The organism is Streptomyces sp. NPDC127129 (assembly GCF_042671585.1).
Classification (GTDB): Bacteria; Actinomycetota; Actinomycetes; order Streptomycetales; family Streptomycetaceae; genus Streptomyces.
Map to the genome: position 1 here is coordinate 6,215 of NZ_JBHXTV010000013.1, position 56,493 is coordinate 62,707.

Sequence of the window (56,493 nt, forward strand, 5' to 3'; positions counted from 1 at the left end):
ACGACCGGCCGGGGCCTGCCGGGACGACCGGGACGGCGGAGGTCCGCCGGGGCGTCCGGACAGCCGGCCGGGGATGGCCGGGACGGTCGACCGGGGACGGCCGGCACGACCGGCCGGGGCCTGCCGGGACGACCGGGACGGCGGAGGTCCGCCGGGGCGTCCGGACAGCCGGCCGGGGATGGCCGGGACGGTCGACCGGGGTCTGCCGGGACAGTCGGGACGGCGGAGGCCCGCCGGGGCGGCCGGACGGCCGGACGGAGTCTGCCGGGAGCGGTCGGCCAGGGTCTGTCGGGACAGCCGGACGGGGTCTGTCGGGAGCGGCCGGCCGGGGTGGTTAGAAGCCGTCGTCGGTGTGTGGCAGGCGCGGGGTGCGCAGTGCCGCGTCGAGCACGGCCGCCGCGCCCGGGGTGTGCTCCTCGACCAGCCCGGCGGCGGCCAGGTCCACGACCTTCGTGCCGCCGAGGTAGCAGGCGGCCAGCTCCCGTACGCCGAAGGAGAGGTCGACCGGGTCGGCGGTCGGCTCATGGCGAGCCCCGTCCGGTCCCGTGGTCAGCCGGAAACGGCCCGAGTTGGCCGGCATGCGGCTGTCGTGGACCTCCAGGACGAGGTCGGCCGCCGCCGCCCAGCTCCGGGCCGTGAGCGCCGCGCGGACGTCGACGAGCCGCACCCACAGTGCGGGGTACTGGCCCGTGACCCGTACCTGGTCGCGGTCGCCGGCGAAGAACAACAGCGGGTCGTCGAGCGGCCTGCCCCAGGCGCGGACGGTGGACGTCAGGTCGATCGAGGCCAGATAGCGCCAGAGCGCGGCGGCGACGGCCGGGGTGTCGGCCTCCAGTTCGTCGACCCGCACCAGCCCAGGGGTGTGGCTCTCCTCGTTCTCGCCCTTGGTGCGGTAGACGGCGTAGCCGGCGACGGGATCGCCGAGCACGACGACCCGGGGCGGGGACAGCTCGTCGTCGTCCTCGTCCCGGTCGCGCAGCCACTCACCGGTCCAGCGCGCCTCGTCGCGCGGGTTCCGGCCCGCCCGCAGCGCGCGGGTGGACTCGAAGTACGGGCCGACGACGTCGGGGGCGTCGGCCGGGTCGACCAGCCGCAGCGGGCGTTCGTCGGGGTCGATGCGCAGGGCGAGGGGGCGCCGGGAGTCGATCTCGACGGTGATGCCGTGGGTGGCGGCGCCGAAGCCGAAGCGGCCGTAGATGGCGTCCTCCGACGCCCAGAGCGCGGCGAGCGGCGCCCCTCGCTCCTCGTACCGCCGGAACGCCTCGGCCATGAGGGCGGAGAGCACGCCCCGCCGCCGGTGGGTGGGGGCGACGGAGACGTACGTCAGTCCGGGACAGGGCAGATCGGCGCCGGGGACGGAGAGGGTGAAGGGGAAGGCCGCGAGGAGGCCGACCAGTTGTCCGCCGTCGTACGCGCCGATCCGCTCGCAGGGCAGCAGCAGCTCGCGCCGGTGCTTGCGCTCCTCCTCCTCGGGCCGCTCATGGAAGACGAGGTACGCGAGGTCGAGGGCACGGTCGAGATGCGCTTCGGGTACGTCACGAATGTCCATGTCGAGGACCCTAGGGCCTGCCTCTCGGATCATGCCGGACTCGATCCGGCCTGATCCAAGAGACTGGCCCTAGTCGTGGACCGCACCGCTCTTCAGGGCGATCCGCCCGGTTCGGGCGGCCGGTACGTTCACCGCCCCGACACCGAGGAAGGCGGTGCCGAGGAGGAGCCAGCCCGCCACTCCCCCGTCGGTGACCAGCAGGGCGACGAGCAGGGGCCCGCCGGCGCGGGCCAGGTCGGACCCGAGGCTCCAGGCGCCCAGGTACTCGCCCTGGCGGGCGGGGTCGGCCAGCCCGTACGAGAGACCCCAGCCGCTGGCGGAGGAGAGCAGTTCGCCGGCGGTCAGCAGCGTGACGCCCACCGCGAGGACCACGACGGCGGCGACCGGCGGCAGGGCGGCCGTGCAGGCGAACGCGGCGCAGGCGCCGAGCAGCGCCCAGCCCGACCTGCGGCCGGCCAGTGCGGCCCCTTCGACGGTCTCGGAGCCCCGGGCGGCCCGGACCTGGAGCAGGATCGCGAGCGCGGTGTTCAGCAGCATCAGGGCGGCGATGGACCAGCGCGGCGCCTGGGTGTGCTCCGAAATCCAGAGCGGGAGGCCGAGGTTGATGACGTCGGCCTGGATGTGGAGCAGGCCGGAGAGGACGGCCAGGACGAGGTAGCGGCGGTCCCTGAGGGCGCCGGTCCGCGCACGGACGGCCGCCGGACTCGTCGTCTGCGGCGCGGTACCGTCCGGCATCCGCAGCAGGAGCACGGCGACGAGTGCGTACGAGAGGGAGTTGCCGAGCACGAGGGCGGCGTAGGCGGTCCGGGAGTCGGCGACGAGTGCGGCACCGGCCCCCAGACTCCCCAGCGAGAAGCCGATGTTGAGCATGACGCGGCTGTACGCGCTGGCCTTGATCAGGGTGTCGGGGTCGGCGATCCGGGCCAGGTAGGCGCTGCGGACGGGGCGGGACGCGCTCTGGGCGAGGCCGATGGCGCAGACGACGGCGAGGAACGCGACGAACGAGTCCACGAGCAGGTAGCAGGCGAAGGCGGCCGCCTGGGCGAGCGAGGTGAGGAGCCAGATCCGCCGGTGCCCGTAGCGGTCGCCGAGCCGCCCGGCGGGGACGGAGACCCAGGGCCCGAGGAGTGCGGAGACCGTGAGGCCGATGCCGGTCTCTGCCGGGGTCAGTCCGACGACACGGGTGAAGAAGAGGGCGGCGCCGGTGTGGAAGAGGCCGTTGCCGATCCAGTCGGCGAGGGTCGTGACGGCGTACGGGCGCAGGGGACCGCGGGGCGGCAGCACGGCTGCCGCCCCGGAGAGGATCGAGGGCATGCCCCCAGCCAACCCGCCCGCGAAGTCGGCGGACAGACATTTAGGCTGGAGCTCAATGCTGAGCTACCGCCTCGGGGTCGACGACCTCGCCGACATGCGCTTCGCCTGCTCACCGCTGCTGGAGACGGCCACCAGTCTCTGGGCGCTGCGGCAACCGGAGAAGCACGTCCTGCACCTGCCCTGGGTGCGCCGGACCCGCGCCGTCCTCGACGCGTCGGCCGGCCTCGACCGCGCGCTGCTGGGTGAGTTGGTGGTGAACGGCAGCGGCTGGCTGCCGGACTTCATCACACCCCGGCCCGACTCCCCGCTGCCCGACGCGAACGAGGAGCTGAACCGCGTCCGCGCGACGACGCCCGGGAAGGCGCTCGCGGACGTCCGGGCGGCCTACGCGCACCGGTCGCTGCCTCCTCGCCTCGCGGAACTGGCCGACGATCCGGTCCGGTTGCGGGACGCGATCGCGGAAACCGTCGCGAACTACTGGCAGTTGGCCGTCGCGCCGCACTGGCCGCGTATGCGGGCCGTGCTGGAGGCCGACATGCTGCACCGGGCGCGGGCCCTCGCCCGCGACGGAGCGGCGGCGCTGCTCACCTCGCTGGATCCGACCGCGGTGTGGCGGGAGGGCGAGCTGAGCATGAACGTGCACCGGGATCTACACCTCAGCACCGCCGTGGCGGGGCGAGGACTGTGGCTGGTGCCGACGCTCTTCGCCCGGCACGCGATCAGCCCGGTCGGGCCGGACGAGCCGCCGACGATCTCGTATCCGGCGCGCGGAGTGGCGACCCTGTGGGAGACCGGCGCGCCGCGCCCGGAGGGGGCGCTGGCCTCGCTGGTCGGACGGCGGAAGGCGGAGCTGCTGGTGCTCCTGGACGGCCCCGCCTCCACGACCGAGCTGGCCCGCCGCACGGGTGTCACGGCGAGCGCGGTCTCCCATCATCTGGCGGTGCTGCACACGACCGGTCTGGTGAGCCGGGCCAGAGTGGGGCGGGCGGTGCTGTACGCGCGCACGGAACTGGGCGACCGGCTCGTGTGACCCGCGCCGGTCCGGCCGGCTCCGTCCGACGGCCGCCGCCTGGCTTCCGCCGGACGACGACCGTCGTCCGTCCTGCCCCGCCCGACGGCCGCCGTCGGGCCTCCGCCGTCAGGCGACGGAACCGATCCGTCCGGCCGGTGCGCGCGGTGCGTCATGGTGGATCGGGGTGTGTGCGCCGGTGAGGGAGACGCCGGTGCCGCCGCGGCGGTTGGCGACGATCTCGGCGGCGATGGAGAGGGCCGTCTCCTCGGGGGTACGGGCGCCGAGGTCGAGACCTATCGGCGAGCGCAGGCGGGCGAGTTCGATCTCGGTGACGCCGACCTCGCGCAGGCGCTTGTTGCGGTCCTCGTGGGTGCGGCGGGAGCCCATCGCGCCGACGTAGGCGACGGGCAGCTTCAGGGCCGCTTCGAGGAGGGGGACGTCGAACTTGGCGTCGTGGGTGAGCACGCAGAGGACGGTGCGCCCGTCGACCTCGGTCGACTCCAGGTAGCGGTGCGGCCATTCGACGACGATCTCGTCCGCCTCGGGGAAGCGCGCCGGCGTCGCGAAGACGGGCCGGGCGTCGCAGACGGTGACGTGGTAGCCGAGAAACTTGCCGACCCTGACGAGGGCGGAGGCGAAGTCGATGGCGCCGAAGACGATCATGCGCGGGGCCGGGACGGAGGACTCCACGAGGAGGGTGAGCGGCTGTCCGCAGCGGCTGCCGTCCTCGCCGATCTCGACGGTGCCGGTGCGGCCCGCGTCCAGCATGGCCAGGGCCTCGCCGGCCGCGGTGCGGTCCAGCTCGGGGTGGCCGCCGAGGCTTCCCTCGTACTCCCCGTCGGGGCGGACCAGGAGCGCCCGGCCCATCAGGTCGGTGGGTCCGGAGACGATCCTGGCGAGGGCCGCCGCCTCGCCGGAGACGGCGGCGGCCAGGGCGGCGGGGTAGACCCCGCCGCGTACCGGGGTGACGAGGATGTCGATGATTCCGCCGCAGGTCAGACCCACGGCGAAAGCGTCCTCGTCGCTGTAGCCGAAGCGCTCGACGACGGTCCGGCCGTCCTCGATGGCCTGCTGGCACAGCTCGTAGACCGCGCCCTCCACACATCCTCCGGAGACCGAGCCGATCGCCGTGCCGTCGCTGTCGACGGCGAGCGCGGCGCCCGGCTGCCGGGGCGCGCTCCCGCCGACCGCCACGACGGTGGCGACGGCGAACTCGCGTCCCTGCTCGACCCACCGGTGCAGCTCTTCGGCGATGTCCAGCATCTCGAACTCCTCGATACGTGTGTGGAGGGCGACGTTACGGGCGTCAGCTGACGCCCAGCCAGCTCTCGATCGGATGGATGGCGAAGAACACGATGAAGATCGCGGTCAGGCCCCACATGAAGGCGCCCACTTCGCGCGCCTTGCCCTGTGCCGTCTTGATCACGGCGTAGGAGATGACACCGGCCGCGACACCCGTGGTGATGGTGTACGTGAACGGCATCAGGACCACGGTGAGGAACACCGGGATCGCGACGGAGCGGTCGCTCCAGTCGACGTGCTTGGCGTTCTGCATCATCATCGCGCCGATGACGACCAGGGCCGCGGAGGCGACCTCGGCCGGCACGATCGCGGTGATCGGGGTGAAGAAGAGACAGGCCGCGAAGAACGCACCCGTGACGACGGAGGACAGACCCGTACGGGCACCCTCGCCGACGCCGGTCGCCGACTCGACGAAGACGGTCTGGCCGGAGCCGCCGACGCCGCCGCCGATGACACCGCCGGCACCGTCGATGAAGAGGGCCTTGGACAGGCCGGGCATCCGGCCCTGGCTGTCGGCGAGCTTCGCCTCGGAGCCGACACCGATGATCGTGGCCATGGCGTCGAAGAAGCCGGCGAGCACCAGGGTGAAGATGATCATGGTGATCGTGATGTAGCCGACGTCGCCCCAGCCGCTGAACGACACCTCGCCGATGAGCGAGAAGTCCGGCGTGGAGACGGCGCTGCCGCTCAGCTCCGGCGGTCCGGAGAACCAGGCCTTGGCCGGCAGGTCGCCGACGGCGTTGACGATCGCGGCGATGACCGTGCCCGCCACGATGCCGATCAGGATGGCGCCGGGCACGTTGCGGGCCTGGAGCGCGAAGATCAGCAGCAGGGTGAAGGCGAAGATCAGGACGGGCCATCCGGCCAGCTCACCGGCCGGGCCGAGGACGACCGGGCCGCCGCCGGGAGAGGGGTTCTCATGGACGAAGCCGGCCTTGACGAAGCCGATCAGCGCGATGAAGAGACCGATGCCGATGGTGATCGCGTGCTTGATCGCCAGCGGGATCGCGTTCATGATCATCTCGCGGAGCCCGGTGACCACCAGGAGGCAGATCACCGCGCCGTACGCCACACACATCGCCATCGCCTGCGGCCAGGTCATGACGGAGATGACCTGCGAGGAGAGGACGCCGGAGACGCTGAGCCCCGCCGCGAGGGCGAGCGGGACCTTGCCCCAGAAGCCCATCAGCAGGGTCGTCACCGCGGCGGCCAGGGCGGTCGCCGTGATGAGGGCGGGCTGGCTGAGGACGTTGCCGTCCACATCCTTGCCGCCGAGGATCAGGGGGTTGAGCAGGAGAATGTACGCCATCGCCATGAAGGTGGTGACGCCGCCGCGGATCTCCGTCGCGACGGTGGATCCTCTCTCCGAGATGTGAAAGTACCGGTCGAGCCAAGAGCGGCCGGCGGGGACGTTCGAGCCGGAGCCCGCGTCCTCCGAGGCGGTCTTGGGCTCCACTGACGACTGGGTCATGGGGCCTACTCCCAAGGTTCAAAGGGGCACCCGCTTAAGACTTTCCGAAGGTCAGACATGCTGCGGGATTTGGGATGCTGCGTGGGCTGCACGACCCGGGGGACGGCCCGAGACGAACTTGGGTGGATCAGGTCAATCTGGTGGATCTCGATACTTCTAGTGTTGCCTGGTACTTCTGGTGGTGCTGGTGTTACTCGGTGGTGCTGGTGGTATCCGTGAGCGGTGATACCGGGTTCTGCTCCGGGCGGTGCGGGCGGGGAAGTGTGACGTTCCTGGGAGGCACGCACCGCCCGGAGAGTTCTAGAGGGTGCCGGTGAGCGCCTCGGGGCGGACCGGCGTCTTGTTGAGCTCCAGGCCCGTCGCCGCCCGGATCGCCGCGAGGACGGCCGGGGTGGACGACAGGGTCGGGGCCTCGCCGATGCCCCGTACGCCGTACGGCGCGTTGGGGTCGGCCAGCTCGAGGTAGTCGACCGGAATGGTCGGCGTGTCGAGGATGGTCGGGATCAGGTAGTCCGTGAAGGAGGGGTTGCGCACCTTCGCGGTCTTCGGGTCGACGATGATCTCCTCCATCACCGCGACGCCCAGGCCCTGGGTGGTACCACCCTGGATCTGGCCGACCACGGAGAGCGGGTTGACCGCCTTGCCGACGTCCTGCGCGCAGGCCAGCTCGATCACCTTCACGAGGCCGAGCTCGGTGTCCACCTCCACCACCGCGCGGTGCGCGGCGAAGGCGTACTGGACGTGGCCGTCGCCCTGGCCGGTGACGAGGTCGAAGGCCTGGGTGGGGCGGTGCCGCCACTCCTCCTCCACCTCCACGGCCTGGTCCTCCAGGACGTCCGCGATGGTGGCGAGGGCCTCGCCGCCGTCGGTGACGACCTTGCCGCCCTCCAGGAGGAGTTCGGCGTTGGCCCACGCCGGGTGGTACGAGCCGAACTTGCGCCGGCCGATCTCCAGGACCTTCTCGCGGACGATCTCGCAGGAGTTCTTGATGGCGCCGCCGGTCATGTACGTCTGGCGGCCCGCGGAGGTCGAACCGGCCGAGCCCACCTGCGTGTCGGCGGGGTGGATGGTGACCTGCTGGACACCGAGCTCGGTACGGGCGATCTGCGCGTGGATGGTGACGCCGCCCTGGCCGACCTCCGCCATGGCGGTGTGGACCGTGGCGACGGCCTCGCCGTTGATGACCTCGATGCGGATCTTGGCGGTCGAGTAGTCGTCGAAGCCCTCGGAGAAGCCGACGTTCTTGATGCCGACGGCGTAGCCGACGCCCCGCACGACACCCTCGCCGTGCGAGGTGTTGGACAGGCCGCCCGGCAGCGCGCGGACGTCCGCGCCCTCGCCGGCGGTCTCCCACTGGCGCTCCGGCGGCATCGGACGGGCCTTGACCCGGCGCAGCAGCTCGGCGACCGGGGCCGGCGAGTCCACGACCTGACCGGTCGGCATGATCGTGCCCTGCTCCATGGCGTTGAGCTGGCGCAGCTCCACCGGGTCCATGCCCAGCTTGGCGGCGAGCTTGTCCATCTGCGCCTCGTAGGCGAAGCAGGCCTGGACCGCGCCGAAGCCGCGCATGGCGCCGCAGGGCGGGTTGTTGCTGTAGAGGCCGATCGCCTCGATCTCGACGTCCTCGATGACGTACGGACCGACCGAGAGGGAGGAGGCGTTGCCGACGACCGAGGCCGTCGACGACGCGTACGCGCCGCCGTCGAGCACGATCTTGCACTTCATGTGCGTGAGCTTGCCGTCCTTGGTGGCGCCGTGCTCGTAGTAGAGCTTCGCCGGGTGCCGGTGGACGTGCCCGAAGAAGGACTCGTACCGGTTGTAGACCATCTTGACCGGCTTGCCGGTGCGCAGCGCGAGGATGGAGGCGAGGATCTGCATGGAGATGTCCTCGCGGCCGCCGAAGGCGCCGCCGACACCGGCCATGGTCATGCGGACCTTCTCCTCGGGCAGGCCGAGGCAGGGGGCGATCTGCTTGAGGTCCGAGTGCAGCCACTGGGTGGCGACGTACAGGTCGACGCCGCCGTCCTCGGCCGGTACGGCCAGGCCGGACTCGGGGCCGAGGAAGGCCTGGTCCTGCATGCCGAAGGTGTACTCGCCCTTGACGATGACGTCGGCGCGCTTGGCGGCCTCGTCGGCGTTGCCGCGGATGATCGGCTGGCGGTGCACGATGTTCGGGTGCGGGACGTGACCGGAGTGGTGGTCGTCGCGGTTCTCGTGGACCAGGATCGCGTCCGGGGCGAGCGCCGAGGCCTCGTCAGTGATGACCGGGAGCTCCCGGTACTCGATCTTGATCTTGGCGGCGGCGCGGCGGGCGGTCTCCGGGTGGTCGGCGGCCACGAGGGCGACCGGCTCACCGTGGTGACGGACCTTGCCGTAGGCGAGGACCGGGGTGTCCTGGAACTCCATGCCGTAGTTCTTCGCGGCCGGCAGGTCCTCGTGGGTGAGAACGGCGTAGACGCCGTCCATCGTGAGGGCCTCGGAGGTGTCGATGGACAGGATCTCGGCGTGCGCGACGGTGGAGCGCAGGATCTGGCCCCACAGCATGTCCTCGTGCCACATGTCCGAGGAGTAGGCGAATTCGCCGGTGACCTTGAGGGTGCCGTCCGGGCGGAGCGTGGACTCGCCGATGCCGCCCTTGACGTGGTTCTGGGTGACGTCGGTGGGCGTGCCCACCGGAACGGTACGGGTGTTCTGAGCCATCGTCAGACCGCCTCTTCCTGACGCTCCTGGCGAGCGGCCGCGAGGCGGACCGCGTCGAGGATCTTCTCGTAACCGGTGCAGCGGCAGAGGTTGCCGGAGAGCGCCTCACGGATGTCCGCGTCCGAGGGGGACGGGTTGCGCTCCAGCATCTCGTCGGCCGCGACGAGCAGACCGGGGGTGCAGAAACCGCACTGGACGGCGCCGGCGTCGATGAACGCCTGCTGGATCGGGGAGAGTTCGACACCCTCGCCGGTCTGCGAGTCCTGAGCGGGCTTGGCCTGCCAGTTCTTCGCCGAGTCGAGGCTGGTGCCGCAGCCGCCGGTGCCACAGGCACCGCCGGGGTGGGCGTCCTCGCGGTGCTGGGCGTAGTCCGCCAGACCCTCGACGGTGACGACGTCGCGGCCCTCGACCTGGCCGGCGGCGACCAGACAGGAACAGACCGGCACGCCGTCGAGACGGACGGTGCAGGAACCGCACTCGCCCTGCTCGCACGCGTTCTTGGAGCCGGGAAGCCCCATCCGCTCACGCAGCACGTAGAGAAGGGACTCGCCCTCCCAGACGTCGTCGGCTTCCTGCGGACGACCGTTGACCGTGAAATTGACGCGCATGGTTATGCAGCTCCCTCAAGCGTGCGGCCGGTGCCGCGGTACTGCTCCCAGGTCCAGCCCAGCTGGCGGCGGGCCATGATGCCGACGGCGTGGCGGCGGTACTTGGCGGTGCCACGGACGTCGTCGATCGGGTTCGCGGCGCCCGAGCAGAGATCGGCGAACTGCTTCGCGATCGACGGGGTGATGATCTTGCCGCTCTCCCAGAAGCCGCCCTCCTCCAGAGCCGCGTTCAGGAAGGCCTCGGCCTCCTTGGCACGGATCGGGGTCGGCGCGGCCGAACCGATGCCGGTGCGGACCGTGCGGGTCTCCGGGTGGAGCGCCAGGCCGAAGGCGCAGACCGCGATGACCATCGCGTTGCGCGTACCGACCTTGGAGTACTGCTGGGGGCCGTCCGCCTTCTTGATGTGGACGGTCTTGATGAGCTCGTCGGGCTCGAGCGCGTTGCGCTTCACGCCCGTGTAGAACTCGTCGATCGGGATGAACCGGCTGCCACGAACCGACTCGACCTCGACCTCGGCACCCGCGGCGAGCAGCGCGGGGTGCGCGTCACCGGCGGGCGACGCGGTGCCCAGGTTGCCGCCGACGCCGCCGCGGTTGCGGATCTGCGGCGAGGCCACGGTGTGCGAGGCGAGCGCGAGGCCCGGCAGCTCGGCCCGCAGGTTCTCCATGATCCGGGTGTACGGAACGGAGGCGCCGAGGCGGACGTTCTCCTCGCCCACCTCCCACTCGCGCAGCAGCTCGATACGGTTCAGGTCCAGGAGGTACTCGGGACGCCGGTGGTCGAAATTGATCTCGACCATGATGTCGGTACCACCCGCGATGGGCACGGCCGTGGGGTGCTCGGCCTTGGCGGCGAGCGCCTCCTCCCAGCTGGCGGGGCGAAGGAAGTCCATGGTGGCTCTCTTCTTGTGCTTCTAGTGATCGGGGGTCGGTCGGTCTTCAACGGGCCCGGGGGGACGGCCGGCCCTCGACTTCGAATTCATGTTCACGTGCTGTTAACGCGATGTGTGGCCTAGTACACAAGGCCAGACCGCCGGGGTGCAGTCACCGAAAACATGAAGGAGTTGGCTGGTGACCTTGTTCGTCTTGTAGATTCGAACGAACGGCGGTACTCGGCAACCTCGCCGTTTTCCCCTGGAAACAGTGGCACCAGGCCACCGACCACATCGCGACAGTCTTCGGAACCGTCGGACGTGCCGTCGCCCCGGGGAAGCACGGCGGGCGAGTACCCGCGAAAGTGATGACGAGTGACGGACGAGAAGGAACGGCGGCAACGAGATGCGGCTGCGCGCACTGCTGGAAACCGACGCGCTGGGGCTGCGCCTGCTCGGTGGTGAGGACGAGCTGGACCGCACCGTCCGTGGCGTGATGACGACGGACCTCAAGGACCCCAGCCGGTATCTGTCCGGCGGGGAGCTGGTCCTCACCGGCCTCGCCTGGCTCCGGGACCCCGAGGACGCGGAGCCGTTCGTCCGGATCCTGGCCTCGGCCGGGGTGGCCGGGCTCGCGGCGGGCGAGGCGGAGCTCGGGGACATCCCCGACGATCTCGTAGAGGCGTGTTCTCGCCATCGGCTGCCGCTGTTCGCAGTGAACGAGTCCGTTGCGTTCGCGACGATCACCGAACATGTTGTTCGACAGGTCTCCGGCGAACGGGCGGGCGACCTGGCGGCGGTCGTCGACCGTCACCGGCGGCTGATGACCTCCGGCCCGGCCGGCGGCGGCCCCGAGGTCGTTCTGGACCTCCTCGGCTCCGACCTGGACCTCCGGGCCTGGGTCCTCTCCCCCACCGGGCGCCAGATCGCCGGCGCGGGAGAGCCCCTGGACGCCTCGCTCGCGGCGACGCTGGCCGGTGAGCACCTGGCGGCGACGAGGACCGGACGGCGTGGCCCGCACCGGCTCAGCGCGTCCGGAACCACCTTCTCCCTCTTCCCTATCCGCAACACCGGTCGCGGCGCGGCGCCCGCCGTGCGCGACGTACGGGAGACCGTGCTCTCCGACTGGCTGCTGGCCGTCGAGGCCGACGCCGGCGACTGGCCGGCCGCCCGGCTGGACCTGCTCCAGGGCGTCACCCAGCTGATCGCCGTCGAGCGGGACCGGCGGGACGCGGCGCGTACGGTACGGCGCCGGCTGGCGCAGGAGGTCCTGGAGCTGGTCCAGACGGGCGCCGCCCCCGCCGAGATCGCCGCGCGTCTGCGGGTCGCCGCCCCGGTGCTGCTGCCCGGACTCGGGTCCGCGCCGCACTGGCAGGTCGTGGTCGCCCGCGTCGAATGGGACCCGGAGGCCGGGCAGGGCCCCGTGGAGACCGGGCCGGTCGCCCAGGCGCTCCTGGAGGAGATCCTCGTCGACCCGGCGACCGTGGGAGCCGAGTCCACCGACCGGATCGCGGTGGCCCACCACGGGGACGAGGCCATCGCGCTGGTGCCCCTGCCGGCGGGCCCGCTGCCCGACAGCGAGGACGAGGCGACCACGAACATCGGGCTGCACGCCGACGTGCTGCTCGCGGCGGTACGCGAACCGCTCTCCGCGGGCCTCGACGGCGACGGCCGCCTCACCCTCGGCGTCAGTGCGGCCGTCCACTCGGCGGAGGGCCTGCGCGGTGCCCTTGAGGAGGCCAGGCACGCCCGTCGTGTCGCCGCCGCCCGCCCGGGCCGCGTCTGCGCCGCCGGGCACCACGAGCTCGCCTCGCACGTGCTGCTGCTGCCGTTCGTGCCGGACGACGTCCGCCGCGCCTTCACGGCCCGGCTGCTCGACCCGCTGCGTGACTACGACCGCCGCCACCGCGCCGAGCTCATCCCCACGCTGGAGGCCTTCCTCGACTGCGACGGCTCCTGGACCCGCTGCGCGACCCGGCTCCACCTGCATGTGAACACCTTGCGCTACCGGGTGGGGCGGATCGAGCAACTGACGGGCCGCGACCTGTCGCGCCTGGAGGACAAGCTCGACTTCTTCCTGGCGCTGCGCATGAGCTGACGGCCCGGGCGGGTGGCCCCGGGTCACCCGCCCGGCTCAGGCGGCCGCGGATTCGCGGGCGTCACCCGAAGGGATCATGGCGGGATTCATCTCTTCGGGGGAATGCCGTCCCGAGCGGCGCGGGGGGCGCGGCGCCCCTGGCCGACGCCCGGCGGGCCGCCGCGGCAGCCGTCGAGGGCAGGCCGGAGGCGGACTGGATCGGGCCATCGGACCGTGCCGAACGCACGCGTCCGCATAGCGGTCAAGGTCCAGCACTTGTGAAAAGTTTCACCTGACCCCTTGGCCAGCGCCACGCGTTCGTGCTGAGATGCGGGCCTGACTCAACAGCTCAATGGCGCGCTCGGGGAGGGCAATGTGGCGGATACCGCCATGTCTGGTTCCGAAACAACGGGTGGCGACGATCCGTCCCTTGGCTACGGCGGGGCGACCCCGATGGAGACGGCCATATGGCGTCTCCGCTCGCGCGGCTGCTGGACGGACGCCGCCGCCCTGCTCACGCCCCGCGCCGCGGAACCGGCGGCGGCACTGGAACGGGCGGCCCTGCTGATCGAGCGGTGTCTGTACACCGAGAAGGGGTGGGCGGACGCCGAGGAGGCCCTCCGGGCGGCCGAGGCCGTGGCCCGGACGGACGAGGAGCGGGGGGCCGCAGCGTGCGAACGCGGCTATCTCGCCTACGCGTCGACGCTGCTGGGCGTACGCGACCGGGCCGACGAGGCGACCGCGGCGCTCGGGCGGGCGGCGGCGCTGATCAGTCCCGGGGGCGAGGGGCGCCCGCTGCTCGACTACCGGCGGGGGCTGATGGCTCAGAACCTCGGCGACTCGCCGCAGGCCGCGCGCGCCGCCTACCGGCGCGCCCACGCGGGCGCCACGGCCCAGGGGGACGAGTTGCTGCTCTCCTCCACCTGGCGCCATCTCGCCGGACTGGCTTTACGGGAAGGCGAGTTGGCGGAGGCGCGGCACGGCTTCGCCGAGTCCCTCCGCATCCGTGAGGAGCTCGGCTATCTGGTCGGTACGGCCCCGGCCCTGACCGCCCTCGCGGACACGGAGACGGAGCCGGAGGCAGGCCGCCTCCGCGCAGAGGCGGCCCGCCTGTTCCGCCTCCTGGGCGGGGTGCCGACCTGGCTCGCGGCCCAACTGACACCCAGGCCCGCCATCTGACGGACAGTCGGGACAACGGGGGGGGTGGGCGGAGAGCGATCCGCCCACCCCGCACCGGTCCCCGCATCAGCGGCATCGCCGGCTGTGACGGTCCGTCACCTCGCCTGGTGCGGGGTCCGGTCCAGGCAGAGCAGCCCCTCGTCCATCCCCACCACCAGCGCGCCGTCCGGGGTCAGGGCCACCGCGCGGACCGGCGGGCCGGGGCGGAAGGTGCGGCGGGACCGGGTGTCGAGGTCGTGGAGTTCGACGAGACCGTCCGCCCAGGCGATCGCGAGCGACGGCCCCTCGGCCGTCTCCGCGGCGTGCAACGACACGACGGCGGCGCGGCGTTCGGCGATCGGGGCCGGGTCCGGATCCTGCCCGGGGATCCAGCGGCGGACCGTGCCGTCGAGGCCACCGCTGCAGAGGAAGGGCGTGGCGGTCTCGATCGCCGTCACGGCCGTGACGCGGCCGCTGTGCAGCGCGGCCTGGTGAATGCCCGTCAGACCGAAGGCGTGGACGGAGCCGAGCCGGTCGCCCACCACGACCGAGCCGCTGATCGCAGCGAGGGCGCTGCCCGGGTGGCGGGTGAGGGTCGCCGCGACGGCCGTCGTGAGCCGCTCCAGATAGGGCGGCCGGGGCGCGGGCCCGGGGACCGGCTGCAGCCGGCCCCGTTCGTCCAGGAGCAGCACCGTCCCGTCCGGCGCGGGCGCCAGGGCCTTGATCCGGCCGCCCGAGGGGGTCCGCAGGGACGCGCCCGCGGGCGCCGCGTCGGCCGCGCCGAGCAGCCGCACCTCGTCCGTCGTACCCGCGACGAGGAGGCGGTCGCCGATCGCGCCCAGGGCCGTGACCGGGCCCGGCCAGGGCGGGGTCAGGTCGCCGCGTACCCGGGTCCACCGCACCCGCCAGGGCGCGTCCGCCGCGAGGGCGCGCAGCGCGGGACGGAGCCGGGGGTCCGCCTCGTCGCCGAGGGCGCCGAGCAGGACGACGGCCCGGTCTGCCGGGCTCTGGTCGCGGCAGAGGGACTGGCCCACGCGCAGCCAGGCGGACCGCAGGCCGCCGCGGTCGTCACCGGGACCGGTCGCGTAGGCGGTGGTGACGCGCAGCGGGTCGGCCGTGCACACGGCGACGGGGTCGGCGAGATCGACGGCGTGCCGTGCCTCGTAGGGCGCGGAGGTCTCCCCCGGCCCCGACTCCCCGCGCTCGGCGGCCTCTTGGGCCGCACCGGCGGTGTCCTCGTCCCCGTCGAGGTCCACGACCGTGACGCGGCGGTCGGAGAGGAGGGCGTACGACGGCGTTCCCGTACAGGTCTCCACGACGAGCCGGACGCGGCCCGACGCGGCGAGTTCCCCGACGAGTTCGGCGATCGCCTCCGGTTCGGCGGCGGCGTGCAGGTCCGGCAGGACGAGGGCGGCGCGCCGCGTCTCGGCGGTGGCGACGGCCCGGACGAGTTCGCCGGGTGTCCTGGCCGCCACGCCGAGCCGGTTCGCGATCGTCCAGGCCGCGCCGAGCGCGCACTGCCCGGCGAGCGGGACCAGCTCGCGTGCCGCGCGCCGACGGCGTGCCCCGGGGCGGGTGCCGTGCGCGGCCAGCCAGGAGAGCAGGGCGGACTTGCCCCGGCGGGGGCCGCCGACGACCAGGCAGAGGCGCGGGGCCTCCGGGTCGGTGAGCCAGCCGAGCAGGGCCGCCGCCTCGGCCTCCGTACCGGCGGGGCGGTCTCCGCGGACGGATCCGGTCACGGGCACCTTCCCCGTGCCGGGGACGGAGACGCGGACGGCATGGGACACCTCACGGACGGCGCTGTACGGGCGGGACGACGGCAACAGCCAGCGGCGGCAAGGGCCAAGGGCACCGGCCGACGGCAACTTTAGTCGTCACTCAGCCGATCCGGTGAAATGCTCTCTGACAAGTGACTGTACGACGGTGACATCCTGGGCGATCAGGGCGTCGAGCAGGGCGGTGTGTTCCGCCGCGTCGGCCACGAGGTCGCCGTGGCGGATCACCGGGCCGCTCACCAGGGGCCACTGGGAGCGGCGGTGCAGGTCGTCGGCGACGGTGAGGAGCTGTTCGTTCCCGGCGAGGGAGAGGACGGCGCGGTGGAAGGCGCGGTCGGCCTCGGCGTAGTGGGCGCGGTCGCCGCGCGCGGCGGCGGCGCCGGTGGCCTCGGCGAGCGGCCGGAGCTCGGCCCAGCGGGCGGCGGGGACCGTGCGGGCGAGACGGAGCATGATCGGGATCTCGATGAGCGCGCGGACCTCGGCCAGCTCGGCCAGCTCGCGGGGGGTGCGCTCGGTGACCCGGAAACCGCGGTTCGGCACGACTTCGACGGCGCCTTCGACGGCGAGCTGCTGCATGGCCTCGCGCACGGGGGTCGCGGAGACCCCGAAGCGCTCGGCGAGGACCGGGGCGGAGTACACCTCACCGGGGACCAGCTCGCCTCCGACGAGGGCCGTGCGCAGGGCCTGGAGGATCTGACCGCGTACGGAGTGGCGCTGGACGGTACGGGGGGCCGCGAGGCCGGTCACGGGCATCACGGCCGCCTCGCCGTGGACGGACGCGCCCAGGGCGGGCTCCCGGCGGACCGGCGCACCGTGGACGGGCTCGCTGTGGGTGTGCTCGCCGCGCGCCGGCTCGCCGCGGCCCTGCTCCGGGACCCGTACCGTGCCGTCGTGCGGCGGGAGCGGACGGTCGGCCGCCCGCTCGCGCGCTCTGCCCTGCTCCACCCGGGTCCTCCTGCGGGGTCGTGCCGGGCCTGGCTCGCGATACCGAGGCCCCCTGTGCACCATAGGCGGACAGGGCTGCAGTTCAAACATCGGTCGCGTCGGGTAAGGTAAGGCTAACCTGCTAACGATCGCGATTCGGTGGTCCCCGTATGGCCCTCCCCGCCCTGCTCCCCGCCCCGTTCACCTCGCCCGTCGCGGCCTCGTACGCCCGTCTCGGCGAGGTGTTCCCCGGCCTGCGGATCGAGGAGCTCGGCGATGGCGAGCACTCGCCACGCGGGGCCGGCTGGGTGGGCGCGGACGAGCTCGCGGCCGGCGGCGCCGCCCTCGACGCCTTCCTCGCCTGGGACAACGCCCAGGTCCTGCGCGACTACGGGCAGCAGGCCCGCCCCGACGTGATCGCCGGCTTCGGACTGCACCGGTACGCCTGGCCCGCCTGCCTCCTGGTCACGGTCCCCTGGTTCCTTCACCGCCGGGTCCCGCGCCTTCCGGCCCGGAACGTGGCCTTCCAGCGGGCCCTCGGCCGGATGACCGTCCGGATCGAGGAGTTCGCCTGCCTGCCGGACGACCCCGCCGCGGCCCTTCCCGGCGCCCGGGTCGTCCCGGACGAGGAGGCCCTGCGCGCCGAGGTCAGGAACGCGCTCGCCGAGCACTTCGAGTCCGTCCTGGCCGGCTTCGGCCCGCGCATGCGGCGTGGGAAGCGGGCACTGTGGGGCATGGCGACGGACGAGATCGTCGAGGGGCTCTGGTACGTCGGGGCGCTGTTCGACGAGGAACAGCGGGCGATGGCCGAACTGGAGCTGCTGCTGCCCGGCACGTCCAAGCCGTACACGGGATCCGCGGGCTTCCGCGAGCTGCCCGGCGCCGAGGCGCCCGACGGAACGCCCCGCACCACCCGGGACCGCGCCGCATGCTGCTTCTTCTACACCCTTCGCCCCGACGACACCTGTCTGACGTGTCCGCGTACGTGTGACGCCGAGCGGGTCCGCAGGCTCACCGAGGCCGCCTGACCGTCGGCCGGATTACGCCACTCGTACGGGTGACGTGAATCGAACGCAACTCCCTTGCTCCGTGCGGCCGTTCGACCAGATCGCACCTATTCGTATGCCGTCCGGCCCCAATGGCGTGCTCTTGCCGCGAAACCCCGTGAGCGGCCACCGGGGTCGGCCAGTATGGGCGGCCGAAACGCCCTACTGCGATGCAAGGGACACCGCATGAGACTGACCGACATATCGCTGGACTGGCTGCTTCCGGGTGGCGTCATGGTGGCCGGAGTCCTGACGGCGGTGGCGGTGCTCGCGCGCGGCAAGCGCGCCGGTGACCAGGCCGCGGCGGACGACTCCTGGGAACGCAGCGAGGAACGCCGCCGACGCAAGGAGGCGATCTACGGGACCGCCTCCTACGTCCTTCTGTTCTGCTGCGCGGCCGTGGCCGCCGCGCTCTCCTTCCACGGTCTGGTCGGCTTCGGCCGCCAGAACCTGAACCTCACCGGGGGCTGGGAGTACCTCGTCCCGTTCGGCCTCGACGGCGCCGCGATGTTCTGCTCGGTCCTCGCGGTGCGCGAGGCGAGCCACGGTGACGCGGCCCTCGGCTCGCGGCTCCTCGTGTGGACGTTCGCGGGCGCCGCCGCCTGGTTCAACTGGGTCCACGCGCCCCGGGGACTCGGCCACGCGGGTGCCCCGCAGTTCTTCGCCGGCATGTCCCTCTCGGCTGCCGTGCTCTTCGACCGGGCTCTCAAGCAGACCCGCCGGGCGGCGCTGCGCGAGCAGGGCCTGGTGCCCCGGCCGCTGCCGCAGATCCGGATCGTACGGTGGCTGAGAGCCCCCAGGGAGACCTTCGCGGCCTGGTCGCTGATGCTTCTTGAGGGTGTGCGGACCCTGGACGAGGCGGTCGACGAGGTCCGCGAGGACCGGCGCGAGAAGGAACAGAACCGGATGCGCAGGCGCGAGCGGGAGAAGCTCGACCGGGCCAGGATCAAGGCGATCAACCGCCAGCACCGGGCCTTCGGCCTGGGCCGCGGCGGGGGGCGTCAGGTCGAGGTGCCGGCCCTGAACTCCGGTGCGGGCTCCGCGACACCGTCCGTGGGGACGGCCGTCGCGGAGCCCGCCATAGCGGACCCCGGACAGCTGCCGCTTCGACACCGGCCCTCCCTCCAGGCCGTGAAGGGTACTGAGCCCCGGACGGTGGACCTCACCGCCGAGGACGACACCCAGACGCTGCCCCGGCTCGACTCGCTGGAGCGCAAACTGAAGGACCTGGAGCAGCAGTTCGGCTGAGAGAGCCGACACGGACGGCGGGGCGGCGTGGAGGACTCACGCCGCCCCGCCGTTGAGCTCGAACCACACCACCTTGCCCACGCCGTGGGCCTCCACGCCCCAGGAGTCGGCCAGCTCCTGGACCAGCACCAGTCCCCTGCCGTTCGTACCGTCGTCGGCGATCGGTACGCGCGGCTCGGGTACCCCGGAGACGAAGTCCCGTACCTCGACCCGGAGACTGTCCGGGACGACGGTCGCGGTGACCACGGCGCCGTGATCGGTGTGGATCAGCGCGTTGGTGACGAGCTCGCTGGTGAGCAGCTCCGCGACGTCGGAGGCGCCCGGTCCTCCCCAGGTCCTCAGCATCCTGCGCAACGCGTGCCGCACCTCCGGCACCGCGGTGAGATCCTCGCATCCCACCTTTCTCAGCAGTTGAGTCGGCTGTCGCGCCTCCCCGGCCATAACCCCCACCCACATGTCGGTACACATCTCCTCGAACAGGTTCACGGAGATGCATGCCCCACCCACCGGCCCGCATTCATCCGGGGCGGCTGCACGACCCGCCGGGAGCCGTTCAGTGCGGGGGAGGCAGCGGGTTCAGGGCGTTGGAGACGGAGCAGCCGCCCTCTCCGGGCATCCGCTGGATCCGGGGCGGTGCCCACACTTCGGTGGCGCCGGGGCTCACCCGGGCGAGCAGGCAGTCCTGTGCGTCGAAGCCGTTGCCCTTGACCGACAGGAGAACGCCGACGCGGTCGCCTTCGGCCTTCACCTCGGTACGGATCGCCGGGTCCAGGTCCAGGGCGGCGAGCACGCGGCGCACCTCGCCCTCGTCCGCCCGGCCGTTCGCCGGCACCCGGGGAAGTTTCGCGCGCAGCTGCCCGTACGGCAGCTCGGGCGGTTCGGGCGGCGGGGCGAAGGTGAGCGGAGGGCCTTCGGGGCAGTCCGCGTCGCGGGGTTCCTCACGCCACTCCGCCCTGGGCGACACCCGTATCGAGAAGCAGCGCACCACGGTGATCCGGTCCAGGTCGAACCGCGCGTTGTACGCCGTGCCGGAGGTGCGGACGATGACGTCGACGCCGTCCCCGTCGTGGGTCGAGGTACCCGTCAGCTTCATCACCTCCACGCCGTCGAGGCCGGAGGCGGAGAATCCGACCTCCTCCGCCGTGCGAGGACGCTGACCGTAGAGCCGCTCGCCCGCCTTCTGCGCCACCTCCCGTGCGGCGTCCGCCGCGGCGTCCTCGGAGGTCTGCATCAAGCCGCAGCCCGTGACGAACAGCAACATCGGTGCGAACAGCAGCAGTCGGCGCATGCGTCCATCCTTCCGGCGCCACGCGCTGCGGGCATCCGGTCACCTACTCATATCGGCGTGGGTGATTGTACGAAGCCCGGGGCGCGGGCTCAGGCGAGGGCGGCGACCAGCAGGGCGAAGGCGGCGACGATGACGGCCACGCGGACGTAGTGGAGACGGTCCCAGCGCTTCATCTGCTCCTTCCAGTCGGCGGGCCGGTTGTCGGGGGTCCAGTTCTTGCCCTGGTTGTTGATGGGGACGAGCAGCAGGATCGACATGATCACGCTCAGGATCAGCAGCGCGCCGGCGGTGACGACGAGGCCGGTGCCCGCGTGGCTCCACGCGGCGGCGGCCCAGGCCGCGACGAGGAGCAGCGAGGTGATGTACCAGACCGGCATCACGGCGCCGAGCATCCGCCCCCCGTGGGAGCGGCCGAGTTGGCCGCTGTCCTCCGGGAGTGCGCTCAGGATCGGGTTGATGACGAAGGCTACGGAGAACTCCACCCCCACCATCACGCCGACGACCACGGTGGTGACGACCTCGAGTGCGTTGAGCATGACGACCCCTCCTGGGATCTAGCGCCGCTAGATGACGTTAGCAACGCTAGCGCTGCCCACGCTTGATTGTCTAGCGGTGCTAGAATTCGGAGCATGTCGGTACAGGAACGCAAGCAGCGCGAACGGGCGGTCCGCGAACGCCTCATCGTGGCCACGGCCCGCGAACTCGCCGAGCAGCAGGGCTGGGACGCGGTCACCACCCGCCTGCTGGCCGAGCGCATCGAGTACAGCCAGCCCGTTCTCTACAGTCACTTCCGCGGCAAGCGCGAGATCATCGGCGCCGTCGCCCTGGAGGGCGCCGCCGAGATGGCCGCGGCACTGCGGGCAGCGACCTCCGCCGCGGACGGTCCGCGCGACCGGGTCGCCGCGCTCGCCCGCTCCTACCTGGACTTCGCCGTACGCAACCCGGCGGTCTACGACGCCATGTTCCAGCTCGACGGCGGCCTGGCGTTCGCGCAGGAGGACACCCCGGAGCCCCTGAAGGACGCCTTCGCCGCCCTCCTGGAGAGCCTCGCCGAGGTCGCCGGCGACGGCGTCCACCCGGCGCTGTTCACCGAGGTGTTCTGGGCCGCCCTCCACGGGCTGGCGACCCTGACCCAGGCCGGCCGGCTGCCGCCGGAGGGCGCCGGGCGCAGGGTGGAGCTGCTGGTGGACCGGCTCGCCGTGCTCTGACGTACCGCGGTGCGCGGCGGTGCGTCAGCGACGTCCGTAGGCCGCGAAGGGCCTGGACCCCGCCGCGCCAAGGCGGACGGAAGCTTCGCAACACGCCCTAGGGCCGGGGGACGTTGCGCAGGTTGGAGCGGGCCAGCTGGAGCATGCGGCCCACCCCGCCGTCCAGGACGATCTTGCTCGCCGAGAGGGCGAATCCGGAGACCATCTCGCGGCTGATCTTCGGAGGGATCGAGAGCGCGTTGGGGTCGGTCACGATGTCGACGAGCGCCGGGCCCTTGTGCCGGAACGCGTCCTTGAGGGCGCCCGCGAGGTGTTTGGGCTTCTCCACGCGGACGCCGAAGGCTCCCGCCGCGCGGGCGACGGCGGCGAAGTCGGGGTTGTGGTTGGTCGTGCCGTACGACGGAAGGCCGGCGACCAGCATCTCCAGCTCGACCATGGAGAGCGAGGAGTTGTCGAAGAGCACGATCTTCACCGGCAGGTCGTACTGGACCAGGGTGAGGAAGTCGCCCATCAGCATCGAGAACCCGCCGTCGCCGGACATCGAGATCACCTGGCGGCCCCGGTCCGTGAACTGCGCGCCGATGGCCTGCGGCAGGGCGTTCGCCATCGAGCCGTGCGAGAAGGAGCCGATGATCCGGCGGCGGCCGTTGGGCGAGATGTAACGCGCGGCCCAGACGTTGCACATGCCCGTGTCGACGGTGAACACCGCGTCGTCGTCGGCCAGTTCGTCCAGAACCGAGGCGACGTACTCCGGGTGGATCGGGACGTGCTTCTCGACCTTGCGGGTGTACGCCCTGACGACCCCTTCGAGCGCGTCGGCGTGCTTCTTGAGCATCTTGTCCAGGAAGCGGCGGTCCGACTTCGCCCGTACCCGCGGAGTGAGGCAGCTCAGCGTCTCCCGGACATCGCCCCAGACCGCCAGGTCGAGCTTGGAGCGACGTCCGAGCCGCTCGGGCCGGACGTCCACCTGGACGATTCTGACGTCGTCGGGCAGGAAGGCGTTGTACGGGAAGTCCGTGCCGAGCAGGATCAGCAGATCGCACTCGTGGGTGGCCTCGTAGGCCGCCCCGTAACCCAGCAGCCCGCTCATCCCGACGTCGAACGGGTTGTCGTACTGGATCCACTCCTTGCCGCGCAGGGCGTGCCCGACGGGCGCCTTCACCCGCTCGGCGAACTGCATCACCTCGGCGTGCGCCCCGGCCGTACCGCTGCCGCAGAACAGCGTCACCCGTTCGGCTTCGTCGATCATCCGGGCCAGGGCGGTGATCTCGGCGTCGCTCGGGCGCACGGTGGGCCGGGAGGTGACGAGCGCGGTCTCCCACGTCTTGTCCGGGGCCGGTTCGGAGGCGATGTCGCCCGGCAGCGAGACGACGCTGACGCCGCCCTGCCCGACGGCGTGCTGGATGGCCGTCTGCAGCAGGCGTGGCATCTGCCGGGGGTTGGAGATCAGCTCGCTGTAGTGGCTGCACTCGGAGAAGAGCCGGTCCGGGTGGGTCTCCTGGAAGTAGCCGAGGCCGATCTCGCTGGAGGGGATGTGCGAGGCGAGTGCCAGGACCGGGGCCATCGAGCGGTGCGCGTCGTACAGGCCGTTGATCAGGTGCAGGTTGCCCGGGCCGCAGGAGCCCGCGCACGCCGCGAGGCGGCCGGTGATCTGCGCCTCGGCTCCCGCGGCGAAGGCCGCGGTCTCCTCGTGCCTGACCTGGATCCAGTCGATGTCGGGCGTACGGCGGATGGCGTCGACGACCGGGTTCAGGCTGTCGCCGACGACCCCGTACAGCCGCCGGACGCCCGCCCGGACGAGGATGTCCACGAACTGTTCTGCGACGTTCTGCTTGGCCATGGGTCCATCAACCCATGGGGTGGACCGTTACGCCTCCCAGACGGCCACGCCCGTGCGGTCGTCGGCGTACCCCTTCACCCGGAGCTGGGTGTCCGCCAGGAAGGCGGCGAGCCCGGGCGGCTCGGGAGCCGCCCAGCGCTCCGCGAGCTCCTTGGCGAGGGCGGGCTCACCGCGCATCGGCTCGGCGAGACCGTTCGAGGCGAGGAGGAGGGTGTCACCGGGACGGGCGACGGAGGCCCGGAAGCGGAACGGTTCGGCGGGCGGCGCGAGCGCGCCGGGGCCGGGGTCCCCCCAGCCGGGAGCCGGCGGAGGGCCTTCGGCCGTGGGGGAACCCGGCGGGCCGGTGACGCCGAGTCGCATGGTCGCGCGGTCGCCCTCCGCCGTCTCCGCCGGAGGTGAGCCGAAGCCGACGACGGGCGCCCCGGCGAGCGCGGCGGGTTCCGGGAGCAGGGGCTCGATGTCCTGCCAGGCGCCGTCGCGGAGGCGGAAGAGGCCGCCCGCGCCGATGCCGAAGAAGACGCGCGTGCGGCAGGCGGGGTCGGCGGAGAGCAGCAGGCAGCGCAGGCCCGCCGTGTACTCCTCGGTACCCACGCCCAGTTCGTCCGCGCGGGCCCGCAGCTTGCCGTAGGTACGGTCGGTGAGCCGGTGGAGCCCCGACTTCAGGTCGCCGCGACGGCCGGAGCGGATGTCCTCGGAGAGCCGGACGTGGCTGCGGCCGACGGCCTCGCCGATCCAGCGGCAGGCGTCGGCCGCGGCGAGATGGGCGGCCTCGGCGGCGCGGGCGCCGCTCGCCACCGCGACGAGGACGAGCGCGGCTTCTTCCTGGCCGAACCGGGCGGTGAGCAGGGCGTCCCTGCGGGGTTCGCCGCGGTAGCGGGCGGAGTCGCCGCGCTGCGAGGCGGCGCGCAGGGTGTACGAGCCGTAGCGCGCGCCGTCGAGGACGGTGTCGGCGACCAGTTCGCCCAGTTCTCCGGGCCGGGCCGCGGGGAGAGCGGTGGGCTCGGCCTCGTAGGTGGGCGGGCGGTTGCCGATGTGGGCGGTACGGGGCCGGGGCACCGGCACGGGCACGGCGTTCGCCTCGGGCGGTGCGGGCGGTTGCGCGTCCGGCGTCGGGTTGGGCGCCGGCTCCGCCCTCGGATCCTTCCTCGGGTCCGGAGCCGCGTCCGGCACCGTCGGTGCCGGCTCTCGGGGTGCGGGCGCCGCGAAGGAGCGTGGTTCAGGGGTGGCGCCGGGGTCGTCGAGCGGTTCCCAGGGGGCCCGGGGCGGCAGCGCCGCCGGGCTCGGCGCTCCGTCCGCCGTCCGGGGCGCCGAAGGCGGGACCGGCGGGGCCGGGAACTCCGTGGCCGGGGCCGGCGTCGTGACCTCAAGCGCCGGGGCCGGGAGCTCCGTCGTCGCCTGCGACGCGGAGTCGAAACGGTCGTCGAGCGTGTCGCCCGTCGTGGTCGGTGCGGTGTCCGGCGCCGACTCGTCGTAGAGCTTGTCCCACCAGTTGTCCCCCTGCTGAGTCATGCCCATATTGTCCACCGCACAGGCCGCCGGAAAACGGCACATGAGGAAAAAGGGGTCCGCCGGGCGACCCCACCCCCCACGGGAAGGACGCCCGGCGGACCGGCGTGATCAGCGCACGTCGTAAGCGCGGACCACGGTCTGGGTGACGGAGTTGCCGTTGGCATCCGTCAGTTCGGTCTTCAGGGTGACCGGCTTCCCGGCCGCGCCCGCGTGGTTCACGGTCGCGGTCCAGGCACCGCCCTGCTTCGAGACCTGCGCCTCCGTCCAGGTCGTGCCTCCGTCGTAGGAGTACGAGAGCCTGGCCGAGGTGAGTGCGGCGGACTGGTAGCCCGCGTGACCCGTCGCGGTGAGGCCGATCTTCTGGCCGTCGGTCGCGGCGAGGGTCTTGAGTCCGTCCTCCGGAAGGGTGTACCGGGGGAAGAGAATCGGGATGCCTTGAGAGTAGACGCTCTCGTCGGCCTGGGAAGTGAATTCCCACACCGAGTTGACGGATGTGGAGCGGTTCCAGACCTTGCTGCCGATCTTCATGGTGTTCTGTTCGAGCGTGTACGCACCGCGCTCGGACGGGACTTCGAAGACCCCGAACGGCCATCCGGTCTCTCCGAGCAGCTCCCCGTCCCTGCTCAACCGGAGGTTGCCGATGTCGCCGAAGGACCCGGGCTGGGAGTAGTGCGTGCCGTCGCCCCACAGGGAGTCGGCGAAGCCGATCAGGTCGCCCTGGCGCTCGGCGACGAGGACCGGCTCACCGGACGTGTCCTGTGGCGCGGTCGGCGCGACGACGCCGTCGTACCAGCGCTCGGTGCGCTTCTCCCCCGCCTTGTAGGCGCGCTTGGCCCCGATCATGAACTCTCCGAAGGGGAAGCTGGAGGAGAGCATCTGGTCCCACTGGGTGTCCCCGGGCGTGTAGTACTCCGTCCGGGTGCCGGGGGCCGGGACCGGCTCGATGGCGCCGAAGTAGACGGCCGTGCCGTTGGGGCGGTAGGCGGCCGCGTTGTCGATGAAGTCGGTGGCCACGCCCATCGAGCCGTAGGTGGACTCGGTGCGGCCCAGTTGACCGTCGCGGACCCGGTAGGTCCTGTCGTCGCGGATCGAACCCGTCTCGGGGAAGGCGAGGTTGTAGAGGTACGGACTCTTCGCCGTGGCCTTCCAGGAGAGGGTGACCTCGCCGGCGGAGACCTTCCCGAGCAGGGCGGCGGCCTCTGCGGAGCCGACGGCGAGGACCGGGAACCCCGCTCCGGTGAAGCCGGCGGTCGGGTACCAGCGGGCGGTCGAGGTGCGGTACGCGAGGACCGCGACGGCCCCCTCGGCCTTGGCGTTCCGGGCGACCGTGCTCGCGTTGGTGGAGGTGTCGGGGAAGCGGACCAGGGCCACGCGACCCCGGACGCCGGCCGCCTTCAGCTCCTCCGGGGTTCCGGTGCCCGCGTCGACGAGCCGCGCGGAGCCGGTGCCGTCGAGGTTGTCGGAGCCCAGGGAACCGGTGACCGGGTGCAGAACGGTGCCGTCGCCCGTCTTCAGTTCGGAGATCTGCGGGGCGACGGTGCGCCAGTAACTGCCGAACTCGAAGTCGCCCTCGTCGGCGCGGCCTTCGACCGAGGCGTAGTAGCCGCGGATCGAGCGCACACCGGCGGCCGAGCCGGAGTGCATCCAGGTGTCGTCCCAGGAGCGGGCGAACGCCAGGGTGGTGCCGCGCTGTTCACCGGGCTTGTCGGTCTTCACCGAGAGCCTGTGGGCCTTGCGCGCGTCGAGGACGACGGTGGTGTCCTTCTTGACCTCGATCTGCGGGCGGGCCAGGTAGCTGAGCGAGTCGTTCAGCGTGGCGCCCTCGCCCGCGTCGGGGGTGGTGATGAAGGAGGTGAGGAAGTAGCTGCCGGGACGGACCTGGAAGACCTGGTCGGCGGCGCCCTCGTTGAAGCGGCGCTCGCCGCTCGCGGTGTCGGTGCCGATGAGGTCGAGGGACGAGGCGCCGGCGGCGGGCTCGCCCTGACGGTCGATCAGCTTGACGCGCAGGGTGACGGTCTCGGGCTGGACGTAGAGGGAGAAGGGTGTGGAGACGTGGAGGCCGTCGGGGCCGGTGGCGAGGACCCGGCCGGTGACGTCGCCGTACTGGGCGCGCTCCAGGTGGGCGGTGGGGTCCAGGTGGAGCGGGACCTGGACGGTGGCGCCTGCCGGGACGGTGAGGGTGCGTGTGGCGAGCCGGGCGACGGAGGACCGTACGCGCGAGCCGTCGTTGCCGGTGACCTTGTCGACGGCGAGCGTCAGGGTGACGGCCTTGGCGGAGGTGTTCGTGTACGGGACGGAGACCGAGGACCGGTCGCTGTTGTCCTGGGGCCAGTTGAAGGTGCCGCCCTGGACGGCGTCGGCGCCGAGGACCGTCTGGTCGATGGCGGCCTTGACGTCGAGCCGGCCTGCGCCGGTCTCACGGACGTCGCCGGGGACGGCGCTGTGGGCGGAGGAGACGAGCGCGGCCTTGATCTGCTGGGCGGTCCAGTCGGGGTGGCGCTGTTTGACGATGGCGGCGGCGCCCGCGACGTGCGGGGTCGCCATCGACGTACCGGACATGGCCTGGTAGGCGTACACGCCCCGGCCGCCGGCCGCCGCGGCGGATATGCCGACGCCCGGGGCGGCGATCTCCGGCTTGAGGGTGTGGCTCAGTGTCGTCGGGCCGCGGCTGGAGAAGGAGGCCGTGGAGTCGTCGCGGTCGGTGGCGCCGACGGTGAGGACGCTGGGCGCGCAGCCCGGCGAGGAGACCGTGTTGAGCGAGGGTCCGGTGTTCCCGGCGGCGACGACGAACAGCGTGCCCTGGTTCTGGGCGAGTTCCTCGGCGGCGATGCTCATGGGGTCGGTGCAGTCGGTCTCGGCGGGGTTGCCCAGACTCATCGAGACGACGTCGGCGCCCTGGGCGACGGCCCACTCCATGCCGGCGATGATCCAGGACGTGGCGCCGGAGCCGGAGTCGTTCAGGACCTTGCCGTTGAGGAGGTCCGCGCCCGGTGCGACGCCCTTCTTCGCGCCGCCGCTCGCCGCGCCGGAGCCGCCGACGGTGGAGATGGTGTGGGTGCCGTGGCCCTGGCGGTCGTCGGCGGTGTCGGAGTCGGTGAAGTTCTCCGAGGCGACGACCCGGCCCTTGAGGTCGGGGTGCTCGACGTCGGCGCCGGTGTCGAGGACGGCGACCTTGGTCCCCTTGCCGTCGAAGCCGGCGGCCCAGGCCTCGGGCGCGTGGACCTGCTTCGTCGAACGCTCCAGCGTGGCCTGAACCTTACGGTCCAGCCAGAGCTTCTTCAGTCCGGAGGCGGACCGGGCGGCGGGGGTGTTCACGTCCGCCCAGAAGGCGGAGGCCTGCTTCTTGTCGGCCTTGAGCGCGACGCCGTCGACAGCCTTGAGGACCTGGCCGCGCCGGGCTCCGCGCGGGGCGGCCGGGACGGAGCGGGCGAGGTCGGAGCCGTAGACCGCGATCAGGGGGAGCGACGCGGTGCCGGCGTCGTCGTACCCCTGCCGGATCAGACCGGTGACGTTGAAGAGCTCCTCGTCGACGCGGCCCGCGGCGAGGGCGGCGGTGGCGCCCTCCGGGTAGACGTACAGGTCCGGGCCGGAGCGGCGCGTCTGGACGAAGGGCACCGTCCCGTCCTCGCGGGGCAGCGCGGCGGCGGCCGGGTTGCCGGCCGCGTCACGGGTGACGACCACCCGGTCGCCCGTGACCAGCGTGACGGTGGCGGCCCGCTCCCCGGCGCGGGCCTGGGCCTCGCTGCCGACCAGCGGTCGATTGCCGGTCGTGTCGTCCTGCGGCGCGGCTGCCGTGGACGGCGCGACCGCGGTGACGGCCAGGACGGCGGCGGTCGCCGCCCCCAGGGCCGTACGCGAAATCGGGCGCATCGCTCTCCCCATCTGAATCCGGACCAAGGCAGGCAAAAGCCGTGGGCCCGGAGGCTGTTGGTGCTGCGGTGACGCCACATTGGCAGAGGTGAGGGTGGTGCAGGGATGATGTGCGCGGCGGGAATACGTCGTGGCCGATTTCCGCCAGAGCACCAACGGAACGAATGCGTCCGGTGAACGCCCGGGGAATGTCCGGGACGTCCCAGGACGTCCGGGCGAGGGGTGGGGCAGCGATGCTGGGAGCGATAGGTCTCGACGAACGGCAGGAGTCGGCGTACCGCGCGCTCGTCGCGCTGGGAGCTGCGGAGGTCGCGGACCTGGCGCACCGGCTCGCCCTGCCCGAGACGGACACCGAGAGGGCGCTGCGGCGCCTGGAGTCGCAGGGCCTGGCCGCACAGTCCTCGGCACGGACCGGGCGGTGGGTCGCGGCCCCGCCGGGGGTGGCCCTGGGCGCGCTGCTGACGCAGCAGCGGCACGAGCTGGAGCAGGCGGAGCTGGCGGCGGCACTCCTCGCGGAGGAGTACCGGGCGGAGGCGGCGGAGCCGGCCGTCCACGACCTGGTGGAGGTGGTGACCGGCGCGAGCGCCGTCACCCACCGCTTCCTCCAGCTCCAGCTGGGCGCGACCGACGAGGTGTGCGCGCTGGTGACGGGCAAGCCCATCGCGGTCTCCGGGATGGAGAACGACGCGGAGGAGCTGGCCGCGGGGCGGGGCGTCTCCTACCGGGTCGTCATCGAGCGGGAGGTGCTGAGCCTGCCGTCGGGGATCGTCGAGCTGTCGGCCGCGCTCGGCCGTGAGGAGCAGATCCGGGTGGTCGACCGGGTCCCCACCAAGCTGGTGGTCGCGGACCGCGCGCTGGCGATGGTCCCGCTGACGGGCCGGGGGGCGGAGCCCGCGGCGCTCGTGGTGCACGCGAGCGGGCTCCTGGAGTCGCTGATGGGCCTCTTCGAGGCGGTCTGGCGCGACGCGCTGCCGCTGCGGCTCGGGGCGGGCGCGCAGATCACGGAGGCGGAGGTGCAGGGCCCCGACGTGACGGACCTGGAGATCCTCTCGCTGCTCCTGGCCGGCATGACGGACGCGAGCGTGGCCAAGCAGCTGGACCTGGGCCTGCGGACGGTGCAGCGCCGGGTGAAGGGCCTGATGGAGCTGTCGGGCGTGACGACCCGGCTCCAGCTGGGCTGGCACGCGTACGAGAAGGGGTGGGTGGCCCGCAGATAGGTCGCGCGGCGGGGACGCGGGCGGTGCGGGGCGGCTGCCGTGACCCCCGTACGTACCCTGCGACCTGCGCGGAGATCATGGGTCCTGCACGCTGGGCAGATGGGTGTGTGGCAGCTGTTGCTCGTCGCGATGGTGATGCTGCTCGGCCTGTTCGGGGTACTGGCTCCCGGCGTGCCGGGGCCGTGGCTGGTGTGGGCGGCCATGCTCTGGTGGGCGCTGCACGAGCAGAGCGGCCTCGCCTGGATCCTGCTCGTCGCCTCGACCGCGCTGCTCCTGCTCACCCAGGTGGTGGTGTGGCTCCTGCCGCAGCGCCGGATCCGGGGCGTCGGCATCACCCGGCGGATGGTGACGTACGCCGGGGTCGGCGCGTTCCTCGGCTTCTTCCTGATCCCCGTGATCGGCGCCGTCCCCGGTTTCATCGGCGGGATCTACCTCTGCGAACGGCTCCGCCTGGGCGGGCACGGCCAGGCCAGGGCGTCCACGAGGACCGTCATGCGGGCGGCCGGGACGAGCATCCTCGTGGAGATGTTCGCCTGTCTGCTGATCGTCGGCGCGTGGGCCGGCGCGGTGATCTGGGGCTGAGGCCGGCGCGGTGATCCGGGGCTGAGGCCGGCACGGTGATCCGGGGCTGGGGCCGTGGACCTAGGTCCACAGGTCCGTACGCGGTCGGCCGGATCGCCGATGCACCGACCGGAAGCCGGGAGCGATGCTGGCCTCATGAGGGATTTCGAGGGATTCAGCGTCGCCGAGCTCGCCTACCTCCGCACGCAGCGCCTCGGCCGCATGGCCACGGTCGACCCCACGGGTCAGCCGCAGGCCAATCCGGTCGGCTTCTTCCCCCAGGAGGACGGCACGGTCCTGATCGGCGGACTCGCGATGGGCCGCACGAAGAAGTGGCGCAACCTCCGCGCCAACGCCAAGGTGGCGCTGGTCGTCGACGATCTCGCGAGCGTCCGGCCGTGGCGGGTGCGCGGGGTGGAGATCCGGGGCGTGGCGGAGCTGCGGGTGGGGCCGCACGAGCTCGGCCCGCACTTCAGCGAGGAGGTCATCCGGATCCACCCGCGCCGGATCCACAGCTGGGGCCTTCCGGAGGTCACGGACCCTTCGGAAGATCGATCTGGTACTTGATGAATCCGGTGTCGCGGGCGACCTTGTCGTAGAGCCGCCGTGCGGTGGTGTTGGACGCCTGGGTGTTCCAGTAGACCCGGTCGCAGCCCTGCTCCTTCGCCCACTCGGTCACCGCCGCGATCAGGGCGCGCGCCACGCCGTGGCCGCGCGCGTCGGGGTCGGTGAACAGGTCCTGGAGGTAGCAGACGTCCGGCCCGGAGGTGCTGGGGTGGACGAAGAAGTGGGTGAAGCCGACGAGACGCCCGTCGAGGCGGGCGACGCGGGCGTGCACCCGCGTGCCGTCCCGGAAGGCCTGCCAGGCGCGCTCGTACAGGGCGTCGGGCTCGGTGCGACCGTAGAAGTCGATGTAGGAGCGGAAGAGACGCTCCCAGGCGTCGCGGTCGTCGGGTCCGAGCAGGTCTGTTTCGATCATGGGTTCATTGTGACGGCAGGGGTGCGAGCCTCCGGTACCGGTGTGCGTACGAGCGCCAGGGCCGCCAGGCGTCGGAGCCGGACCGGGCGTCGGGGTCCGCGTCGGGGTACGCGTCGGGGTCCGCGTCCGGGTCCACGTCGGGGTCGCCGAGGGCCCGCTCACGGATCACGGCCGCGTGGGTGGGGCTCACCCCGGCGACGGTGCGCAGAGCGCGCTCGGACTCGTCGCGGTCGGCGCCCGGATCGAGGCGTACGGCCCCGGTGGCGAGCGCTGTGGCCAGCGGGCCGGCCTGGGGGTGGCCGGTGAGCGCGGCGGGCTCGGGGAAGAGGTGCGTGAGGGCGCCGCAGGCGTTCTCCAGGGGGGTGCCCAGGGCCGGCACCAGCCGCGCCGCCTCGTCGGGGCCGACGACGGTCCGGAGCGCGAACTCGTCCGGGTCGGCCGCGCCCGGCGACCGCAGTCCGGGGCGGGCGGCGACCCGCTCGGCGAGCACCGGGTCGGCGCCGAGGCGCTCCGCGACGGCGTAGGGGTCGGCGTCCAGGTCGAGGAGGCGGCGCAGCCGCTGGACGGCGGTGGTCAGGTCGCGGAGGTCGGAGAGGTGGATCCGGGCCTCCAGCCAGGGCCCGGTGGAGCGCTCGTCGACGGAGACGATGCCGGTGCCGTACGGGAGGCGGAGCGTACGGCGGTAGGTGCGGGCGCCGGGGTCGCCGAGCACCTCCTCGACGCCGGGGAGGGCCTCGGCGGCGAGCAGGTCGAACACCTCGCGGGCGGCGTACGGGCCCCGGTGGGCGAGCCGCAGCGGCACTCCGGCGGCGAGCGCGGTACGGGGTCCGGCGCCGGTACCGGACTCGGCGCGCAGCTCGGTGGGGGTACGGGCGTAGATGCGGCGGATCGTGTCGTTGAACTGGCGCACGCTGGCGAAGCCGGACGCGAAGGCGATCTCGGTGACGGGCAGCCCGGTGGTCTGCAGGAGCAGACGGGCGGTGTGGGCGCGCTGGGCGCGGGCGAGGGCGACGGGGCCCGCGCCGAGTTCGGCGGTGAGCTGGCGCTGCACCTGGCGGGGGCTGTAGCCGAGGCGTCCGGCGAGGCCGGGGACGCCTTCGCGGTCGACGACGCCGTCTCCGATGAGCCGCATGGCGCGTCCGACGACGTCGGCGCGGACGTTCCACTCGGCGGAACCGGGCACGGCGTCCGGCCGGCAGCGCCGGCAGGCACGGAAGCCGTGGCCCTGCGCGGCGGCGGCGGTGGGGAAGAACGTGACGTTCTTCCGCTTGGGGGTGACGGCGGGACAGCTGGGCCGGCAGTAGATGCCGGTGGTCTCGACGGCGAAGAAGAACGCCCCGTCGAACCGCGCGTCCCGGCTGCTGACCGCCTCGTACCGTGTGTCCTCGGCCACGGCGGTACCGGTTTCCTGATGCCTCACGCCTCCCAGTGTGCGTGAACGCGACGCCCCGGCCTGGCGGTTTTCGGACACCACACTCGGGGCGTCGAGGCCCGCCACCCCAAGCGTGGGCTGCTGGGCCGCGGGCCACGGGCCCAGCAGGGCACGGGCCCAGCAGGGCACCCGACCCGTCAGGCCGCCGGCCTGCGGGCCGCCCGTCGCAGCGAGGGGACCGGGAGCCGGGCCCGAGGCCGTCGGGCAGCGGGTCCGTGGGGGCCGGGCCGCTGCCGGCCCGCTGGCCGCCCGGTGGGGCCGGGCGGGTGGGGCCGGGCGCGGGCCGGGCCCGCTGGCCGCCCGGCCCGGCCGGTAGGCCGGGCCGGGGCACCGCCGCCTCGGGCTGGCTACCGGCCCTCGTGCCGGTGGCCGGCGCCGCGCTTTGCCTCCATGGCCGCGCGGCCCTCCGCGCCCTTGCGCTTCCAGTCCTTGAGCATCTCGGCGCGCACGCGGGCGTCCGTCTTGGCGACGATGCGCTGGTTCTCGCGCAGGAGCTTGCGGTAGCTCTCCAGGCGGCGCACGGACAGGGTGCCGTCGTCCACCGCCCCCGTCACGGCGCAGCCCGGCTCCGCCTCGTGGGCGCAGTCGTGGAACCGGCACGCCTCGGCCAGGGCCTCGATCTCCGAGAAGACCTGGCCGACGCCGGTCTCGGCGTCCCAGAGCCCGACTCCGCGCAGACCGGGGGTGTCGATGAGCACACCGCCCCCGGGCAGCACGAGCAGGTTGCGGGTGGTCGTGGTGTGGCGGCCCTTGCCGTCCACGTCACGGGCTGCTTGGACGGTCATCACGTCCTCGCCGAGGAGCGTGTTGGCGAGCGTGGACTTCCCGGCGCCGGAGGCCCCGAGCAGCACGCTCGTCCCGCCCGCCACCAGCGCGCGCAGCACGTCGAGCCCCTCACCGGTCGCCGAGCTGATGGGAATCACCTGCACGCCCGGCGCCACGCTCTCCACGTCCTCGACGAGGTACGAGAGCCCGACCGGGTCGGGTACGAGATCCGCCTTGCTGAGGACCACGAGCGGCTGGGCGCCCGACTCCCACGCCAGGGCGAGGAAGCGCTCGACGCGGCCGAGGTCCAGCTCGACGGCGAGCGAGACCGTGATGATCGCGTGATCGACGTTGGCCGCGAGGATCTGGCCCTCGGACCGCTTGGACGACGTGGACCGCGCGAACGCCGTGCGGCGCGGCAGGAGCGTCCGTACGTAACGGGGGTCGCCGTCCGCGTCGACGGCCGCCCAGTCACCCGTGCAGACGACCTTCAGCGGGTCGCGCGGCACGACGAACTCGGTGTCGGCCCGCACGGTGCCGATCGGGGTGATGAGGTCGCACTGACCGCGGTCGACCCGGAGTACCCGCCCGGGCAGGAGCCCCTGCTCGGCGTACGGGGCGAACGCGGCTTCCCAGCCCTCGTCCCAGCCGTACGGGGCGAGAGGGTGCGAGAGAGAAGAGGAGGAGGAACGGACAAGAGAAGAGAAAGACAAGGGGAACCCTTCGAGGGGTGGCCCCGGCACGCGCCGAACGGCGCGGAAGAAAGGAGGAGTCAGCCGGCGGCCACGGAGGTGACGTGGAGGTCGTACGCGAAGCGGGCAGCGCCCGACGTGACAGCAGCCATCGGTCACACCTCCTGAAGAGAACACACTCGACTGACACCGACGGCCGTCAGTCGGCCGCCGAAGAACACGAGGATCGTAACCACGGCCCAATGACGCTCGCCACCTGTTTTTCCGAGCACGGCCCCGTCCGCGCCCTCGCGCCCCGTGCACACCAGGGATTCACAAGCAACTCGCTTCCCACCAGCCGTTGTTGCTGCACACTCGGTCTACATGACTCCCCATCAGGAACCGCATGACGCGTCACGGGACACGTTCACGCGGGGCTTCGCGGACGAGCTGTACGAATGGGCCAACGAGCGCGGTGCGCTGTACCAGGCCGCCCGGGACATGGTCGTCGTCCACGGCGCCGTGAACGAGCATCACCACGAGCACTACCACTCCGGCGGCCGGCGGACGTCGAGGACGACGACGCCCTCCCAGGGCGACGACTGTCCGTACCCCGGCCTCCGCTCCTTCGACACCGACGAGGCCGAGCGCTTCTTCGGCCGCGAGACCCTGGTCCACCGGGTCATGGAACGGCTCGAGCTGAGCGTGGCCGACCACCGCCCGCTGGCCGTCGTCGCGCCCTCCGGCGCGGGCAAGTCCTCGCTGCTCCGGGCCGGGTTGCTGCCGGGGCTCGCCCAGGGCCGGCTGCCGGGGTCGCGGCACTGGCCGCAGCTGCTGCTGACCCCCACGGCCGAGCCGCTCGCGGCGCTCGCCTCGGGTCTGGCCAGGCTCACAGGGGTGGAACCGGCCCTGGTCGCCGAGGCGATGGAGGCCGGTTCCGGGCGCCTCGCCTCCCTCGTACGCGAGCGGTTCGACCTGAGCCCCGACCGCCGGGTCGTGCTCGTCGTCGACCAGCTGGAGGAGGTGTTCACCCTCTGCCGGGACGCGACGGCCCGCCGCCGGTTCCTCGACGTGCTCGCCGACCTCACCGCCTCGGGCACCCCGTCCGGCGACGAGCCGCCCGTGGCCCTCACCGTCTACGGCGTGCGCGCGGACTTCTACGGGGCGTGCAGCGCCTTCCCCCACCTGCGCGAGGCCCTGCTGGAGCGCCAGGTCATCGTCGGGCCCATGAGCGAGGACGAGGTCCGCCGGGCCGTGACCAGCCCCGCCGAGCGCGACCGGCTGACCGTCACGCCCGAGTTCGTGGACACCGTCCTGCGCGATCTGCGCGGTACGACACCGCGGGACGAGGGCGCGTACGAGGCGGGCCGGCTGCCCCTCCTCGCGCACGCGCTGCGGGCCACCTGGCTGGAACGCAGGGGCGACACGCTCACGGTGGACAGCTACCGCGACACCGGCGGCATCGACGGCGCCGTGGCGGCCACCGCCGAGGAGGAGTTCGGGAAGCTGAGCCCCGGCGCGCAGCGCGCCGCGCGGTCGATGTTCCTGGATCTCGTCAGGATCGGCGACGACGTCGAGGTGACCCGCCGCCGCCGGACCCGGGCCGATCTGCTGCTCGCCGCCGCGGACCCGGAGGCGGTCCCGGACATCGCGGAGCGGTTCACCCGCGCCCGTCTGCTCACCCAGGGCGTCGACCGGCAGGACGGAACCGTCACCGTCGAGGTCACGCACGAGGCGCTGCTCTCGGCGTGGCCGCGGCTGCGCCGCGACTGGATCGGGTCGGGCAGGAGCGGTCAAGCGGTGCGGCAGGGGGTGCAGGAGGCCGCCGTGGCCTGGGAGCGCGGGGGTCGCCGGGACACGTCGGTGCTGTACGGGGGCGCGAAACTGGAGCTGGCCCGCGACTGGGCCGCGGACGCGCCCCCGGAGGACCTCACGCCGCTGATCACGGAGTTCCTCGCCGTCTCCGGGCGGCAGGAGCGCCGGGGCCGCAGGTTCCGGGTCGGTGCGGTGGCCGTGGTCGCCGCGCTGGCGGTGCTGGCCTCGGGGCTGGCCGCGTACGCGTTCGACCAGAGCGGGGATGCGGTGCGGGAGCGTGACAACGCGATCTTCGACCGGGTCAGCGCCGAGGCCGACCGCCAACGGGAGACCGACGGCGCGCTGGCCGCGCAACTCGACCTGGTCGCCCACGGAATGCGACCGACGGACCGGCTGAACACGCGTCTGACGACGGCGGCGACCTCGGTGCTGCCCGCCACCCTTCCGGGCGACTTCGGCACGGTCCCACCGGTGGCGTTCGACCCGACGGCGGGACGACTGGCCACCGGCGGCGGGTCCTTGCGGTTCTGGGACATCCAGGACGCCGCCCGCCCCCTGCCCCTGGCCGACGAACCCGGCGCGGGCAAGGGAATCCTCGCGTCGGCGCTCGCGTACAACGCGAAGGGTGACCTGCTCGCGCGGGGCGGCGGGGACGGCTCCGTCCAGCTCCTGGACGTGTCCGCGCCCGGTCGTCCGGTGACGCTGTCGCGTCTTCCCGATCTTGCTCGGGGCCTGGTGGCGAGCCTGCAGTTCAGCCCCGACGCCCGAACCCTGGCCGTCGTCACCTCCGTCATGGCCGGCAGCTCGACGAGCGGCGCTGTGCATCTGCTCGACGTCAGCGACCCGAGACGACCACGGACGGTGAGCACGGTGGTGTCCGTCCAGAAGCAGTCCGTCATGTCCGTCGCCTTCAGTCATGACGGCCGCACCCTGGCCGTCACCGGTGGCACCGGCCGCCCCGGCGGCGATCGCAGACTGCTCGTACGGTTGTGGGACGTGTCGGATCCGGCGCGCCCCACGGCGCTCGGCGGGGAGCTCGGCGAGCACTCGGTCATCGTCAACAAGGCGGTGTTCAGTCCCGTCGCTCCGGTTCTCGTCACGGCGGGCGGTGACGGAAGGGTGCGGATCTGGGACGTGTCCGACCCGCGGCGGCCGAGGCTGAGCGGCAGCCTGTCCTCAACTCGCCGGTCGGCTCGCTCGCGTTCAGCCCGCGCGGTCACATGCTCGCCACCGGGGAGACCTCGGGCAACATCCACATCTGGAACATGGGAACCCCCACACTGGCCAGGACGATCCTCCCGACCCTGCACGCCCACACGACGGTCGTCGCCCATCTCGCCTTCGACACCACCGGCCGCACGCTCGTGAGCGGCGGCGGGGACGGCAAGGTGCGTCTGTGGCGACTGCCCCCAGGTCTGGCCGTGCTGGGCGGCGGGCAACCGGCCGACGCCGTGGCGCTGAGCGGCGACGGGAAGCTGCTCGCGGCGGCGTCGAGTCTGTACGTCTCCCTGTTCGATCTCTCCGACCCGACGCGCCTGGTCTACATCGGTGGGCTCGTCCGGTTCCGGGGAGGGGTGAACACGTTGGCCTTCTCGACCGTGCCGGGTGGCTCACCGCTGCTGGCCACCGGGGATTCGAGCGGCGATGTCCGCCTGTGGGACCTGTCGGCGCCCGCCCGTCCGGCGGAGATCGGCACAGCGCTGCCGGGGCAGACGAAACCGGTGTCCGCTCTGGCCTTCGACGCCGGCGGGAAGACGTTGTTCGCGGCGTCGATGAGCCTCGACGGCGGCTCGACGGGTGGCCTGCGCGCGTGGAACGTGGCCGAGCCGGCCCGCCCCGCCGCGCTCGGTGGCGGGGAGCTGGACCGGGAGCAGTTGGCGAGCAAGGGCCTCGCCGCGCGGTCGGGCCGCGTCTACGCGTCGGAGCCGTACGGCGATGTACGGGTCTGGCGCACGGGCGAGGGAACCGGCCCCGAACTGGTCGGCCGGCCGCTCGGCGCGCAGACGGTCATGTCGCTCGACGTCCATCCGCGCTCCGCGCTGGTCGCGACGGCGGGTGCGGACAGCCGGGTCAGGCTCTGGGACGTGTCACGGCCGGCCGCCCCGAAGGCCGTCGGCGATCCGCTGCTCACCGGCGGCGCAGGGTGGAGCGTCGGCTTCTCCCCGGACGGCGCCACTCTGGCGAGCGGCAACGGCATCGGCCAGGTCCGGCTCTGGAACACCTCGGATCCGGCGCGCGCCACCGCGTACGGCCTACCCCTCACGGGGCACACCTACGCGGTACGCGCCCTGCGCTTCAGCCCGCGCGGTGGAGTGCTGGTGACCGCCGGCCAGGACGGCACCGTACGGCTCTGGCAGACCGATCCGGCCGCGGCCAAGGCGTCACTGTGCGCCTCGACGCGCTCCGCCATGACCGCCGACGTCTGGAAGGAGTTCGTCTCGCCCGCCCTGCCCTACGACCCGCCCTGCGGCGCATGACACCCGCGGGCCTGAGGCCTCAGATCAGTCAGACCACGACCACCTCGACCGTGGACACCGGGTTGCAGCCGTAGCCCTGGGCGTTCCACGGGGGGCGGTCGGGCTGGGTGGCGCCGTGGGAGTCCGTCGCGCGGGCCAGCAGCCGGTACCGGCCGGGGCGGCGCGGTGTCCACCGGTACGACCAGCCCGTCCAGGCGTACGGCCCGGTGGGCGGCTCGAGTTCGGCGTCGTGCCACTCGGCGTCCGGGACTCCCTCCCCCGGGCCGGCGCCGTCCTCGTCCTCGGCCCGGACCTCGACCCGGCCCACGGAGCGTCCGGCGCCCGACCAGGCCCTGCCGCGTACGACGGTCTGCGTGCCGCGGCGCAGGTCCTCGTCCGGTTCGGGAGCGGTGATCAGCGACTTGACGCGGATGGCCGTGACGGGTCCGTCGGGGGTGCCGTCCGAGGCGATGTAGACGTACTCCTCGGTCTGGAAGACGCCGGTGAAGGGTTCGGTCACGGCTCGCGCGCCGACCAGCCACTTCACGTCGGCGACCGCGTACCGGCCGGGGACGACGAGTCGGACGGGGGCGCCGTGCCCGGGCGTGAGCGGTTCGCCGTTCAGGTGCGTGGCGAGGAGGGTGTCGGGGTGGAGCGCCTCGGCGAGCGGGAGGGCGCGCTCGAAGGTCGTGCGGTGCCCGTGGACGGTGCCGGTGTCGGCTCCCGCGAAGACGAACTCGACGGTCGCCGGGTCGAGGCCGGCCCGCTCGGCGACCCGGTGGAACGGCACGCCCGCGAACCGGGCGCAGCCGACGGCCCCTCGCCCCCACGGCAGCCCCGGCGGGCGTGGGTTCATCAGGGCGCGTCCGTTGCCCGCGCACTCCAGGACGACGTCGAACTCGCGTCGGCCGGGGCGGCCGAGGGCGATGAGCTCCTCGTAGTCGAGGGTGATCGGCGCGGTCACGGCGCCGTCGACGCGGAGTCGCCAGTGGGCGGTCTCCGTGGGCGGGACGCCGAAGTGGTCCCGTACGAAGAGTGCGTCGGCGGGCGTCACCGGACCGGCCAGCGCGGCCATCGGCGTCTGGGCGTTGTACGGCTCGGTGGTCACCGTCTCGGGGGCCCAGGCGGTCGCGCGCGGACCTCGGGGAACGGCCGATGCGGTCATGGCGCCGACACCTCCGTGGGGCGCGGTCCCGGTGGGGCGCGGTCCCGGTGGGGCGCGGTCCCGCTCTCAGCGTACGTCGGGCACGGCGGGGTCACCCGACGGGCGCCGTCGTCCGGGCCCGTCGGTCCCGCGGCGGCGTCCGATTCGTGCAAGACCCCGCCTCCTCCACCCGCCTAGCCTCGCCCCATGAACACACCACGACTGGACGTCATCGGCCTCGTCGTCTCCGACATGGCCGCCTCGCTCGCCTTCTACCGGCGGCTCGGCCTCGACATCCCGGCCGACGCCGACACCGCGCCGCACGTGGAGGCCGCCCTGCCCGGGGGAATGCGCATCGCGTGGGACACGGAGGAGGTCATCGCCTCCTTCGATCCCGGCTGGACCCGTCCCGAGGGCGGCGACCGGATGGGGCTCGCGTTCCTCTGCGACTCGCCCGGGGAGGTGGACGCCACGTACGAGTCGCTCGTCGCCGCCGGGTACCGCGGGCATCTGAAGCCGTGGGACGCCGTGTGGGGGCAGCGTTACGCCGTGGTGCTCGATCCGGACGGCTGCGGGGTCTCCCTCTTCGCCCAGGCCGACGCGTAGGCGGTCAGGGTCGTTCCGGCCAGCGCCCTGGTCTCGCGTGCCAGGTGGGCCTGGTCGGCGCAGCCCGCGCCGAGCGCCGCGTCGGCGAACGGAACCCCGGCCCTGACCAGGGCGAGGGCGCGTTGGAGCCGGAGGATCCGGGCCAGGGTCTTGGGGCCGTAGCCGAACGCGTCCAGGGACCGCCGGTGGAGCCGGCGCGCGCCGATCCCCACGGCGTCGGCGGTCTCCGCGACGGGCCGCCCGGCGGCGAGTCGGCGTACGACGGCGCGGATCAGGGGGTCGGGGTCCGGGGCGTCGGCGGCGCGGCGGACGGCGAGGCCCTCCAGGGCGGCGGCGGGGTCGGGTGCGGCGGAGATCCGCTCGCAGAGCCGCCGGGCGCGTGCCTCGCCCCACAGGTCGCCCAGCTCGACCCGGCGGTCGCGCAGGGCGCTCGCCGGGACGCCGAGCAGTGTGGGCGCATCGCCCGGGGCGAACCGGATCCCGGCGTACGGGCCGGGGCCGGCCTCGGGGAGGTGTGCGGCGGTGTCGGGGCCGGCGACGAGCAGCCGGCCGTCGCACCACAGCAGGTCCATGCACCCGTCGGGCAGCACCGGTACCGGGCCCTCGTCCACGGGCCGTGGCGTCAGGGTCCAGACGACCGCGCCGTCCAGGCACGCCGGGCGTTCCTCGTACATCCTTCCGAGCGTAGACGGGCCCTGGCCCGCTAGTCCTTCTCCCAGCCGGAGTGGAGTCGTGACTTGACGTCGTCCGGGGGCAGGAAGCGGGACCAGCGTTCGGGGAACTCCGACGGCATGTCCGGGTCGTCCTCGTCCACCTCCTCCGCCTCCGCGCGCAGCCGGGCGACCAGGTCGGCGGCCTGGGCGGCGCGGGCGCGGTCGCTGGCCTCGCGGGCGGCGGCGGTGGCGACCGAGGGCCAGACCCGGTCGATCGCCGCGTTGACCGCCGCGCCGACGAGCACGGCGAAGGCCGAGATGCCGATCCAGAGCAGGACGGCGATGGGCGCGGCGAGGGAGCCGTAGATGGTCGGGCCCTCGACCTGGCTGGTGAGGTAGATCCGGAGCAGGAAGCTGCCGAGCACCCACATCCCGAGGGCCACGAGCGCGCCCGGGATGTCCTCGATCCACGGCGATCTGACGGGCACGGAGACGTGGTAGAGCGTGGTGAGGAAGGCGACGGAGAGCAGGATGACGACCGGCCAGTACAGGACGGAGACGACTTCCGTGCCCCAGGGGATCAGCTCCACCACCCGGTCGGGTCCCACCACGGCGAGCGGCAGCACGACCGCGCCGATGAGCAGGGCCACGATGTAGAGCAGGAAGGCGAGGAGCCGGGTCTTCACGATGCCTCGATGGCCGTCGAGTCCGTACATCACGGTGATGGTGTCGATGAAGACGTTGACGGCGCGCGAGCCGGACCACAGGGCGATGGCGAAGCCGAGCGAGACGAGCTCGGGGCGGGTGCCCTGGGTGACGTCGTCCAGCAGCGGTTTGGCGATCTCGCGTACACCACGGTCGGAGAGGACCGTCCGGGCGGCGTTGAGGATGTTCTCCTCGATGCTGGCGACCGTGTCGGTGTTGGTCCAGTCGTCGGCGTAGCCGAGGAGCGCGATCATGCCCAGCAGCAGCGGGGGGAGGGACAGCAGCGTGAAGAAGGCGGCTTCGGCGGCCAGACCGAGGATGCGGTACTCGATGCACGAGTTGACGGTGTCCTTCAGGAGCAGCCAGACCATCTTCCGCTTGGATACGTTGCGGTAGAGGACGCGCGCCCGGTGGAGTCTGTTCCCGGGCCGCCGCTCGGGTGTTTCGTTTGCTGCCTGCACCTCCTTACCGTATCGGCATGGCACCCACCACCCACACCGTGACCAACCAGCCTCCGCCCCTGGTCGGATACGACGTGTTCACCGCGGACCGGGCACTCGCGGAGGCCGTGGAGCGGCATGTGCCGCCGGAGGTCTTCGCGGACGCACGGGACGAACTGGCGGACTTCGGCCGCGCCGCCGGATCGGCCCAGGCGGCGGAGTGGGGCGCGCTGGCGAACGAGCACCCGCCGCGGCTGCGGACGCACGACCGGTACGGGAACCGGGTCGACGAGGTCGTGTTCCATCCGGCCTGGCACCGGCTCCTGGGCCGGGCCGTGGGCGCCGGGCTGACGGGCGCGTGGGGCCGCCCGGCGGGCCATGTGCGGCGGGCGGCCGCCTTCGTCCTGACGACGCAGATCGAGGCGGGGCACGGCTGCCCGCTGTCGATGACGCATGCCGCGGTGCCCGCGCTGCGTGCGGATCCTGCGCTGGCCGCGGTGTGGGAGCCGTTGCTGACCTCGCGCCTGTACGAGCAGGAGCTGCGGCCGCCGGAGGAGAAGGGCGGGGCGCTTCTCGGGATGGGGATGACGGAGAAGCAGGGCGGCAGTGACCTCCGGGCGAACACGACCCGGGCGCGGGCGCTCCCGGGGGCGGACGGGGACGCGTACGTGCTGACGGGGCACAAGTGGTTCTGTTCGGCGCCGATGTCGGACGGCTTCCTGGTGCTGGCTCAGGCGCCCGGGGGGCTCACCTGTTTCCTGGTACCGCGGGTGCTGCCGGACGGGACACGGAACGCGTTCGCGATCCAGCGGCTCAAGGACAAGCTCGGCAACCGGTCCAACGCCTCCGCCGAGGTCGAGTTCGACGGGACGACGTGGGCGCGCCGGGTCGGGGACGAGGGGCGCGGGGTCCGCACGATCATCGAGATGGTGGCGGCGACGCGGCTGGACTGTGTGCTGGGCTCGGCGGCGCTGATGCGGCAGGCGGTCGCCCAGGCCATGCACCACACCGCGTACCGCCGCGCGTTCGGGGGCGAGCTGATCGACAAGCCGCTGATGCGCAATGTGCTGGCCGATCTCGCGCTGGAGTCGGAGGCGGCGACGGTCCTGGGCATGCGGCTGGCGGCGGCGTACGACGCCGGCTCGGAGGCGGAGCGGGCGCTCGCGCGGATCGCGGTGCCGGTGGCCAAGTACTGGGTGACGAAGCGGTGCACCCCGGTGGCGGCGGAGGCGCTGGAGTGCCTGGGCGGCAACGGCTACGTGGAGGAGTCGGGAATGCCGCGGCTGCTGCGCGAGTCTCCGGTGAATTCGATCTGGGAGGGCTCGGGCAATGTCCAGGCCCTGGACGTGCTGAGGGTCCTGCGGCAGGAGCCGATGGCGCTGAACGCCCTCCTGACGGAGGTCGGGAAGGCTCGGGGCGCGGATCACCGGCTCGACCGGGCGATCAAGGGGATGCTGACCGAACTGGCCGATCTGGACGGGATCGAGGGTCGGGCGCGGCGGCTGGTGGAGCGGATGGCGCTCGTCCTGCAGGGGTCGCTGCTGGTGCGGTGGGCGCCTTCGGAGGTGGCGGACGCTTTCTGCGCCTCGCGGCTGGGCGGCGACTGGGGTGCGGCGTTCGGGACGCTGCCGTCGACGCTGGATCTGGCCTCGGTGGTGGAACGGGCGCGCGCGGAGGTCTGATCAGGTACGTCGCCGGGCAGAGGGGCGCGTCCCACGGCGGGCCGAGGGGGGCCGGGCATGCGAAAAGCGGTGGGTGGTGCTGCGCCGACACGGCACCACCCGCCGCTCGCACCACCCTCATGCACGAGAGCGGTTGCTTCCAGAGTTGCAAAGGGTTGCAGGATTACCCGAACCGCCCTTCGCGGGGCAGTCCGGGACGGCACGATGGGCAGCAGCACCGCGCAACTCAGCAGAACCGATACAGCACCGCGGGTGGTGGCTGGGAGAGACCGATGACGAACACTCGGCTGAACAACACGCGTCTCGACATGAAGCGGCTGGCCGCCATGGACGCCGCACAGGCGACCCGGCTGCTGCACCGCGTACGGGAGGAGACACTGGCCGGCCGGACGCCGCCGATCGCTCCCAGACCGGTCATCGACGCTTCCTGGCAGCGGATGTTCCGCCTCGGTCTCGACCCCGACCAGGGCACGAGCACGATTCTGCTCCAGCGGGACGAGCTGGAGGAGCGCCGGCGCACGACGGTCCTCGGCGAGGTGATGCGCACGCTGAGCACCATGCTCACCGGGATCGCCGAGGCCTCGATGCAGATCATGGTGGTGACGGACGAGCAGGGCCGGGTGCTCTGGCGCGAGGGCAACCTCGCGGTGATGCGGCAGGCCAACGGCATCTGTCTGGAGGAGGGCGCGGCCTGGACCGAGAACACCACCGGGACGAACGCGGTGGGGACGGCGCTCGCGATGCGGCGGGCCGTCCAGGTCCACTCGGCCGAGCACTACGTCCACACGCTGCACAACTGGACGTGCGCGGCGGCCCCGGTCCACGATCCGCGCGACCAGCGGCTGTTGGGGATCGTGGACGTGAGCGGGCCCGCGTCCAGCTTCCATCCCTCGACGCTCGCGCTGGTCGGTTCGGTCGCCCAGCTCGCGGAGGCGGAGATGCGCGACCGTCATCTGCGGTCGATCGAGCGGCTGCGCTCGGTGGCCGCGCCGATCCTGTGCCGGGTGGGCGGACGGGCGGTCGCGGTGGACGCGCACGGCTGGACGGCGGCGGTGACCGGGATGGCGCCGGTGGACCGGATCGTGCTGCCCAAGTCCTTCCGCGCCGGCCGGGTGTGGCTGCCGTCGCTGGGAATGTGCGCGGTCGAGCCGCTGCCGGGGGGCTGGCTGCTGCGCGTCGAGGACGAGGACCGGGCGGGCGCGGCTCCGGCCGGGGAGGTGGCGAGCCGCGTGGTCCTCGACCTGAGCCGGCCGCGCCGGTGGTCGGTCGCGGTGTCGGGGGCGGCGGGGAGCTGGTCGCAGGAGCTGAGCCCGCGCCACGCCGAGCTGCTGTACGTCCTGGCGCTGCACCGCGACGGGAGAACGGCGGCGGAGCTGGCCGAGGACGTGTTCGGGGACCGGACGAGGACGGTGACGGTACGGGCGGAGATGTCACGGATCCGGCGGAACCTGGCGAGCGTGCTGGCCCACCGCCCGTACCGCTTCAGCGAGGAGGTGGAGGTGGCGATCCTGGCCCCGGACCACCCGGCGGACCTCCTCCCCCACTCGACGGCCCCGGCGATCCGCGCCGCCCGGCTGGGGCGGGCCTAGGACCTGCCTTGTGGAGCAGGCCGGCTCGACGGCCGGCGCCTGGGCCGGCTCGTGGACGGGTGGGCGGGCTCGAGGGCCGTTTCGTGAGCGGGCTGCCCACATGCTGGACAGCCCGCCCACGGCGCCGGACGCGGGGGCGGCCGCCGGAAGGAACGAGCCCGCCCCGGGGGCGCCCGCGCGCGAGGGCATGATGCGATGGACGTATGCGCATCACTCTCACCACCTGGTCCCTCGAACAGACCTCGCCGGCCGATCTGCGTGCCGCGACCCCGCCGGAGGGGGACGACGTCACGATCCGGCGCGCCGAGGTGCCCTCGCCCGAGTACAGCCGCTTCCTCTATACGGCGGTGGGCGGCGACATCCGATGGAACGACCGGCTCTCGCTGACGTACAAGCAGTGGCAGGAGATCGTCGACAAGCCGGGGGCCGAGATCTGGGTGGCGTACGAGAAGGGGACGCCGGCCGGGTACGTGGAGCTGGACCCGCAGGACGACGGCGTGGTCGAGATCGTCTACTTCGGGCTGATCCCCGCCTTCCGGGGGCGCCGGATCGGCGGACATCTGCTCTCGTACGGGGTCCAGCGTGCGTGGGACCTGGCCGAGCGCTGGCCGGAGCGGGAGGCGACCCGGCGGGTGTGGCTGCACACGTGCTCGCTGGACGGACCGCACGCGATGGACAACTATCGGCGTCGCGGCTTCCGGCTCTTCGACACCAAGGTGGAGGAGGTCGAGGAGTCCGAGACGCCCGGCCCCTGGCCCGGCGCGCACTGACCCGCCACTGACCCGCCACTGACCCGCCACTGACGTCCTCGGTACGTAGCCCGGCACACGTCCGGTACGTGCCCGGCACGCGCCCCGGGCCCGCGGGAGGGCCCGGGGCGTGACCCACACCACACTGTCTCGCGATGCGGGACACTCGTGTCCACATTGCGGACGAAGCTGGACTGAGTCCAAAGCGCCGTGACACGCTTCCGTCATGTCTGGAACTGGAATTGCCTTGGTGAGTCGGCGGCACGTCGACCTCGGCCGCATGTCCAGCGCCATGTGTTCGGCGCGCTGAGAGAACCAGCACCTCCCCGAGCACCTTTCAGACCGACCCCGCTGCGCACCGTCGCGCCATCTCCTGACCCACGTACGAGTGTGCAGGTCAGAGCCGCCCTCCCGCAGTCCCGAAGGACATATCGCCATGGCCGCCACCCCGGAAAACCCCGCACCCGCCACGCCCCGCCGCAAGGTGAGCCGTCACCGCGGCGAGGGCCAGTGGGCCGTGGGGCACTTCACCCCGCTGAACGGCAATGAGCAGTTCAAGAAGGACGACGACGGTCTCAACGTGCGGACACGCATTGAGACGATCTACTCCAAGCGCGGATTCGACTCGATCGACCCCAACGACCTGCGGGGCCGCATGCGCTGGTGGGGTCTGTACACCCAGCGCAAGGAGGGCCTCGACGGCACCAAGACCGGTGTCCTGGAGCCGGAGGAGCTGGACGCGGAGTACTTCATGCTCCGGGTCCGTATCGACGGCGGCCGGCTGACGACCGAGCAGCTGCGGGTCGTGGGCGAGATCTCGCAGGAGTTCGCGCGGGGCACGGCCGACATCACCGACCGGCAGAACGTGCAGTACCACTGGATCCGGATCGAGGACGTCCCCGAGATCTGGAACCGGCTGGAGGCCGTCGGCCTGTCGACCACCGAGGCGTGCGGCGACACCCCGCGCGTCATCCTCGGTTCCCCGGTCGCCGGCATCGCCGAGGACGAGATCATCGACGGCACCCCCGCCATCGACGAGATCTACCGCCGGATCGTGGGCAACAAGGACTTCTCCAACCTGCCCCGCAAGTTCAAGTCGGCCGTCTCCGGCTCGCCGCTGCTCGACGTGGCGCACGAGATCAACGACATCGCCTTCGTCGGCGTGAACCACCCGGAGCACGGCCCCGGCTTCGACGTCTGGGTCGGCGGCGGTCTCTCCACCAACCCCAAGCTGGGCGTCCGTCTGGGCACCTGGGTCTCCCTCGACGAGGTCCCGGACGTCTACGAGGGCGTCATCTCGATCTTCCGCGACTACGGCTACCGCCGGCTGCGCACCCGCGCCCGGCTGAAGTTCCTCGTCGCCGACTGGGGCCCGGAGAAGTTCCGCCAGGTCCTGGAGGACGAGTACCTGAAGCGCAAGCTGACCGACGGCCCCGCCCCCGAGCAGCCGGCCGGACAGTGGCGCGACCACGTGGGCGTCCACCGGCAGAAGGACGGCCGCTTCTACGTCGGCTTCGCCCCGCGCGTCGGCCGCGTCGACGGCACCACGCTCACCAAGATCGCGGACATCGCCGAGGCGCACGGTTCGGGCCGGGTCCGTACGACCGCCGAGCAGAAGATGATCGTCCTGGACGTCGAGGAGGCGCAGGTCGAGTCGATCGTCTCCGCGCTCGAGTCCCTGGACCTGCGGGTCAACCCCTCGCCGTTCCGGCGCGGGACGATGGCCTGCACGGGCATCGAGTTCTGCAAGCTGGCGATCGTCGAGACCAAGGCGCGCGGCGCCTCCCTGATCGACGAACTTGAGCGCCGTATCCCCGAGTTCGACGAGCCGATCACGATCAACATCAACGGCTGCCCCAACGCCTGCGCCCGTATCCAGGTCGCGGACATCGGCCTCAAGGGCCAGCTGGTCCTGGACGACGAGGGCAACCGCGTCGAGGGCTACCAGGTCCACCTGGGCGGCGCCCTCGGCCTCGAGGCCGGGTTCGGCCGCAAGGTCCGTGGCCTGAAGGTCACCTCGACCGAGCTGCCGGACTATGTCGAGCGGGTCCTCACGCGCTTCCAGGAGCAGCGCGAGGACGGCGAGCGCTTCGCCACCTGGGCGGCCCGCGCCTCCGAGGAGGCGCTCTCATGAGCGAGCGTGCCGCGCCCTTCTACTGCCCGTACTGCGGCGACGAGGACCTGTTCCCGCACGAGCAGGGACACGGGGCCTGGGAATGCCGGGCGTGCAGCCGAGCCTTCCAGTTGAAGTTCCTGGGGCTCCTCGCCCCTGGAACTTCGAGCAACTCCACTGGAGGGGAACCGATATGACGACCACTCAGGCGATCACCGAGGACACCGACCTGAAGGCCCTCGCCGAGCGGGCCGGCCGTGACCTGGAGGACGCCTCCGCGCTGGAGATCCTCCGGTGGGCGGCGGAGACCTTCGGCAAGCAGTTCTGCGTCACCTCCTCCATGGAGGACGCGGTCGTCGCCCACCTCGCCTCGCGGGCCATGCCCGGGGTCGACGTGGTCTTCCTCGACACGGGCTACCACTTCCCCGAGACCATCGGCACCCGTGACGCGGTCGACGCGGTGATGGACGTCAACGTCATCACCCTGACCCCGCGTCAGTCCGTGGCCGAGCAGGACGCCGAGTACGGCCCGAAGCTGCACGACCGCGACCCCGACCTGTGCTGCGCGCTGCGCAAGGTCAAGCCGCTCGAAGAGGGCCTGACCGCGTACCGCGCGTGGGCGACCGGCCTGCGCCGCGACGAGTCCCCGACCCGGGCGAACACCCCGGTCGTCGGCTGGGACGAGAAGCGGCGGAAGGTCAAGGTCTCCCCCATCGCCCGCTGGACGCAGGACGACGTCGACGCCTACGTCGCCCAGCACGGCGTCCTCACCAACCCGCTCCTCATGGACGGCTACGCCTCCGTCGGCTGCGCGCCCTGCACGCGGCGCGTCGCGGAGGGCGAGGACGTCAGGGCCGGCCGCTGGGCCGGCCGGAGCAAGACGGAATGCGGACTGCACGGCTGATGACCACACTTGAGAGTTCCCAGGAGAACGACGTGACCGGTGCCACCATCTGGCTCACGGGCCTGCCCAGCGCCGGCAAGACCACCATCGCGTACGAGCTCGCCGCCACGCTGCGCGGCGAGGGCCACCGGGTCGAGGTGCTCGACGGCGACGAGATCCGCGAGTTCCTCTCCGCGGGTCTCGGCTTCGGCCGCGAGGACCGGCACACCAACGTGCAGCGGATCGGCTTCGTCGCCGAACTGCTCGCCTCGAACGGCGTGAAGGTCCTGGTCCCGGTCATCGCCCCGTACGCGGACAGCCGTGAGGCCGTCCGCAAGCGCCACGAGTCCGAGGGCACCCCGTACGTCGAGGTGCACGTCGCCACTCCGGTGGACGTGTGCTCCGTACGCGATGTGAAGGGGCTGTACGCCAAGCAGGCCGCGGGCGAGCTCAGCGGCCTGACCGGGGTCGACGACCCGTACGACGAGCCGGCCGACCCCGATCTGCGGATCGAGTCCCAGAACCAGACCGTGCAGGAGTCCGCGGCGCAGCTCCACGCGCTGCTCACCGAGAGGGGCCTGACGTGAGCACCACCGTTGCCCATGTTCATGAGGAGACCGACAGCCCGTTCGCGCTGTCGCACCTGGACTCGCTCGAGTCCGAGGCCGTCCACATCTTCCGCGAGGTGGCGGGCGAGTTCGAGCGGCCGGTGATCCTCTTCTCCGGCGGCAAGGACTCCATCGTCATGCTGCACCTGGCGCTCAAGGCGTTCGCGCCGGCGCCGGTCCCCTTCACGCTGCTGCACGTCGACACGGGGCACAACTTCCCCGAGGTCATCGAGTACCGCGACCGGGTCGTGGCCCAGCACGGGCTGCGCCTGCACGTCGCCTCCGTCCAGGAGTACATCGACGCCGGGAAGCTGCGCGAGCGACCCGACGGGACGCGCAACCCGCTCCAGACGGTGCCGCTGACCGAGGCGATCCAGCAGCACCGTTTCGACGCCGTCTTCGGCGGCGGTCGGCGCGACGAGGAGAAGGCCCGCGCCAAGGAGCGGGTGTTCTCGCTGCGCGACGAGTTCTCGCAGTGGGACCCGCGGCGCCAGCGTCCCGAGCTGTGGCAGCTCTACAACGGCCGCCACGCGCCCGGCGAGCACGTCCGCGTCTTCCCGCTCTCCAACTGGACCGAGCTGGACGTCTGGCAGTACATCGCCCGTGAGTCCATCGACCTGCCGGAGATCTACTTCGCCCACGAGCGCGAGGTCTTCGCCCGCAACGGCATGTGGCTGACGGCCGGCGAGTGGGGCGGCCCCAAGGACACCGAGACGGTGGAGAAGCGGCTCATCCGCTACCGCACCGTCGGTGACATGTCCTGCACGGGCGCCGTCGACTCCGACGCCTCCACGCTGGAGGCCGTCATCGCCGAGATCGCCGCCTCCCGCCTCACCGAGCGGGGTGCGACCCGCGCCGACGACAAGATGTCCGAGGCCGCGATGGAAGACCGCAAGCGCGAAGGGTACTTCTAGCCATGACGAGCACGACCGAGCAGTTCGCCGACGTCTCGGCGACCACCCTGCTGCGATTCGCGACCGCCGGATCCGTCGACGACGGCAAGTCCACGCTGGTGGGCCGGCTCCTGCACGACTCCAAGTCGGTCCTGACCGACCAGCTGGAGGCCGTGGAGGCCGCGTCCCTCAAGCGCGGCCAGGAGGCCCCGGACCTGGCGCTGCTCACCGACGGTCTGCGGGCCGAGCGGGAGCAGGGCATCACCATCGACGTGGCGTACCGCTACTTCGCGACCCCGCGGCGCCGGTTCATCCTCGCCGACACCCCCGGGCACGTGCAGTACACCCGGAACATGGTCACCGGCGCCTCCACCGCCGAGCTGGCCGTGGTCCTGGTCGACGCGCGCAACGGCGTGGTCGAGCAGACCCGCCGCCACGCGGCCGTCGCGGCGCTGCTGCGGGTGCCGCACGTCGTCCTGGCCGTCAACAAGATGGACCTCGTCGACTACGCGGAGCCCGTCTTCGCTGCGATCGCCGAGGAGTTCACGACGTACGCCTCCGAGCTGGGCGTCCCGGAGATCACCGCGATCCCGATCTCCGCGCTGGCCGGCGACAACGTGGTGGAGCCCTCCGCCAACATGGACTGGTACGGCGGTCCGACGGTTCTGGAACACCTGGAGACCGTGCCGGTCAGCCACGACCTGACGGCCTGCCACGCGCGCTTCCCCGTGCAGTACGTGATCCGCCCGCAGACCGCCGAGCACCCGGACTACCGGGGCTACGCCGGTCAGATCGCGGCCGGCGCCTTCCGGGTCGGCGAGCAGATCACCGTCCTGCCGGCGGGCAAGACCTCCACGATCACCGCGATCGACGCGCTGGGCGAGTCGGTGGACATCGCCTGGGCGCCGCAGTCGGTCACGATCCGGCTGGCGGACGACATCGACATCTCGCGCGGCGATCTCCTCGCCCCGAGCGGGGACGCCCCGGCCACCAGCCAGGACGTCGAGGCGACGGTCTGCCACGTGGCGGACCAGCCGCTCAGCGTGGGCCAGCGGGTGCTGCTCAAGCACACCACGCGCACGGTCAAGGCGATCGTCAAGGAGATCCCGTCCCGGCTGACGCTGGACGACCTCTCCCAGCACCCCGAGCCGGGGCAGCTGGTCGCCAACGACATCGGCCGGGTCAAGGTCCGTACGGCCGAGCCGCTCGCGCTCGACTCGTACGCCGACTCGCGTCGCACCGGTTCGTTCCTGCTGATCGACCCCGCGGACGGCACCACGCTCGCGGCGGGCATGGCGGGCACGTCCTTCGCCGACGCCAAGGCCGTGGCCGTGGTCGCGGACGACGAGGGCTGGGACTTCTGACATGACGTACGACGCCTACGGCACCTTCGCCAAGGAGGGCGGCCGCGTGGGTTCCGGCGCCCTCGGCGCGGGCAGCGGAGGGGTCGCGCGATGTGCGTGCTGATGCCGGCGCGCCGCGTACGCGGCGCCGTCCCGCTCCACCCGTTCCACGCCTTCCACGAACGACACAGCCGAAGAAGCCTTCGAAGACCCTGAGGGGAAACCGCCTCCGTGCCTGCCTTCCGTACGACTCCGCGCCGCCCGCTCGTCGCCGCCGCGGCCCTGCCGCTGCTGATCGGCGTGCTGGCCTCCTGCGGCTACGGGTCGCAGGCGAAGAGTGACGAGCAGAAGGTGGCCGCGGTGGGCGCGAAGCTCTCGGCCGACACGGTCCGGCTCGGCTACTTCCCGAACCTGACCCACGCCACCGCGCTCGTCGGTGACGAAGAGGGCTTCATCCAGAAGGAGCTGGGCGGAACCCGGCTGAAGGTCGCCACCTTCAACGCGGGCCCCTCCGCCATCGAGGCGCTGAACGCCGAGTCGGTCGACATCGCGTACGTCGGCCCCTCCCCCGCGATCAACGGCTACACCAAGTCCCAGGGCAAGAACCTGCGGATCGTCGGGGGTTCGGCCTCCGGCGGGGTGAAGCTGGTCGTGAACCCGGAGAAGATCAAGACCCTGGACGACGTCAAGGGCAAGCGGATCGCCACTCCGCAGCTCGGCAACACCCAGGACGTCGCCTTCCTCAACTGGATCTCCGAGAAGGGCTGGAAGGTCGACGCCCAGAGCGGCAAGGGCGACGTCTCCGTCCTGCGCACCGACAACAAGATCACCCCGGACGCCTACAAGACGGGCTCCATCGACGGCGCCTGGGTCCCCGAGCCCACCGCCTCCAAGCTCGTCGCCGAGGGCGGCAAGGTCCTCCTCGACGAGTCGACACTCTGGCCCGACAACAAGTTCGTGATCACGAACATCATCGTGTCGCAGAAGTTCCTCACCGAGCACCCGGACGTCGTCGAGGCCGTACTGCGCGGTTCGCAGAAGACCAACGACTGGATCAACGCCAACCCCGGCAGGGCCAAGGCGTCCGCCAACGCCAAGCTGGAGGAGCTGACCGGCAAGCCGCTCGGCGCGAAGGTCATCGACGGCGCCTGGCCCTCCATCCGGTTCACCGACGACCCGCTCGCCGCCACGCTCCAGGCCCAGGCGGGCCACGCGGTGAAGGCCGGTCTCCTCAAGCAGCCCGACCTCGACGGCATCTACGACCTGAAGCCCCTGAACAAGGTGCTGAAGGCCGCGGGCCGTCCCGAGGTCCCCGACGCCGGTCTCGGCGTCAAGTGAACACGTCCGCCGCTCATACCCAGGAGGTGACGACCATGGCCACGACCGCGACACTCGCCAAGGCCGAGGACCGTGCGACGGTGACGCACGCCGCCCGGATCGCCCATGTCTCGAAGTCCTTCGGCGGTCCCGCCGGAGGCCAGCTCGTCCTCGACGACATCTCGCTCGATGTCGCCCCGGGCGAATTCGTCACGCTCCTCGGCGCGTCCGGGTGCGGCAAGTCGACCCTGCTCAACCTGGTCGCCGGGCTCGACCGGCCGTCCGCGGGGGCCATCGAGACCCCCGGCGGCCGGCCCGCCCTGATGTTCCAGGAGCACGCCCTGTTCCCGTGGCTGACCGCGGGCAAGAACATCGAACTGGCGCTGCGGCTGCGCGGGGTGCCGAAGTCCGAGCGGCGCCCGGAGGCCGAGCGCCTGCTCGACCTGGTGCGGCTCAGCGGCTCGTACCGCAAGCGGGTGCACGAGCTGTCCGGCGGCATGCGCCAGCGCGTCGCGCTGGCCCGCGCGCTCGCCCAGGACAGCGACCTGCTTCTGATGGACGAGCCGTTCGCGGCGCTCGACGCCATCACGCGGGACGTGCTGCACGACGAGCTGACCCGGATCTGGCGCGAGACGAACCTCTCGGTGCTGTTCGTGACCCACAACGTGCGCGAGGCCGTGCGGCTGGCCGAACGCGTGGTGCTGCTGTCGTCCCGTCCCGGGCGGATCGCCCGGGAGTGGACCATCGACATCCCTCAGCCGCGTCGTATCGAGGACGCCGACGTGGCGGAACTGTCCGTCGAGATCACCGAAGAACTGCGTGGGGAGATCCGCCGCCATGGCCAGCACTGAAACGACGGGCCCGGAGGCCGCGACGGCCTCGAAGGTCTCGAAGGCCGACGACCTGGCCGGCCTGGAGGCGGGCCTCGACGCGCTGGACGCGGTGCAAGTGCGCCGTACGCCGGTGCGCGAGGTCCTGGTGAAGAAGGTCCTGCCGCCGGTCCTGGCCGTGGTCCTGGTCCTCGCGGTCTGGCAGCTGCTCGTCATGGCCGAGGTCACCGACGAGTCCAAGCTGCCCGCGCCGAAGGCGGTCTGGGAGAGCCTGACCAGCATGTGGCTGCAGGGCACGCTCCTCGAGGTGCTCTGGACGAGCGTGTCACGGGCCCTGCTCGGCTTCCTGATGGCGCTCGCCATCGGTACCCCGCTGGGACTGCTGGTCGCCCGCGTGAAGTTCGTGCGCGCGGCGATCGGGCCGGTGCTCGCGGGCCTGCAGTCGCTGCCTTCGGTGGCGTGGGTGGCGCCGGCCGTACTGTGGATCGGCCTCAACGACTCGATGATGTACGCGGTGATCCTGCTGGGCGCCGTGCCGTCGATCGCCAACGGCCTGGTGGCCGGTGTCGACCAGGTCCCGCCGCTGTTCCTGCGGGCGGGGCGCACGCTGGGCGCGACCGGGCTCAAGGGTGCCTGGCACATCGTGATGCCGGCCGCGCTGCCGGGCTATCTCGCGGGTCTGAAGCAGGGCTGGGCGTTCTCCTGGCGCTCGCTGATGGCCGCCGAGATCATCGCCTCGTCGCCCGACCTGGGCCTGGGACTCGGCCAGTTGCTGGAGAACGGCCGGAACAACTTCGACATGCCGGGGATCTTCCTGGCCATCATCCTGATCCTGCTGGTCGGTGTCGCCATCGATCTGCTGATCTTCAGTCCGCTGGAGCGCGCGGTGCTGCGCGGTCGTGGCCTGCTGGTGAAGGGCTGACCATGAGTGCTCCCGTCCTCCTCGTCATCGCCCACGGCAGCCGCGATCCGCGGCACGCCGCGACCGTGCACGCGCTGGTGCGCGAGGCCGGGTCGCTGCGGCCGGGGCTGCGCGTGGAGACGGCGTTCCTCGACTTCAACCTGCCGTCGGTCCCCGGGGTGCTCGACCGGCTCGCGGCCGAGGGGGTACGGGACGTGGTGGCGCTGCCGCTGCTGCTGACCCGTGCCTTCCACGCGAAGGCCGACATCCCGGCCGTGCTGCGGCAGGCCCCGGCGGGTCTGCGGATCCGCCAGGCGGAGGTGCTCGGCCCGTCACCGCTGCTGGTCGCGGCGGTGCAGCGGCGCCTCTTCGAGGCGGGCCTGACGCCCGCCGACGCCGGCTCGACCGGGGTCGTCCCGGCCTCGGCGGGCTCGCCCGACCCGGAGGTGATCGCAGCGATCGCAGCCGCGTCCACCCGGGGGGCAACCCCCGGACCCCCGGCAGCGGTCACCGCGTGGCGCCGGGCGGTCGACGAAATGAAGCGCACGACCGGGGTCGTCCTGGCCTCGGCGGGCTCGACAGACCCGGAGGCGATCGCAGCGATCGCAGAAACGGCGCGGGAGCTGCGGCGCACCGGTTGGTGCTCCGTGCGGCCTGCGTTCGCCTCCGCATCTCTCCCGCGGACCGAGGACGCGGTCCGCGCGATGCGTGCCGACGGCGTACGCCGGGTGGCGGTGGCCCCCTACGTCATCGCCCCCGGCCGCCTGCCGGACCGCATCGCCGCCGGCGCGGCGGATGCGGACGTCCTGGCGGACGTCCTCGGCCCGTCGCCGGAACTCGCCCGCCTCCTCGTCGACCGGTACGAGGAGTGCCGGGCGTCGGCGGAGAAGCGGCTCGCCGCCCGGGCCGCGGGTTAGGCCAGCGCGCGCCGCAGGACTGCGGCCAGTTCGGCGATCTGGCGCTGCGAGACCTCGGCGGACAGGATCGTCTGTGAGCCGTGGAACGTGCCGGGAAAGTGGTGGAGCTCGACCGGGACGCCCGCCTGCAGCAGGCGCAGCCCGTACTCGATGGCTTCGTCGCGGACCGGGTCGAACTCCGCGGTGGTGACGTACGCCGGCGGCAGCCCGGACAGATCGGTGGCGCGTGCCGGTGCGGCGTACGGAGTGGCCGCCTGGGTGCCGAGGTAGTGCCGCCACACCGTGGTGAGCGTGTGCCGGTCCACCCAGGGGGTGTCGGTGAAGTTCCGCTGCGACCACGTCTCCTGGCGGTCGTCGAGCCCGGGCTGGTTGAGGAGTTGGAAGCGGATCGGCGGGCCCTGCCGGTCGCGTGCCAGCAGCGCCACCGCGGCAGCGAGACCCGAACCGGCGCTG

At 72.6% G+C, this 56,493-nt stretch carries 47 protein-coding genes and 1 pseudogene (1 of these 48 running past the window's edge); 26 read left to right on the top strand and 22 right to left on the bottom strand.

What is annotated here, in order from left to right; all coding sequences use genetic code 11:
* Window positions 1-334: 334 nt before the first annotated feature.
* Together ACFVGW_RS24190 and ACFVGW_RS24195 are read right to left on the bottom strand one after the other, a co-directional pair.
* Complete coding sequence (locus ACFVGW_RS24190) at window positions 335-1,549, bottom strand: GNAT family N-acetyltransferase (RefSeq protein ID WP_385853439.1); 1,215 nt, start codon at window positions 1,547-1,549, stop codon at window positions 335-337.
* 69 nt (window positions 1,550-1,618) lie between these two features.
* Window positions 1,619-2,863: an MFS transporter gene (locus ACFVGW_RS24195; RefSeq protein WP_385853440.1), complete on the bottom strand. Its 1,245-nt coding sequence runs from the start codon at window positions 2,861-2,863 to the stop codon at window positions 1,619-1,621.
* 55 nt (window positions 2,864-2,918) lie between these two features.
* Here ACFVGW_RS24195 and ACFVGW_RS24200 point away from each other — a divergent pair, with 55 nt between their 5' ends.
* Window positions 2,919-3,893 carry a DUF5937 family protein gene (locus ACFVGW_RS24200; RefSeq protein WP_385853441.1) on the top strand — a complete coding sequence of 325 codons (975 nt, stop codon included), beginning with the start codon at window positions 2,919-2,921 and terminating at the stop codon, window positions 3,891-3,893.
* Between the two features lie 108 nt (window positions 3,894-4,001).
* Here the strand turns inward: ACFVGW_RS24200 and ACFVGW_RS24205 are convergent, their stop codons facing one another.
* The 5 genes from ACFVGW_RS24205 to ACFVGW_RS24225 all read right to left on the bottom strand — a co-directional run bounded on the left by ACFVGW_RS24205 (window position 4,002) and on the right by ACFVGW_RS24225 (window position 10,849).
* Window positions 4,002-5,138, bottom strand: a complete 1,137-nt coding sequence (locus ACFVGW_RS24205; protein ID WP_383292697.1) for an XdhC family protein — start codon at window positions 5,136-5,138, stop codon at window positions 4,002-4,004.
* A 43-nt stretch (window positions 5,139-5,181) separates the two neighbouring features.
* Window positions 5,182-6,648 (bottom strand): NCS2 family permease, encoded by a 1,467-nt coding sequence (locus ACFVGW_RS24210; protein WP_385853442.1) that lies wholly within the window; start codon window positions 6,646-6,648, stop codon window positions 5,182-5,184.
* Window positions 6,649-6,948: 300 nt separating this feature from the next.
* Entirely contained in the window at window positions 6,949-9,348 is a 2,400-nt protein-coding gene (locus ACFVGW_RS24215; RefSeq protein WP_352190884.1) for a molybdopterin cofactor-binding domain-containing protein, read from the bottom strand.
* Window positions 9,349-9,350: 2 nt separating this feature from the next.
* Entirely contained in the window at window positions 9,351-9,956 is a 606-nt protein-coding gene (locus tag ACFVGW_RS24220) for a (2Fe-2S)-binding protein (RefSeq protein ID WP_352190885.1), read from the bottom strand.
* A 2-nt stretch (window positions 9,957-9,958) separates the two neighbouring features.
* Window positions 9,959-10,849, bottom strand: a complete 891-nt coding sequence (locus tag ACFVGW_RS24225; RefSeq protein ID WP_352190886.1) for a xanthine dehydrogenase family protein subunit M — start codon at window positions 10,847-10,849, stop codon at window positions 9,959-9,961.
* A 385-nt stretch (window positions 10,850-11,234) separates the two neighbouring features.
* Here ACFVGW_RS24225 and ACFVGW_RS24230 point away from each other — a divergent pair, with 385 nt between their 5' ends.
* Entirely contained in the window at window positions 11,235-12,926 is a 1,692-nt protein-coding gene (locus ACFVGW_RS24230) for a PucR family transcriptional regulator (RefSeq protein WP_385853443.1), read from the top strand.
* A gap of 369 nt (window positions 12,927-13,295) precedes the next feature.
* Window positions 13,296-14,084, top strand: coding sequence for a hypothetical protein (locus ACFVGW_RS24235; protein WP_385853444.1), 789 nt, complete (start codon window positions 13,296-13,298; stop codon window positions 14,082-14,084).
* Between the two features lie 95 nt (window positions 14,085-14,179).
* Here the strand turns inward: ACFVGW_RS24235 and ACFVGW_RS24240 are convergent, their stop codons facing one another.
* Window positions 14,180-15,802: a hypothetical protein gene (locus ACFVGW_RS24240; RefSeq protein ID WP_385853445.1), complete on the bottom strand. Its 1,623-nt coding sequence runs from the start codon at window positions 15,800-15,802 to the stop codon at window positions 14,180-14,182.
* 135 nt (window positions 15,803-15,937) lie between these two features.
* Window positions 15,938-16,783: a GntR family transcriptional regulator gene (locus ACFVGW_RS24245; protein ID WP_383228922.1), complete on the bottom strand. Its 846-nt coding sequence runs from the start codon at window positions 16,781-16,783 to the stop codon at window positions 15,938-15,940.
* Between the two features lie 149 nt (window positions 16,784-16,932).
* Here ACFVGW_RS24245 and ACFVGW_RS24250 point away from each other — a divergent pair, with 149 nt between their 5' ends.
* Both ACFVGW_RS24250 and ACFVGW_RS24255 read left to right on the top strand, forming a co-directional pair.
* On the top strand, window positions 16,933-17,790 hold the full coding sequence (locus ACFVGW_RS24250) for a (2Fe-2S)-binding protein (protein ID WP_385853446.1): 858 nt from the start codon (window positions 16,933-16,935) through the stop codon (window positions 17,788-17,790).
* Between the two features lie 204 nt (window positions 17,791-17,994).
* Entirely contained in the window at window positions 17,995-19,056 is a 1,062-nt protein-coding gene (locus ACFVGW_RS24255; RefSeq protein ID WP_383228921.1) for a DUF2637 domain-containing protein, read from the top strand.
* A 36-nt stretch (window positions 19,057-19,092) separates the two neighbouring features.
* On the opposite strand, the gene ACFVGW_RS24260 is transcribed toward ACFVGW_RS24255, so the two are convergent.
* The 3 genes from ACFVGW_RS24260 to ACFVGW_RS24270 all read right to left on the bottom strand — a co-directional run bounded on the left by ACFVGW_RS24260 (window position 19,093) and on the right by ACFVGW_RS24270 (window position 20,880).
* Window positions 19,093-19,497, bottom strand: coding sequence for an ATP-binding protein (locus ACFVGW_RS24260; RefSeq protein ID WP_383228940.1), 405 nt, complete (start codon window positions 19,495-19,497; stop codon window positions 19,093-19,095).
* A gap of 112 nt (window positions 19,498-19,609) precedes the next feature.
* Complete coding sequence (locus tag ACFVGW_RS24265) at window positions 19,610-20,344, bottom strand: translation initiation factor IF-2 (RefSeq protein WP_385853447.1); 735 nt, start codon at window positions 20,342-20,344, stop codon at window positions 19,610-19,612.
* A gap of 89 nt (window positions 20,345-20,433) precedes the next feature.
* Entirely contained in the window at window positions 20,434-20,880 is a 447-nt protein-coding gene (locus tag ACFVGW_RS24270) for an anthrone oxygenase family protein (RefSeq protein WP_385853448.1), read from the bottom strand.
* A 93-nt stretch (window positions 20,881-20,973) separates the two neighbouring features.
* Here ACFVGW_RS24270 and ACFVGW_RS24275 point away from each other — a divergent pair, with 93 nt between their 5' ends.
* Window positions 20,974-21,552 carry a TetR/AcrR family transcriptional regulator gene (locus tag ACFVGW_RS24275; RefSeq protein WP_385853449.1) on the top strand — a complete coding sequence of 193 codons (579 nt, stop codon included), beginning with the start codon at window positions 20,974-20,976 and terminating at the stop codon, window positions 21,550-21,552.
* 97 nt (window positions 21,553-21,649) lie between these two features.
* Here ACFVGW_RS24275 and ACFVGW_RS24280 read toward each other — a convergent pair whose 3' ends face one another.
* From ACFVGW_RS24280 to ACFVGW_RS24290, 3 genes are all read right to left on the bottom strand, one after another.
* Window positions 21,650-23,392, bottom strand: coding sequence for a pyruvate dehydrogenase (locus ACFVGW_RS24280; RefSeq protein ID WP_385853450.1), 1,743 nt, complete (start codon window positions 23,390-23,392; stop codon window positions 21,650-21,652).
* Between the two features lie 27 nt (window positions 23,393-23,419).
* Window positions 23,420-24,901 (bottom strand): protein phosphatase 2C domain-containing protein, encoded by a 1,482-nt coding sequence (locus ACFVGW_RS24285; RefSeq protein WP_385853451.1) that lies wholly within the window; start codon window positions 24,899-24,901, stop codon window positions 23,420-23,422.
* Window positions 24,902-25,009: 108 nt separating this feature from the next.
* Window positions 25,010-28,771: a S8 family serine peptidase gene (locus tag ACFVGW_RS24290; protein ID WP_385853452.1), complete on the bottom strand. Its 3,762-nt coding sequence runs from the start codon at window positions 28,769-28,771 to the stop codon at window positions 25,010-25,012.
* A 233-nt stretch (window positions 28,772-29,004) separates the two neighbouring features.
* Here ACFVGW_RS24290 and ACFVGW_RS24295 point away from each other — a divergent pair, with 233 nt between their 5' ends.
* From ACFVGW_RS24295 to ACFVGW_RS24305, 3 genes are all read left to right on the top strand, one after another.
* Window positions 29,005-29,988: a helix-turn-helix domain-containing protein gene (locus ACFVGW_RS24295; RefSeq protein WP_385853453.1), complete on the top strand. Its 984-nt coding sequence runs from the start codon at window positions 29,005-29,007 to the stop codon at window positions 29,986-29,988.
* A gap of 99 nt (window positions 29,989-30,087) precedes the next feature.
* Window positions 30,088-30,570 (top strand): DUF456 domain-containing protein, encoded by a 483-nt coding sequence (locus ACFVGW_RS24300; protein WP_383228913.1) that lies wholly within the window; start codon window positions 30,088-30,090, stop codon window positions 30,568-30,570.
* Window positions 30,571-30,705: 135 nt separating this feature from the next.
* Window positions 30,706-31,116 carry a PPOX class F420-dependent oxidoreductase gene (locus tag ACFVGW_RS24305; protein ID WP_385853454.1) on the top strand — a complete coding sequence of 137 codons (411 nt, stop codon included), beginning with the start codon at window positions 30,706-30,708 and terminating at the stop codon, window positions 31,114-31,116.
* On the opposite strand, the gene ACFVGW_RS24310 is transcribed toward ACFVGW_RS24305, so the two are convergent.
* The 3 genes from ACFVGW_RS24310 to rsgA all read right to left on the bottom strand — a co-directional run bounded on the left by ACFVGW_RS24310 (window position 31,082) and on the right by rsgA (window position 34,438).
* Window positions 31,082-31,528 carry a GNAT family N-acetyltransferase gene (locus tag ACFVGW_RS24310; RefSeq protein ID WP_385853455.1) on the bottom strand — a complete coding sequence of 149 codons (447 nt, stop codon included), beginning with the start codon at window positions 31,526-31,528 and terminating at the stop codon, window positions 31,082-31,084. The genes ACFVGW_RS24305 and ACFVGW_RS24310 overlap by 35 nt on opposite strands.
* Before the next feature lie 4 nt (window positions 31,529-31,532).
* On the bottom strand, window positions 31,533-32,921 hold the full coding sequence (locus ACFVGW_RS24315) for an AlkA N-terminal domain-containing protein (RefSeq protein WP_385853575.1): 1,389 nt from the start codon (window positions 32,919-32,921) through the stop codon (window positions 31,533-31,535).
* Between the two features lie 386 nt (window positions 32,922-33,307).
* Window positions 33,308-34,438, bottom strand: coding sequence for a ribosome small subunit-dependent GTPase A (gene rsgA / locus ACFVGW_RS24320; RefSeq protein WP_385853456.1), 1,131 nt, complete (start codon window positions 34,436-34,438; stop codon window positions 33,308-33,310).
* A gap of 459 nt (window positions 34,439-34,897) precedes the next feature.
* Here rsgA and ACFVGW_RS24325 point away from each other — a divergent pair.
* A pseudogene (locus ACFVGW_RS24325) lies at window positions 34,898-37,333 on the top strand (hypothetical protein); the annotation flags it as partial.
* A 143-nt stretch (window positions 37,334-37,476) separates the two neighbouring features.
* Complete coding sequence (locus ACFVGW_RS24330) at window positions 37,477-38,688, top strand: WD40 repeat domain-containing protein (protein WP_385853576.1); 1,212 nt, start codon at window positions 37,477-37,479, stop codon at window positions 38,686-38,688.
* A gap of 28 nt (window positions 38,689-38,716) precedes the next feature.
* On the opposite strand, the gene ACFVGW_RS24335 is transcribed toward ACFVGW_RS24330, so the two are convergent.
* Window positions 38,717-39,832, bottom strand: coding sequence for a molybdopterin-dependent oxidoreductase (locus ACFVGW_RS24335; protein WP_385853457.1), 1,116 nt, complete (start codon window positions 39,830-39,832; stop codon window positions 38,717-38,719).
* A gap of 186 nt (window positions 39,833-40,018) precedes the next feature.
* Between ACFVGW_RS24335 and ACFVGW_RS24340 the strand changes: the two genes are divergently transcribed.
* Entirely contained in the window at window positions 40,019-40,417 is a 399-nt protein-coding gene (locus ACFVGW_RS24340; RefSeq protein WP_385853458.1) for a VOC family protein, read from the top strand.
* Here the strand turns inward: ACFVGW_RS24340 and ACFVGW_RS24345 are convergent.
* Window positions 40,354-41,091: a helix-turn-helix domain-containing protein gene (locus ACFVGW_RS24345; RefSeq protein WP_385853459.1), complete on the bottom strand. Its 738-nt coding sequence runs from the start codon at window positions 41,089-41,091 to the stop codon at window positions 40,354-40,356. The two genes, ACFVGW_RS24340 and ACFVGW_RS24345, sit on opposite strands and share 64 nt — an antisense overlap.
* 29 nt (window positions 41,092-41,120) lie before the next feature.
* On the bottom strand, window positions 41,121-42,236 hold the full coding sequence (locus tag ACFVGW_RS24350; protein ID WP_352190908.1) for a YihY/virulence factor BrkB family protein: 1,116 nt from the start codon (window positions 42,234-42,236) through the stop codon (window positions 41,121-41,123).
* A 17-nt stretch (window positions 42,237-42,253) separates the two neighbouring features.
* On the opposite strand from ACFVGW_RS24350, the gene ACFVGW_RS24355 reads away from it, so the two are divergent.
* The 14 genes from ACFVGW_RS24355 (at window position 42,254) to ACFVGW_RS24420 (ending at window position 56,040) form a co-directional block, all read left to right on the top strand.
* On the top strand, window positions 42,254-43,897 hold the full coding sequence (locus ACFVGW_RS24355; protein ID WP_385853460.1) for an acyl-CoA dehydrogenase family protein: 1,644 nt from the start codon (window positions 42,254-42,256) through the stop codon (window positions 43,895-43,897).
* A gap of 272 nt (window positions 43,898-44,169) precedes the next feature.
* The gene (locus ACFVGW_RS24360) at window positions 44,170-45,486 is read left to right on the top strand and encodes a GAF domain-containing protein (protein ID WP_385853461.1); all 1,317 of its coding nucleotides are present in this window, start codon (window positions 44,170-44,172) and stop codon (window positions 45,484-45,486) included.
* Window positions 45,487-45,689: 203 nt separating this feature from the next.
* The gene (locus ACFVGW_RS24365) at window positions 45,690-46,256 is read left to right on the top strand and encodes a GNAT family N-acetyltransferase (RefSeq protein ID WP_383229658.1); all 567 of its coding nucleotides are present in this window, start codon (window positions 45,690-45,692) and stop codon (window positions 46,254-46,256) included.
* A 205-nt stretch (window positions 46,257-46,461) separates the two neighbouring features.
* The gene (locus ACFVGW_RS24370) at window positions 46,462-46,545 is read left to right on the top strand and encodes a putative leader peptide (RefSeq protein ID WP_352077884.1); all 84 of its coding nucleotides are present in this window, start codon (window positions 46,462-46,464) and stop codon (window positions 46,543-46,545) included.
* Between the two features lie 126 nt (window positions 46,546-46,671).
* Window positions 46,672-48,369, top strand: coding sequence for a nitrite/sulfite reductase (locus ACFVGW_RS24375; RefSeq protein ID WP_385853462.1), 1,698 nt, complete (start codon window positions 46,672-46,674; stop codon window positions 48,367-48,369).
* A complete protein-coding gene (locus ACFVGW_RS24380; protein ID WP_352190912.1) occupies window positions 48,366-48,545 on the top strand; it encodes a hypothetical protein in 180 nt (59 codons plus the stop codon). The genes ACFVGW_RS24375 and ACFVGW_RS24380 overlap by 4 nt, the downstream gene beginning before the upstream one ends.
* Window positions 48,542-49,252: a phosphoadenylyl-sulfate reductase gene (locus tag ACFVGW_RS24385; RefSeq protein WP_385853463.1), complete on the top strand. Its 711-nt coding sequence runs from the start codon at window positions 48,542-48,544 to the stop codon at window positions 49,250-49,252. The genes ACFVGW_RS24380 and ACFVGW_RS24385 overlap by 4 nt, the downstream gene beginning before the upstream one ends.
* Window positions 49,234-49,818 carry an adenylyl-sulfate kinase gene (gene cysC / locus ACFVGW_RS24390; protein WP_385853464.1) on the top strand — a complete coding sequence of 195 codons (585 nt, stop codon included), beginning with the start codon at window positions 49,234-49,236 and terminating at the stop codon, window positions 49,816-49,818. Before ACFVGW_RS24385 ends, cysC begins: the two co-directional genes overlap by 19 nt.
* Entirely contained in the window at window positions 49,815-50,753 is a 939-nt protein-coding gene (gene cysD, locus ACFVGW_RS24395) for a sulfate adenylyltransferase subunit CysD (RefSeq protein ID WP_352190915.1), read from the top strand. The genes cysC and cysD overlap by 4 nt, the downstream gene beginning before the upstream one ends.
* Before the next feature lie 2 nt (window positions 50,754-50,755).
* On the top strand, window positions 50,756-52,096 hold the full coding sequence (locus tag ACFVGW_RS24400; RefSeq protein ID WP_385853465.1) for a sulfate adenylyltransferase subunit 1: 1,341 nt from the start codon (window positions 50,756-50,758) through the stop codon (window positions 52,094-52,096).
* A 210-nt stretch (window positions 52,097-52,306) separates the two neighbouring features.
* Complete coding sequence (locus ACFVGW_RS24405) at window positions 52,307-53,413, top strand: ABC transporter substrate-binding protein (RefSeq protein ID WP_385853466.1); 1,107 nt, start codon at window positions 52,307-52,309, stop codon at window positions 53,411-53,413.
* Between the two features lie 35 nt (window positions 53,414-53,448).
* On the top strand, window positions 53,449-54,243 hold the full coding sequence (locus ACFVGW_RS24410) for an ABC transporter ATP-binding protein (protein ID WP_385853467.1): 795 nt from the start codon (window positions 53,449-53,451) through the stop codon (window positions 54,241-54,243).
* Window positions 54,230-55,144: an ABC transporter permease gene (locus ACFVGW_RS24415; RefSeq protein ID WP_383229645.1), complete on the top strand. Its 915-nt coding sequence runs from the start codon at window positions 54,230-54,232 to the stop codon at window positions 55,142-55,144. The genes ACFVGW_RS24410 and ACFVGW_RS24415 overlap by 14 nt, the downstream gene beginning before the upstream one ends.
* A gap of 2 nt (window positions 55,145-55,146) precedes the next feature.
* Window positions 55,147-56,040: a sirohydrochlorin chelatase gene (locus tag ACFVGW_RS24420; RefSeq protein ID WP_385853468.1), complete on the top strand. Its 894-nt coding sequence runs from the start codon at window positions 55,147-55,149 to the stop codon at window positions 56,038-56,040.
* On the opposite strand, the gene ACFVGW_RS24425 is transcribed toward ACFVGW_RS24420, so the two are convergent.
* Window positions 56,037-56,493 carry the 3' portion of an alpha/beta hydrolase gene (locus ACFVGW_RS24425; protein ID WP_383229641.1) on the bottom strand. It continues 437 nt past the right edge of the window, so the window shows 457 of its 894 coding nt (coding positions 438-894); its start codon lies beyond the right edge, outside the window; the stop codon is at window positions 56,037-56,039. The genes ACFVGW_RS24420 and ACFVGW_RS24425 overlap by 4 nt on opposite strands.

Bases quoted from the DNA above. Each gene is read 5' to 3' on its own strand.
- ACFVGW_RS24355 (WP_385853460.1), top strand. From the start codon at position 42,254: ATGGCACCCACCACCCACACCGTGACCAACCAGCCTCCGCCCCTGGTC.
- ACFVGW_RS24300 (WP_383228913.1), top strand. From the start codon at position 30,088: ATGGGTGTGTGGCAGCTGTTGCTCGTCGCGATGGTGATGCTGCTCGGC.
- ACFVGW_RS24280 (WP_385853450.1), bottom strand. From the start codon at position 23,392: ATGGCCAAGCAGAACGTCGCAGAACAGTTCGTGGACATCCTCGTCCGG.
- ACFVGW_RS24250 (WP_385853446.1), top strand. From the start codon at position 16,933: ATGGCCCTCCCCGCCCTGCTCCCCGCCCCGTTCACCTCGCCCGTCGCG.
- ACFVGW_RS24335 (WP_385853457.1), bottom strand. From the start codon at position 39,832: ATGACCGCATCGGCCGTTCCCCGAGGTCCGCGCGCGACCGCCTGGGCC.
- ACFVGW_RS24220 (WP_352190885.1), bottom strand. From the start codon at position 9,956: ATGCGCGTCAATTTCACGGTCAACGGTCGTCCGCAGGAAGCCGACGAC.
- ACFVGW_RS24210 (WP_385853442.1), bottom strand. From the start codon at position 6,648: ATGACCCAGTCGTCAGTGGAGCCCAAGACCGCCTCGGAGGACGCGGGC.
- ACFVGW_RS24385 (WP_385853463.1), top strand. From the start codon at position 48,542: ATGACGACCACTCAGGCGATCACCGAGGACACCGACCTGAAGGCCCTC.
- ACFVGW_RS24270 (WP_385853448.1), bottom strand. From the start codon at position 20,880: ATGCTCAACGCACTCGAGGTCGTCACCACCGTGGTCGTCGGCGTGATG.
- ACFVGW_RS24295 (WP_385853453.1), top strand. From the start codon at position 29,005: ATGCTGGGAGCGATAGGTCTCGACGAACGGCAGGAGTCGGCGTACCGC.
- ACFVGW_RS24380 (WP_352190912.1), top strand. From the start codon at position 48,366: ATGAGCGAGCGTGCCGCGCCCTTCTACTGCCCGTACTGCGGCGACGAG.
- ACFVGW_RS24360 (WP_385853461.1), top strand. From the start codon at position 44,170: ATGACGAACACTCGGCTGAACAACACGCGTCTCGACATGAAGCGGCTG.
- ACFVGW_RS24255 (WP_383228921.1), top strand. From the start codon at position 17,995: ATGAGACTGACCGACATATCGCTGGACTGGCTGCTTCCGGGTGGCGTC.
- ACFVGW_RS24310 (WP_385853455.1), bottom strand. From the start codon at position 31,528: ATGATCGAAACAGACCTGCTCGGACCCGACGACCGCGACGCCTGGGAG.
- ACFVGW_RS24330 (WP_385853576.1), top strand. From the start codon at position 37,477: ATGGGAACCCCCACACTGGCCAGGACGATCCTCCCGACCCTGCACGCC.
- ACFVGW_RS24375 (WP_385853462.1), top strand. From the start codon at position 46,672: ATGGCCGCCACCCCGGAAAACCCCGCACCCGCCACGCCCCGCCGCAAG.
- ACFVGW_RS24410 (WP_385853467.1), top strand. From the start codon at position 53,449: ATGGCCACGACCGCGACACTCGCCAAGGCCGAGGACCGTGCGACGGTG.
- ACFVGW_RS24340 (WP_385853458.1), top strand. From the start codon at position 40,019: ATGAACACACCACGACTGGACGTCATCGGCCTCGTCGTCTCCGACATG.
- ACFVGW_RS24345 (WP_385853459.1), bottom strand. From the start codon at position 41,091: ATGTACGAGGAACGCCCGGCGTGCCTGGACGGCGCGGTCGTCTGGACC.
- ACFVGW_RS24370 (WP_352077884.1), top strand. From the start codon at position 46,462: ATGTCTGGAACTGGAATTGCCTTGGTGAGTCGGCGGCACGTCGACCTC.
- ACFVGW_RS24195 (WP_385853440.1), bottom strand. From the start codon at position 2,863: ATGCCCTCGATCCTCTCCGGGGCGGCAGCCGTGCTGCCGCCCCGCGGT.
- ACFVGW_RS24420 (WP_385853468.1), top strand. From the start codon at position 55,147: ATGAGTGCTCCCGTCCTCCTCGTCATCGCCCACGGCAGCCGCGATCCG.
- ACFVGW_RS24235 (WP_385853444.1), top strand. From the start codon at position 13,296: ATGTCTGGTTCCGAAACAACGGGTGGCGACGATCCGTCCCTTGGCTAC.
- ACFVGW_RS24190 (WP_385853439.1), bottom strand. From the start codon at position 1,549: ATGGACATTCGTGACGTACCCGAAGCGCATCTCGACCGTGCCCTCGAC.
- ACFVGW_RS24365 (WP_383229658.1), top strand. From the start codon at position 45,690: ATGCGCATCACTCTCACCACCTGGTCCCTCGAACAGACCTCGCCGGCC.
- ACFVGW_RS24260 (WP_383228940.1), bottom strand. From the start codon at position 19,497: ATGGCCGGGGAGGCGCGACAGCCGACTCAACTGCTGAGAAAGGTGGGA.
- ACFVGW_RS24415 (WP_383229645.1), top strand. From the start codon at position 54,230: ATGGCCAGCACTGAAACGACGGGCCCGGAGGCCGCGACGGCCTCGAAG.
- ACFVGW_RS24215 (WP_352190884.1), bottom strand. From the start codon at position 9,348: ATGGCTCAGAACACCCGTACCGTTCCGGTGGGCACGCCCACCGACGTC.
- ACFVGW_RS24200 (WP_385853441.1), top strand. From the start codon at position 2,919: ATGCTGAGCTACCGCCTCGGGGTCGACGACCTCGCCGACATGCGCTTC.
- ACFVGW_RS24305 (WP_385853454.1), top strand. From the start codon at position 30,706: ATGAGGGATTTCGAGGGATTCAGCGTCGCCGAGCTCGCCTACCTCCGC.
- cysC (WP_385853464.1), top strand. From the start codon at position 49,234: ATGCGGACTGCACGGCTGATGACCACACTTGAGAGTTCCCAGGAGAAC.
- ACFVGW_RS24230 (WP_385853443.1), top strand. From the start codon at position 11,235: ATGCGGCTGCGCGCACTGCTGGAAACCGACGCGCTGGGGCTGCGCCTG.
- ACFVGW_RS24225 (WP_352190886.1), bottom strand. From the start codon at position 10,849: ATGGACTTCCTTCGCCCCGCCAGCTGGGAGGAGGCGCTCGCCGCCAAG.
- ACFVGW_RS24265 (WP_385853447.1), bottom strand. From the start codon at position 20,344: ATGCGCCGACTGCTGCTGTTCGCACCGATGTTGCTGTTCGTCACGGGC.
- ACFVGW_RS24290 (WP_385853452.1), bottom strand. From the start codon at position 28,771: ATGCGCCCGATTTCGCGTACGGCCCTGGGGGCGGCGACCGCCGCCGTC.
- ACFVGW_RS24285 (WP_385853451.1), bottom strand. From the start codon at position 24,901: ATGACTCAGCAGGGGGACAACTGGTGGGACAAGCTCTACGACGAGTCG.
- ACFVGW_RS24275 (WP_385853449.1), top strand. From the start codon at position 20,974: ATGTCGGTACAGGAACGCAAGCAGCGCGAACGGGCGGTCCGCGAACGC.
- ACFVGW_RS24205 (WP_383292697.1), bottom strand. From the start codon at position 5,138: ATGCTGGACATCGCCGAAGAGCTGCACCGGTGGGTCGAGCAGGGACGC.
- ACFVGW_RS24400 (WP_385853465.1), top strand. From the start codon at position 50,756: ATGACGAGCACGACCGAGCAGTTCGCCGACGTCTCGGCGACCACCCTG.